Genomic DNA, 55,773 nt, shown 5'->3' on the forward strand with positions numbered 1-55,773 from the left:
GGTTGTGGGAGAGTAGGACACCGCCGGACTAACCTTGATAAAGGGTCCAGGCCCCGGTCGAGAACCACGAGTTCTCCCGGGGCCTGGACCCTTTTCATGTCCGCCCTCGCCAAGTGGTAGCAAAGGTCCCTTGCTCCCCGCGGCGTCGTCAGCAGCTGGGCCGACCAACCGCGCGCCGGCGCACAGGCGACGAGAAGACCAGCGAAGTCGTCGTCTCCCCATAGCGCTGCATCCGCTCTACGAGTGCCTCCAACTCCGCAGTGTTCCGGCAGGCGACTCGCACCAGCCAACACTCGTCACCCGTGACGTGATCGGCGTCGAGGATCTGGGGAAGCGGGAGGATGGTTTCGCGGAAGCGCGCCGTGTCCAAACTCCGCACCTTCGCCCGGACCATCGCCTCGATCGGTAACCCGAGCTTCGCCACGTCGACGTTGGCCGAGTATCCGGTGATGATCCCCTTCTCCTCGAGCCGACGAACCCGCTCGGTCACTGCGGGCGCGGACAGCGACACTCGCCGACCGAGTTCCGAGAAGGTCAACCGGCCGTCGGACTGGAGCAGTTCGAGTAGCTGCCAGTCTAGATCGTCGAGGTTCACAGAACTCCAGGTTGATCGTCGTGCCCACCAGGAAACTCCAGGCTAGCCGTCGGCAACACCTGGATCTTCCGATGTCGTGGATGATCACTGGTCAGCAGGATTGAGACATGACGACCGAACCCCGCGTACTCATGTTTCCGGCCTTGGCCAGCGCGTCCGCGGCCGCGCTCCTGCGTGCCGAGCTCGCTCTCGAAGTCGACCCGGATGATCTGGCCCGAGACCTCACCTCTGGTGCTCGGCAGGGGTACGTGGTCGTCGAGACCCGAGCCCCTGAAGCCTTCGCGTCGGCTCGCATCCCAGGCGCGATCAACCTCCCGTACCGGAAGATGACGCCCGAGTCGGTCCGCGGGCTGGACCGTGAACTCGTCTACGTCTGCTACTGCGAAAGCATCCACTGCAACGCCGCGACCAAGGGAGCACTGAGGCTCGCGGAACTCGGCTTCAAGGTCAAGCGCCTGTCCGGCGGCATCACCGCCTGGCAAGCGTCCGGCTATCCCGTCGACCGGGACGCCTCGATACCCGCTATCACCTTGACGCCCACTCCCCGCTGCGCCTGCTGACCAAATAAGCGGGGGACCTTTGCTGCCGCCGCCTCGAGTGGTAGCAAAGGTCCCCTGCTCTCCCGGCGGTCGTAGGCTGGAGACGTGACCGTTCCCAAGTTGCTCGTCATCCAGCCGGATGTATCAGACCCGATCGGCCCCCTCGGTGACTGGCTCACCGAGGCGGGAGCCGAACTCGACATCCGGTTGCTGCCCGATCAGGCGATCCCCTCCGATCTTGCTGGGTATGCGGGCGTCGTATGCCTCGGCGGTGGGATGGGCGCCAACGATGATGGCGATCATCCGTGGCTGGCGGACGTGCGGAAGCTTCTTTCGAAGGCCGCGGGTGCGCGCATCCCGACGCTCGCGATTTGCCTCGGTGGTCAGCTCCTGGCGGTGGCGTTGGGCGGCAGCGTCGCCTCAGGTGATCAAGGGCCTGAGGTCGGCCCCGGCCTTGTGTCCAAGAAGGACGCTGCCTGGACCGACCCTCTCTTCGCGGACTTACCGCTCATGCAGGACGTCCTGCAGTTTCACAACGACGTGATCACCCGGCTGCCCGCAGGCGCCGAGCTCCTCGCCTCTTCGCCGCGGTACGCCTACCAGGCCTTCCGATTCGACCGTTGTGCCTACGGTGTCCAGTTCCATATCGAGACGACGCCGGATGTGGTCCTCGACTGGGCGCGGCAGTCGCCGGAAATGGCAGAACTCACCCGGCCGGACGCACTGACCCCGGAAAACCTCGCTCGGGTGCATGCCGACATCACCGAAACCTGGCAGCCGTTCGCCCATCGCTTCGTCCGTCTGGTGTCCGGCGACCTCGTCCCGGCTGCGGACCGTCAACGTACATTGCCGATGGCTTAACGACTTATGTCTCAAATACGTATGGGTTATTAACACTCGGGTCTTGCCGTCAGGTACCTTGCGAAGGGAATTTCGAAGGGTTCGGAGGTCGGGGTGGAGCCCTCAGTCTTGGTCGTGCTCGTCGTCGTCACGGCCCTAATTTTCGATTTCACGAACGGGTTCCACGACACGGCCAACTCGATGGCGACGTCGATCGCCACCGGGGCGTTGCGTCCCAAGGTCGCGGTGACGATCTCCGCGGTCCTGAACCTGGTCGGAGCGTTCCTGTCGGTCGAGGTAGCCAAGACCATCTCCAATGGACTCGTCGACGACTCCAAGATCGGACCGGCGATCGTGTTCGGCGGCCTGGTCGGGGCGATCGTGTGGAACCTGATCACGTGGTTCGTCGGACTGCCGTCCAGCTCGTCCCACGCGCTCTTCGGCGGGCTGATCGGCGCCACGTGGGTATCGGCCGGGACGGACTCAGTCCATTTCGGAAAGATCATCGAGAAGGTGCTGGTCCCAGCGGCACTCTCGCCGGTTTTGGCCGGCCTCGTCGCGATGATCGTGACGTACTTCGTCTACCGGATCTTCGTTCGCCGGGGCCGTACGGCTGGCTTCCGGGTCGGCCAGATCATTTCGGCCTCGCTGGTCTCGCTCGCCCACGGCACGAACGACGCGCAGAAGACGATGGGCGTCATCACGCTGACGATGATCACCGCCGGAACCCTCCCCGCCGGGGCCGGGCCGCCGCTTTGGGTGATCGTCAGCGCGGCGCTGGCGCTCGCGCTCGGCACGTACCTGGGTGGCTGGCGAATCACCTTCACGCTGGGTAAAGGCCTGACGGACATCGATGGCCCGCAGGGCTTCGCCGCGCAGACCAGCTCGGCGGCGGTCATTCTCGCCTCGACGAATTTCGGCTTTCCGCTTTCGACGACCCACGTCTGCTCCGGCGGCATCGTCGGTTCCGGGGTGGGCAGGAACGAATCACCGGTTCGCTGGCGCACAGCCGGCCGCATGGTGACCGCCTGGCTGTTCACACTTCCCGCCGCTGCCATCGTCGGTGCCGCGGCCGGCCTCGTGACGTCGACGGGCACGGTGGGCACGATCGCCGTTGGTGTCGCGGGCCTGGCGATCGGTATCGGGATCTATCTCCTTTCACGGCGGAGCCCCGTCAACGCGGGCAGCTTCGCCACCCCCGCCCCGACCGTTCCTGAACAGGAAGTCGGCAGGATCGCCGCCTAGGAGAGCAAGGGACCTTTGCTACCGCCTCGACGCGGCAGCAAAGGTCCCTTGCTCCCTTGCGCGTCCGTCTGGTCTCGGGCGGCAGGGCGACTACGGTGGAAGCCGATGGTTGAGCGCGCCAGGCCGACCGCTTCCGTGGCGAGATACGGCTTCACCGACCCCCGTGCCGACGGGCAGCTGCGTGCTGCCGGTTGGTGGACCGAGTCCGGCCCGGACGGCTCCGCCGCCGCCGTGATGTCGGCACTTTCCCGTGCAGCGGATCCCGATCTCGCGCTGAGCGGGCTGGACCGGATCAGGGAAGCCGACCCCGGTACCTGGCATGAGCTCGACCAAGCGCTCCGCACAAACCGAACCTTCCGCGGCCGGTTGCTCGGTGTTCTGGGCACTTCGAGCGCGCTCGCGGACTTCCTGGTCGCGAACACCGACTGCTGGAAAACCCTCCAGGGTGAGAAGAACATTGCCCCGGATCAGTACGTGAGCAGTCTTCTCGACCACTTGCGACCAGACGGAGAGCTGCTAACAAGGCTCGAGTCGGAGCAGGCTCTTCGCATCGGCTACCGCGAACTGCTGCTCGGAATAGCTGCGGCCGACCTCGGGCATCTCGTCGAACCCGGCCTCCGCCCGCCACCCTATGCCGAGATCGGGGCCCAGCTCACGACGCTGGCCGAAGCCGCGCTGATCGTCGGGCTGCTGGTCGCGGAGGCCGAGGTGAGTGCCGCTGCCGAAGGCCACCTGGCCGTGATCGCGATGGGCAAATGCGGCGGTCGAGAGCTGAACTATGTAAGCGACGTGGATGTCATCTTCGTCGGAGATGGAGATCTTTCGGTATCTACGCGGCTGGCCAGCACGATGATGCGTGTGGTCGGCAAGGCATGTTTCGAGGTCGATGCGGCGTTGCGACCGGAGGGCAAGGCGGGCGCCTTGGTCCGAACCCTCGACGGCCATGCCGCCTACTATCAGAAGTGGGCCAAGACCTGGGAGTTTCAGGCCTTGCTCAAAGCGCGGCCGGTCGCAGGCGATGCCGAGCTCGGGCGTCGGTACGCGGAGATGGTCGCACCGAAGGTGTGGGCAGCGGCCGATCGGGAGAATTTCGTTCCCGAGGTGCAGAAGATGCGGCGCCGCGTCGAAGGCCATGTGCCGTCCGCGCACGCTGAACGGGAGCTCAAGCTGGGGCGCGGTGGCCTTCGCGACGTCGAGTTCGCCGTGCAGTTGCTGCAACTGGTCCACGGCCGGATCGACGCTGAGCTGCGTTCCCCGTCCACGATGGACGCACTCGCTGCCTTGGGGGACGGCGGATACGTTGGCCGGAAGGACGCCGCGGAGCTCGCTTCGTCCTACGAGTTCCTCCGGACCATCGAGCACCGGCTCCAGCTTCGCCGACTACGGCGTACGCACTTGTTCCCTGCCACTTCGGACGTCAGCGAGCTGCGAACGATCGCGAGAGCGAGCGGTGTGCGCCCGGCCCGGGGTAGAGGTGAAGGGGACGTGTTGGTGGCGGAGTTCCGCCGCCACCTGCAGAGCATCCGGCGTCTTCACGAGAAACTCTTCTATCGGCCCCTGTTGCAATCGGTCGCGAACGTGCCGACCGAAGCACTGCGGCTGACCACAAAACAGGCGGAGAGCCGCCTTGCCGCCCTCGGCTACGCCGCGCCGGATGGGGCCCTGCAGCACATCAAGGCACTGACTGCGGGAATGTCCCGCCGGGCGGCCATCCAGCAAGCTCTGCTGCCGGTCTTGTTGGACCTTCTCGCCGACACTCCAGACCCTGACCGTGGCCTCCTGTCCTATCGGAAGGTCTCGGAAGCACTCGAAGAAACGCCCTGGTATCTCAGGGTTCTTCGGGACGAGGGTGCCGTCGTCGAGCGGCTCGCATTCCTGCTCGGTACATCACGTCTAGTGCCCGACCTGCTGTCCAGAGCGCCGGAAGTACTGCAGTTGCTCGGCGATCCAGCGCGGCTGGCCGGCCGTACTCCGGCGGAGGTAGCCACTTCACTGCGAGCTGCCGTGCGGCGTCAGCCGGGCTTGAATGCCGCTGTCGCGGCCGCGAGATCGTTGCGTCGGCACGAGATGCTCCGGATCGCGTCGGCGGATTTGTTGGGGCTGCTCGATGTCCCAGCCGTCTGCGAGGCGCTGTCCAGTGTGTGGGTCGCCGTGCTTCAAGGTGCCCTGGCTGCTGCTTTTCGCCAGCGCCAGGCCGAGCTCGGCCAGACCCCCGCGAAGATCGCCGTCATCGGAATGGGGCGGTTGGGCGGGGCCGAACTCGGCTACGGATCCGACGCGGACGTTCTCTTCATGTGCGAGCCCGCAGAGGGCGTGTCGGACTCCGAAGCAGCGAAGTTCGCTTCCTCCGTCGCCGAGACGGTCCGCAAGATCCTCGGTGCCCCCAGCGCCGACCCGGCACTGATCGTCGACGCCGATCTCCGTCCGGAGGGGCGGAGCGGCCCGTTGGTGCGAACCCTCGAGTCCTACCGCAGCTACTACGGGCGGTGGGCCGAGGTCTGGGAATCGCAGGCGCTGCTCCGGGCTCGGTTCATCGCCGGTGACGACGACCTCGGCGCGCGGTTCATCGAGATGATCGACCCCATCCGCTACCCGCCGGCAGGCCTCGACTCGGTCCGCGTGCGGGAGATCAGGCGGATCAAGGCGCGCGTGGAAACGGAACGGATGCCCAGGGGCGCCGACCCGACCCGGCACACGAAACTCGGCCGTGGAGGGCTCGCTGACGTGGAATGGACGGTGCAGCTCATGCAGCTGCGTCATGGACACGAAGTCGAAGGGCTTCGGACCACGTCGACGATCAAGGCCCTGAAGGCCGCGGCAGAGGCGGGGCTCGCCGAGCCCGCCGAGATCGAGTCCCTGACCGAGGCCTGGTTGCTGGCGACGCGTGTCCGTAGCGCCGGGATGCTGGTCCGCGGTAAGGCGGTCGACGAAATCCCCAGCTCCGGTCGCGATCTCGCCGCGGTCGCACGAGTGCTCGGCTACTCGGCCGATGACGATCCAGGCGAGTTCCTCGATGCCTACCGGCGGACGACGCGACGTGCCCATGCGGTCGTGGAGACCCTTTTCTACCAAGGCTGACCGCTCTGACCTGTGGTTAGGGAGCAAGGGACCTTTGCTGTCGCTTGCCTGGGTTGGGGGACGGCAGCAAAGGTCCCTTGCTCACACTCGGCGTCGCGGACGATGGGTGGCCTTACAGTGGACTGGTGACTGTGCGCGAGCCCTTTCGCACCCGGATCAAGGTGCGTCATTACGAGCTGGACACCCTCGGCCATCTCAACCATGCCGTGTACCACTCGTACGGCGAGGTCTCCAGACTTGAGCTGATGGAACTCGCAGGCGGCCTCAACGCGGGTATGCGTGAGGCGAATCTTGCTTTCGTGCTGCTCGAATCCCACATCGTCTTCCGACGCGAGCTTCGGGCAGGCGATGTCGTCGACGTGACCTGCGATGCCAAGTTCGGCACCGGCAAGACCTTCCACATGGACTCGAACATCTACAAGGTCGACGGCACCCTCTCGGCGGAGATCACGTGCACGCTGGGGTTGATGGATCTCGAGCGACGCAAACTGGTGGACGACCCGCGTGGCCGCATCGAGCGAGCGGGCGTCGACCTGAAGGTTCTCTCCACTTCGGAGTAGCCGTACTACCTGGTCCATAAGAAACGCCGGTGGTGAGGGCGCTTCCGCACCTCACCACCGGCGTGCTCTTGGTGTTCCTACCGCACGATCACACGTCGTAGTACAGCGAGAACTCGTACGGGTGCGGACGCAGCCGCAGCGGGTCGATCTCGTTCTCACGCTTGTAGGAGATCCACGTTTCGATCACATCGGGAGTGAACACGCCGCCCTCGAGCAGGTAGTCGTGGTCGGCTTCCAGCGTGTCGAGAACCGCGCCAAGGTCGCCCGGGACGAGTTTGACGTTCTGGGCCTCCTCCGGCGGAAGCTCGTAGAGGTCCTTGTCGATGGGCTCCGGCGGTTCGATCTTGTTCTTGATGCCGTCGAGACCGGCCATCATCATCGCCGAGAAAGCGAGGTACGGGTTGCCGGACGAGTCCGGGCACCGGAACTCGGCGCGCTTGGCCTTCGGGTTGTTGCCCGTGATGGGGATACGGACACAAGCCGACCGGTTCCGCTGCGAGTACACCAGGCTGACGGGGGCCTCGAAGCCCGGCACGAGCCGGTGGTACGAGTTGACGGTCGGGTTGGTGAAGGCCAGCAGGCTCGGCGCGTGCTTGAGCAGACCACCGATGTAGTGGCGGGCGGTGTCGGACAGACCCGCGTATCCCGACTCGTCGTGGAACAGCGGCGTGCCGTCCTTCCACAGCGACTGGTGGCAGTGCATGCCTGAGCCGTTGTCGCCGGCGAGCGGCTTCGGCATGAAGGTCGCGGTCTTGCCGGCGGCGAACACGGTGTTCTTCACGATGTACTTGAACAGCTGCAGGTCGTCCGCAGCGTGCAGCAGCGTGTTGAACTTGTAGTTGATCTCGGTCTGGCCGGCGGTGCCCACCTCGTGGTGCGCGCGCTCGATCTCGAAACCGGAGCCCTGCAGGTTACGGACGATCTCGTCGCGCAGGTCGGCGAAGTGGTCGACCGGCGGGACGGGGAAGTAGCCGCCCTTGAACTTCGTCTTGTAACCCTGGTTGCCGCCCGGCACGTCGGCACCGGTGTTCCACCAGCCCTCGACGGAGTCGATCTCGTGGAAAGAGGCGTGCTCGGCCGAGTCGAACCGGATCGAGTCGAAGATGTAGAACTCGGCCTCGGGGCCGAAGAACACGTTGTCCGCTACGCCGTACTCGGAGATGTACTGCTCGGCCTTGCGCGCGATGTTGCGCGGGTCGCGGCTGTACGCCTCGCGGGTGAACGGGTCGTGCACGAAGAAGTTCAGCGAGAGCGTCTTCGCCTTGCGGAACGGGTCGATACGAGCCGTCTCGGGGTCCGGGAGGAGCAGCATGTCGGATTCGTGGATCGACTGGAAACCACGCACCGAGGAGCCGTCGAAGGCCAGGCCTTCTTCGTAGGCTTCCTCGTTGAACGCCTTCGCCGGAACGGTGAAGTGCTGCATAACGCCGGGCAGGTCGCAGAACCTGACGTCGACGACCTCTACGTTCTCGTCGGCGATTAGGCGCTGAATGTCGTCTGGAGTAGTGGGCACCCTCGGTGACTCCTTCTCGTTCGTTGCCGGCGGCAGTACTCTCTTCGGCTCACGCTAAGAGCGCGGTGTTGCCCGACCGTCACCCGTATGTTTCGCCGGTGTTAACGGGGCGGCGATATCGGGTAGTCGACCAGGGCGAATGTGGTCGGCGCCACCGGCATACCCTGGATGGGTGGCGAGATGGACCGGAGAATGGCTGCCCGGAGCCGGCGATGAGACGACGGCCGGTGGCGAGGGTACGCAGCGTTGGCGTGGTGAGCGACTCGGCTTGCCCCAGTCGGGTGTCGGTTCGGTAGCGGGCGGCGGTGCACGCCTGCTCGGGCTGCTCATCGACCTTGTTCTCGCCTCGCTGGTCACCGCCCTCTTCGTGACTCCCAGCCTTCAGGATCCGGCCGTCATGCAGACCTTCAACCTCTGGTCGGTCGGAGTCTGGGCAGCGATCACGGTCATTCCCGCCGCCTTCTTCGGGTTCACCCCCGGTATGGCAGTGGTCGGAATCCGCGTCGCCAGGCTCGACGGCGCGCAAATGGTCGGTGTGTGGCGTGCAGCAGTGCGAGGGGCGCTGACCTTTGTGATCATTCCAGCCGCAATCCGCAACATCGACGGGCGAAGCTGGCTCGACCGGCTGACCGGAACCGTCGTAATCCGCATGCGATGACCACAGGTGGAGAGCAAGGGACCTTTGCTCTCGCCGGAGGAAGCGGCAGCGGTCAGGCGGCCGGTGCCGCAGGCACGCTCCCGAGATCTGGAGGCGGTCGTTGTCGGGCGCGGCGATGGGCTGCTCGCAGGTCTTGGATCACCACCAGCGGCTCGTCACGTAGCTGTGCCGGGCTCGCCTGGACGACGATGAGGCCTGGAGCGACCAGGGCCGGCATCTCGGACCTCTTGTCCGGTTCGAGAGAGACTTCGTCGTAGCGGACTTGCAGCGCGACGCCGACCTGCGGCCACCAGGCATCGGCGATCCCGACAACCACTCCGTCCGGAGTCCGTAGCTCTGCCTTCCGCATGGGTTTGGGCAGGTCGCTGCGCTCGACCACAGACTCCAGCCACTGCTCGACGGCGGAGTCGACACCGTCCTGGAGGGCGTTGACGACTATTCGAGGGAGCGCCGAGCCGATCGTGCTGGCCCGAGCCAGCTCGTCTCGAAGTTCCTCTGAAGTGCAGAGGCCGCGGTGGACCGCGTCGTGGATCATCGCCCGCACCGACCTGAGCTCGTCCATACGTCGAGCGGCGTCGATGAGCGCCCGGGCTAGAGGAGCGACAGGCAGTCCGTCGATCTCCACTGGTTCCGGCAGGTGGACCGTTCGTTCTACGACGGCGAATCCCCAGGTGGCGACCTTGCTCCGGTGGGGGATCAGGGTGTGCGCCCGTCTTTCTGGCGGGAGTCTTCGGACCCCGTACAATCTGGCGACCTGCACTCCGGTGAGCATCGCCTCCGGGCCCGCGTGAGTCAGTGCGACCCTCAAGAGCTGGTGCTTGGTCGGCGTGGCACTGGTCAGAAGGATGACGCCGGGTATCGGACGGCGCCACGGGCCGCCTTCGCGGCAACGGCGCGAGATCGAGGAATGGGAGTGCCCGAGGGCGACAAGTTTCGCCCGGGCGGCCACGCCGTCCGGGAACATCGCTGCCAGCGCCCTCTGCCGGGCGCTCGAGGTTCCGTCCACACAGTGATCATGCGACCACCCACCGACAGTTTTTGCCCGGAAACGAATCAGGGGTCCTTTGCTACCGCACGCGGCGGTAGCAAAGGACCCCTGATCCTCGTTTCGTCAGCGGCGACGGATGGTGCGCTGGACGTTGCGCATCTTCGCGCCGGCGGGCATCGGGCCCTTGGGCATGGCGGCACCGCGGCTGCCAAGTGCGGCCAGCTTCGCTTCCAGCGCGTCGACCTGGGCGGGCTTGAGGTTGCGCGGCAGCTTCATCAGGTGGCTCTGCAGCTTCTTCAGCGGCACCTGCTGGTCTTCGTTGCCGATGATCACGTTGTAGATCGGTGTCTCGCCGATCAGGCGGGACACACGCTTCTTCTCCTGCGCGAGCAGGGACTTCACGCGGTGCGGCGCACCCTCGGCGACGAGCACGACACCCGGCCCACCGAGAACTCGGTGCACGGCGTCGAGCTGGGTGGTGGCCGCCACGGTCGGCGTCACCTTCCAGCGGCCGCGCATGTTCTCGAGCGCCCACGCCGCGGCGCCCGGCTGCCCGTCGGCCTTCGAGTACACGGTCTTTTGGACCCGCCTGCCGAAAATGATCACAGCGGCGAGCGCGCCGAGCAGGATGCCCAGCGGCAGCACGACCCAGTGGACGTCGAAGATGAACCCGATGCCGAACACGACACCGGTGATGACCAGGAGCGATCCGACCATCCAGGGGATGAGCGCCTTGTCTTCCTTACGCTGCATCTTGAAGGCCTCGAAGATCTGCCCGCGGCGAGCCTTGCTCGCGGCACGCTTCTCCTTCTTGGCCAGCTTCGCTGCTTCCTTGTCCTGCTTTCCCGCCATGTGACCAGGATACGGCCGCGTGCCCTGCGCCGATCCCGTCGGGCCCTCTGCGAGGATCGGGACGTGGTTAGCGCATCGTCCCCGAAGAGTCGTCCAGGCCTGCTCGATGGGCTCGATCCCGAGCAACGCGCCGCCGCCTGCGCGCCGAGGGGGCCGGTCTGTGTCCTCGCGGGGGCAGGGACCGGCAAGACCCGGACGATCACACACCGCATCGCCCACCTGGTCCGTTCCGGCCACGTCGCCGCTGGTCAGGTCCTCGCTGTCACCTTCACGACCCGCGCCGCAGGTGAGATGCGCACGCGTCTTCGGGGGCTGGGTGTGGACGCCGCCCAGGCGCTCACGTTCCACGCCGCCGCCCGTCGCCAGTTGCGGTATTTCTGGCCTCAGGTTGTCGGGGACCGGCCCTGGGAGCTGCTCGAGAACAAGTTCCGCTACATCAGCCAAGCCGCCAACAAGGCTGGCCTCGGCACCGAGACGGAACTACTGCGTGACCTCGCCAGTGAGATCGAGTGGAGCAAGGCCTCTTTGGTATCGCCGGACGACTATCCGGCGGTAGCCGCACGGACGCAGCGGGACACACCGGCGCCCGCATCGCAGGTCGCGGAGGTCTACCGCAACTACGAGAAGGTCAAGAACGCCGCCCAGGTGCTCGACTTCGACGACCTGCTCCTGCACACCACGGCCGTCCTCGAGGAGCACACGGTGGTAGCCCAGGAGTTCCGCGAGCGCTATCGCTGCTTCGTCGTCGACGAGTATCAGGACGTCACCCCGCTGCAGCAGCGGCTGCTCGACGCCTGGCTCGGCGGCCGTGACGACTTGACCGTCGTCGGCGACGCCAACCAGACCATCTATTCGTTCGGTGGTGCTTCTCCCCGGCCGCTCCTGGAGTTCACGCGGAGGTTCCCCGAGGCGACAGTCGTGAGGCTCGAGCGGGACTACCGGTCGACTCCGGAGGTCGTGGCTCTCGCCAATCAAGTGATCGGTGCCGCGCGCGGCCGCCCTGCGGGGTCGAGGTTGAAGCTGATCGGCCAGCGCCCTTCCGGGCCGGTCCCGCGGTTCGCCGAATACGACGACGAGACCGCTGAGGCCGCGGCTGTCGCGCGCAGGATCCGTGATCTGCTCGACAGCGGAGTGGCGGCCAGCGAGATCGCGGTGCTTTACCGCGTCAACGCCCAATCAGAAGCCTACGAGCAGGCTCTGGCGGAGATGGGCATCCCGTACCTGGTCCGCGGCGGCGAGCGGTTCTTCGCCAGGGCCGAGGTCCGGCAGGCCATGTCCGCGCTGCGGATGGCGTCGACCGACACCTACACCGGCGAGCTGGTGACCCACGTGCGCTCGGTTCTCGCGAAGGTGGGGCTCACCGACCAGCCTCCTGCCGGAGGCGCGGCGAAAGAGCGGTGGGACGCGCTTCTTTCGATCGTCGAGTTGGCCGAGGAGCTGGCTTCCACCGTCGAAGATGCGGATCTCCCTCGCTTCGTGGCGGAGCTCGAACAGCGGGCGACAGCGCAGCATCCGCCGACGGTGGAGGGCATCACCCTGGCCTCGCTTCACGCGGCGAAAGGTCTCGAATGGGACGCCGTGTTCCTCGTGGGGCTCGCCGAGGGAACCATGCCGATTCTCCACGCCGACGGCGACGACGCGGCCATCGAGGAAGAGCGCCGCCTCTTCTATGTCGGCGTCACAAGAGCCCGAGAGCATCTTTCGTTGTCGTGGGCCTTGGCCAGGACGCCGGGAAATCGCCGTAATCGGCGACGCAGCAGATTCCTCTACGGCCTCATCCCCGAAGACCACCCGGCGGCGCGGGTCGCCCGATCGCAGCAGCCGAAGCAGTCCGGTAGCAAGGCCCGGTGCCGCGTGTGCGGCGGGCCGCTGCTGGAGACACTCGACATCAAGCTCGGCCGGTGCTCCCGTTGCCCGTCCAACGTGGACGAGCAGCTGCTCGAGAAGCTGAAGTCCTGGCGAGGGGAGCGCTCGCGGGAGCTCAAGGTGCCGGCCTTCGTCGTTTTCACGGACGCGACGCTCGTCGCCATCGCCGAGCAGCGGCCTACCGATGACACGGCGTTGTGTGCCATCTCCGGGATCGGTGCGACGAAGCTCGAGCGCTTCGGTGCGGAGGTTCTCGACGTCGTGCGGGCCTCGGTGGAGACTTGACCGCGTTCCAGGCTTGATCCACGCGGCGAACCTGCTGCTCAGAGCCGATCTTCGCAACTTCGACGGATTTTCTGGAAAATAAGTTGCCCTGGTGTGGCCGGGGGCAATAACCTGCAGGTACCGGGCGGGAAGCGCCCGGTCTGGGGAAGAAAATCTACAACACAGCGTAGACCGCAGGTCGGTTCGCGCGCGACAGAGAAAGGTGGTGCCGGTGAAATGACGATCAACATGATGCTCGCGAACCCTGGCGCCCGTCTGTCCCGCGTCGCGGAAGTCCCGCAGGCTCAGCGCCAGGGCACCTTTGTGCCCGCGAGCATCCTCGCCGCCCGTGGCACCCAGCGTTTCGACCTGAGCTGGATCGCCGCTGACAAAACCTTCACGCACGCTGCCGCCCTCGGTGGGGCGTACGTGAACGGTGGCGTCGATCTGCCGGTCATCAAGCAGTTCCGTGTTCCGTTGTCCGAACGGGAGCGAAGTTCCTGACCTAGTCAGGACCAGAGGCTCACGAAGGCCGCGGAACCGGTTACCGGATCCGCGGCCTTCGTGTTTTTTGCTGCACAGACAAGTTGGCTGCACAACCTAATTGGGGTTCAGCGTTGTCCAGTTCCACCGTGAGTACGAAATCCGTTACGGCACAGAGGAGTGCACTTATGTCATCGGCCATAGCTTTCGCGCCGGGGGAGGCCCTGCCCTTCGCCGACGCCGGCGTCGTCGACCTGCTCGACGCCATCGACTCGCCCGAGTCGATGCTTCCCTGCCGTTCGGGCGACGCGGACCTGTGGTTCGCCGAATCGCCGGCAGAGCTCGAGCGGGCGAAGGCGTTCTGCGTGGACTGCCCGGTCCGTTCCGCCTGCCTCGCGGGCGCCCTTTCGCGGCGTGAGCCGTGGGGTGTCTGGGGTGGCGAAATCTTCGAGCGCGGCGTTGTCGTCGCGCGGAAGCGGCCCCGTGGCCGCCCCCGGAAGAACGCGGTCGTCGAGCCCGCCGCCGAGGCTCGCCCCGTCGCGCGCAAGGTCGAGCGGAGCGCAGCGGCATGACCGTCGAACTCATCACCACCAGGGATTACGAGGCGCGGACGGGAACTCACGCGCCGACCGAATTGAACGAGATCAAGGTCGAGGAGACCAGCGAAATGTTGCTTTATGAAGAACTGTCCAGGGCCCGAATACGAGACCTCGAGGAGGGAGTCCGCGCGCAGCGGGCTCGGAGCGGCCCACGCGCCGCGCGCAGGTGGACCAAGGTCGCCCGCTGGGCGACCCGGCGAGCTGAGCGCTTTCAGGCCTGACCACTCAGGGGGAGCGGGGGACCTTTGCTATCGCGGCGCGATAGCAAAGGTCCCCCGCTCCCTTTTGGGACGTGGTGCGGCTCGGCGTGGTGTTCACTGGGGGAATGGCCGTACACACACATGACGACATCGACTGGTCTGATCGGCTTCGCTCGCTTCGCATGGCGGAGGCACTCGATGCCGAGCCGATGCGAGCGGCGGCTCGACGGCTGCTGGAGGGCATGCCGGACGGGCCGACCATCCTCGATGTCGGCTGCGGCGCGGGCGGGATGAGCGTGCTTTTCGCCGAGGAGCTCGCCGCTGCCGGCGCCAAGATCGTGCTGGTCGATGCGACCGAGCATCTGCTCGCCGAAGCGCACCGAGTCGTCAGCGCGGCTGCGGGGGAGAGGGCCGTCGTCGAGACGATCCACGCCGACGTGGCCGACGAAGGATTGCCCGCCAAGCTCCCTGCCGCCGATCTCGTCTGGGCTTCCCGAGTGGTCCACCACCTGCCCGACCAGCAGGCGGCCATCGACACCCTCGCCCGGCTCGCCCGACCCGGCGGGCTGGTCGCCATCTCCGAGGGCGGCCTGGACTTCAACTGCCTCCCCTGGGATCTCGGCATCGGCCGCCCGGGGCTCGAGGAGAGGCTCCTAGCCGCACGCGGCGAGTGGTTCGCCGAGATGCGGGCAGGAATTCCCGGCTCCGTTTCCATGCCCTACGGCTGGAACATCGCGCTGCAGCGAGCCGGACTCGTCGACGTCGATTCCTTCGGGGTGCTCATTCACCACCCGGCGCCCGGCCCGGAATTGCTGCGCGAGTTCGTCATCGAGCGGGTGACCTGGCTGAACGAGGTCGCGGGCGATCGCCTCGGCGATGACGACCACGAGACCGCGGCCGCGCTGGTGGATCCGGAGAACCCGGCCTTCCTGGGCGCTCGCCCGGACCTGTTCCTTCAGGGGGCGAAGACCATCCATTGTGGACGGCGATCGTGAGCGAACAGTCCACTTGCTCGTTGTGCGGCCGGATCCGCGGTGGCGACGAGGAGCCCGCACAGACACTCGCCTGGGTTTCCACCCGCGAGAAGAACGTCGTGCGTTGGATGTGCCCCGCCTGCGCTCGCCGTCACACCCGCGACATCGAAGGAAAGCTGCCGGACGAGTATTGGTGAGCCTTAGGCGGCGTCGATCCGGCCGATCGTACGGACCTTCGGCCTCGGCGTCCGCGTCGCTTCGGCGAACGCCCTGACGAGCTCCGACGCGACTTCCAGCGGAACCTTCTTCAGCTGGTCGATCGTGCAGCGGACCAATACGGTCCCGGTCGCGGTCAGCGCCAGAGGGTGGAAATTCGCGGCGTCTTGTTTCGGGGTCCGGAATTGCCACGCCATGCCGATGTCGTCCCACCAGGCGTCGGCGGTGCCGATAGGGCGTCCCCGCCTGTCGCAGAGTGTCGTGTTCCACGAAGGCGAGGGCAGCGGGCAGCCGCTGAGGACCTTCTTCGCCAGCCCGTGCGCGTACGTCTCTTCGGGATCGACGCGTCGCAGAGCAGCGCGGACCGCGGCCGAGCCTCGCCGGTTACCGGAATCGAGCTCCTCGCTGAGTTCGTCGAGCGTGCACAGCCCCCAATACAGCGGCAGCGAGATCAGCTCGTCGATTCGCGTGGGATCGAGCTCCAGCCGGGCGAGATCGAGCGCCGCCCGGGCAGGTGGGGCGAACGGGACGCCGTCGATCATGGTCGGCGGCGGCATCCGGGTGGTTCTTCGCGGCAGCATGCCGGGCTCCGCTGGCATGCGCCGATAGTCGGGGACAAGGAGATGGACCTCCCGTGTCAGCGGGCAGCCGACACCTCGTGCGCGTAGCGCGTCGGCACCTGTCACCACAACCTCCGGCCCGAACCGCGCGACAGCGGCTTGCAGCAGCTGAAGCCGGGTGGGCGCGGAGTCGCGCAACAGGATCACGCCCGGCATCAGCCTTCGCCACGGGCCGCCCGGGCCGCAGAGCTTCGCGGCGTAGCGCGCGGTGACGCCCGCCTTACGCAGCTCGCGGCTGGTGACGATGCCGGATTCGCTGGTGTTACTGAGCGCCATGAGTCGGGCGCTTCGTGTAGTGGTCATGAATCGAGGATGGCCGCTGGGCCGACCGGGTGGAACCACTTCCGCGAACTTGTGGACAACTCGCCCGAGCAACCCCGTTTTCGGCTCAGTCGCAAAGTTCCCTGTGGATAACTTCTCAGGCCGCGAAGCCCGGCTGCCACCGTTCGACGATCGCGCGGGCGGGGATCTCGGCGTCGAGCTGACAGAGGATGCCGGTCGATCCGGCGGTCACCCGGTGGATCATCAGGTACTCGGGCGGCAGGTTGAGGGAGCGGCCGATCCGGAAATCCCGGCCGCGGGTGTCGCCGACCCTGCCCGCCTGCCGCTGCATCCAACGGCGGGTGAAGTGGAACGTGTCGCCCGCCAGCGGCTCGGTGAACGGCGCCAGGTAGGCGAGCACATCGTCGGCCCGGAGATCCGCGTCGCCCCGGATGAAGCCGGATTCCCTGAGTAGCTGCATGAGCTTCGCGGACTCACCGTCGAGCGCCAGCCTGGTCATCTCGCCGAGGTGCTGCGGGATCCCTTCGGGTAGTCGGGACACCCCGCCGAAGTCGATGACGCACAGCCTGCCGTCGGCGGTCAGCATGAAGTTGCCGGGATGCGGGTCCGAATGCAGGAGCCGGGCCCGTTCCGGCGACGAATAGTGGAACTCGGTGAGCAGGCGGCCGGCGCGGTCTCGTGTCTCCTTGTCGCCGCCGGCGATGATCTTCGACAGCGGGGTGCCGGTGGCCCACTCGGTGACGACGACCTTCGGCGCACTGGCGACCACGCGGGGGATCAGGAACCCGGGGACGCCTTCGAACGCTTTGACGAAAGCACGCTGGTTCTGTGCTTCGGCCTGGTAGTCGAGCTCTTCGTTCATCCGCTCGGCGAGTTCCGCCAGGAGCGGCTTCACTTCGGTCCCCGGCACGAACGCCTGGAACAACCTGCTGAAACGCTGGAGCTGCCGGAGGTCGCTCCGCAAGGCGTCGTCAGCTCCGGGATATTGCACTTTGACGGCGACTTCGCGGCCGTCGTGCCAGGTCGCGCGGTGGACCTGGCCGATGCTCGCGGAAGCGGCAGGCTCGTCGTCGAAGGCCGCGAACCGCTGCTGCCAGGTGCGTCCCAGCTGCTCGGCGAGGACCCGATGGGTCTGCCGGTTGGGCATGGGCGGTGCGGCGGCCTGAAGCTTCGTGAGGGCCTCGCGATAGGGCTTCGCCATCTCGTCCGGCACCGCGGCCTCGAAGACGCTCAGCGCCTGGCCGAACTTCATCGCGCCGCCCTTGAGCGTGCCGAGGACCTCGAAGAGCTGCTCCGCCGCCTTGGCGGACAGAGTCGCGTTGACCTCTTCGGCGTTTTGCCCGGTCAGCCGCCTGCCCCAGCCGCCTACCGCCCGCCCCGCTATGCCGAGCGGGATACTGGCCAGCTTCGCCGTTCGCGCGGCCCCGTTGCGGGGGATGGCGGCTTCACGGTCCTCGGCGTTGCGGGAGTCGGTCACCTTCGCGATTCTGCCTTGATTCACTGCACCCGCGCAGCCTGTTGAGGGAGTGCGTGTGGGCTACGTCGCTTGCCGTATCAACGAGCGCCGCATCCGCACGCGGTGTGCGGCGGCCAGTCGCGATGCCGGATCTTGCCGTCGAAGAAGTCGATCTCCAGCGTGGCGTTCCAAGCGGGCGGCGCCTGATCGCTCGGGGACAGAAGCCTGAGCGCCTGTGCGGCGGCGAGCGCGGCGCAGGCCTGAACGGAGCCGAGATCCGCTCGCTGCACACGGCCGACGAGCTGGCTCGCCACCCTCGGCCAGGAATCGTCGCGGCCGGCCCGGTGCAGGTCGGCGCAGCGCAGGCAGCTGCTGCGGCCGGGCACCACCAAAGGTCCCACGATGCCGACCCCGTCCCGGACGCGCACCGGTAGGTGGTTGACCCCGTCGCGGACGAGTTCGTCGACCACTTCGGGGGCAGGTACCACGGCGTCGGTGAGCAGGACGAGTTCCGGCCGTCGGTCCGAGTAGAGCCGCGTTGTCACGGTGCTCGCCCTGGTGCGGTGCACGACCTGAGCCATCGCGTCCCGGCGTGGCATCCCGATTTCGGCTTCGGTGTAGCCCGAGCCCAGGTCACCTTCGAGAACCTTGCCCGAAGCTCGGACGTCGATATGCCCGACTCCGCCGTTGGCGAGCAGGACGGCGATGGCCACCGCGAGCCTGCCGTCGCCGTGGATCGCCACCGCGGTGCGCTTGCGGCGGGCCGTCATGGCCGCCTGATGGTGGCGAGCGCGAAGCGACCAGAGCCCGGTCTCCGGTCTCGGTCTCGGATGCCGTTCGGACTGGCCCGCCTCGGTCACGAGACCTCGGGCCGTGAGGTCCGTCATCAGGTCCCGCAGCTGTTCGTCGTGTTCGCTCTGCGCGAGCACGATGTCGTCCGCGGCCTGTTTCCCGTCCAGCCCGCGGAGGGCTTCGGCCACCTCGGTGGCGACGCCGGCGATCACCACGGCGTGTGCGGGGTCGAGACCGATCTGGATCTCGCCGTTTCCCCGGTCCAGCACATCCAGCCCCGGAAGCAGGGTGGGGAAGGCGGGCAGGATGATCGATCGCAGGTCCGGTTCGCGAAGGTTCATGATCGCAGGATCGCACCCATTCGCGGTCCGTCCGCTCGGAAGAACGCGAGTTATCCACAGGTTGACCCCGTTGTGGACAACTGGAGGCTGTGACCTTTCGGCTCTCGGAGTTGTCGGTGACTGGCCTTACCGTGGTCGAGTGGTCGAAGCACGGACGCCCTCATTGAGGGGCCGGGACACGACGAATCCGTCGGACACTCCCGAACACAAGGTCGAGGTACGGCGTAGCCAACGCCGCCACCGGACCGTCACCGCGTACTGGGACGAGGACACCCTCGTCGTGCTGATCCCTGCCCGGATGACCCGGGCGGAGGAGAAGCACTGGGTTGCCGAGATGCAGCGCAAGCTGCTGCGCAAAGGCCCGCGGCAGGCCGCGCCGCCGAAGGCGTCGGACGAGGCGCTGCTGGCACGCTGCGCCGTGCTCTCGGTGAAATATCTGGACGGGAAGGCGATACCCGCGAGCGTTCGCTGGGTCCCGCCGATGAGGACGAGGTGGGCGTCCTGCACACCGGTCGACGCGACGATCAGGGTCAGTGATCGTCTGCGCCGGGTGCCGGGATGGGTGCTGGACTACGTCCTCGTGCACGAACTCGCGCACTTGAAGGAACCAGGGCACAACGCGGCGTTCTGGGAGCTCGTTCGCCGTTATCCCAAGACCGAACGCGCCATCGGCTACCTGGAGGGCCTGTCCTCCGCCGCCGGATGGGGCATCGCGGCGGAGGACTGACGTGCCTCAGTTCTCTTCTTCGTCGCCCTTGGGCTTGTTCTTCTCGCGCTCGGTCCGTTCGATCTCGGCGATCGGGTCGATGCCTTCGAGCGTCGACTCGCCATCGCCGAGGCGTTCGGAGAAGTCGAGCGGCTCGTCGAGGTCGTCGGCGGTCGGCATCAGGTCGGGGTGGGACCAGAGGCCGTCCCGCTTCTCGATGCCGTGCTGGTCGCCGACGAGCTTCCACAGCGAGGAGGCCGCCCGCATCCGCCTTGGCCGGAGCTCAAGCCCGACCAAGGTGGCGAAGGTCTGCTCGGCCGGGCCACCCGTGGCCCGGCGGCGGCGCAGCGTCTCCCGGAGCGCGTCCGCGCCCGGAAGCCGGTCGCCGATGGCCTCGGCGACCACGACGTCGACCCAGCCTTCGACCAGCGCGAGCAGGGTTTCCAGGCGGTTCAGCGCCGCCTTCTGCTCGGGCGAGGTCTGCGGCTCGAGCAGGCCGGAGGACATGGCCTCTTCGATGCTGGCCGGGTTCGACGGGTCGATCTGGCCGGCGAGCTGCTCCAGCGCCGACGTGTCGACGGAGATACCGCTCGCGAACTCCTCGACGGTGGCCAGAAGTCGCTGCCGCAGCCAAGGGACGTGGGCGAACAGCCGCTGGTGGGCGGCCTCGCGTGCGGCGATGAAGACCAGCACCTCACTGGTCGGCAGCTCCAGGCCCTCGGTGAACTTCTCGATGTTCGCCGGCAGCAGCGCGGAGGTGGCCGCGGGGCCGAGCGGGAGACCGACCTCGGTGGAGGTGAGCACTTCGGAAGCCAACTGAGCCAGAGCGTTGCCGAGCTGGGAGCCGAAGGCCATTCCACCCATCTGCCCCATCATCGAGAGGAGTGGACCGGCGGCCTGCTTGGCCTCCTCGGGCAGGGCCTGGACCCACGCGCCCGAGACCTGCTGGGCGACGGGGTCGCAGAGGCGCTGCCACGTGGGCAGGGTCTTCTCGACCCAGGTACGCGCGGACCAAGCGACGGTGGTCGTGGCTCCGGCGGGCAGGATCGTCGCGGCGTCGAGCCACAGCTCCGCCAGGTGGGCGGCGTCGCGGACGGCCGTACTCGAGTCGCCACCGCTGGATGACGAAAAGCCGAGTTGGACGTCGGCGCTTCCGCTGCTGCTGAGGTTCTGCAACGCGATCTGTTTCGCCAGGTCATAGTTGACCGGCCCGGTCGAGCTGCCGGCCTGGCTGAGCATCTGGCCCAGCTGGCTGAGCATCTGACCGAGCTGATTGAAGGCCTCGGCGCCGGAGGGCTGGCCGCCGGAATCCGACGGCTCGTTCTCGCCTCGTTTGTCGGGATCGGGCGGTCCGAAGCCGAACGGGGGTTTGCTCATGGCACCACCGTACGCGGGTCCCGGGATTCACAGCTCGTCAAGTGGAGTGATGAGCGTGGCCTTCACCGAGAAGCGAACACCGTCACCGTACGCTGTCACGCGTGACAGAGCCCTCGGAGGAGACCACAGGAGCGCGGAGCCGTGCGGGCTCCGCGGGTGACCAGGACCGCTCCGAACGGCGGCTGACCCGGCGCGGCTGGACGCTGCTGGTCAGCGGTGCGCTGTTCGTCGCCTTCGCGCTGGTCGGGTTCTTCATCCCGGTGCCGTATGTGGCGATCAGCCCCGGGCCGACCTACGACACCCTCGGCAAGGACGCGGCCGGCCAGTCCGTGATCCAGGTCAACGGGCACGAGGTCTTCCAGACTTCCGGTGAGCTGCGGATGACGACGGTCTCCCTGCGTGATGGCGGCATCACGCTGTTCAACGCGCTCGGGCTCTGGGCCAGCGGCCGGTACGCGCTGGCGCCGCGCGAGGAATATTTCAAGCCGGGCGAAACCAACGAGCAGGTCCGGCAGGAGAACATCCAGCAGCTGCAGGACTCGCAGACCGCTGCCCAGGTCGCCGCGCTGCGCCGCAAGTTCCCGGTGAAGGTGCTCGCGAAGACGATCGTCTCCGGCAGTCCCGCGGACAAGGTGCTCGCCCCCGGCGACCGGCTTCTGGTGGTCAACGGGAAGACGGTCACGGAGGCGACCGAGGTGCGGGCCGCCCTGAATGGGACGAAGCCCGGGCAGACCGTCCAGATCACCTTCAAATCCGACGGCCAGGCCGAACGCACCGTGCCGCTCACGCTCGCGCAGCGGCCCGATGGGCCGGAAGGCTTCATGGGCCTGACCGCGGTGGACCGTGCCGACGTTCCCTTCGACGTGAAGATCTCGCTGCAGGATGTCGGCGGCCCGTCGGCGGGCCTGATGTTCGCGCTCGCGATCGTCGACAAGATGGAGCCCGGCGACCTCGCCGGTGGCAGGCATATCGCCGGGACGGGCGAGATCTCCGAGAAGGGCGTCGTCGGCGCGATCGGCGGCATCTCGTTCAAGGTGGTCGGCGCTCGCGAGGCCGGCGCCACCGATTTCCTCGTGCCCGCGCACAACTGCGCCGAGGCGAAGACCGCCGCGCCCGAGGGCCTGAACCTGATCAAGGTGTCCACGCTGGACGAGGCGATCGCGCAGCTCGAGAACCTCAAGGCGGGTAGGCCGACCGCCTCCTGCTGACCGCCGGGGGAGCAAGGGACCTTTGCTACCACCTCGCGGTTCTGCCTGAAGAGGGCAAGGGACCTTCGCTATCGGCCGCGACCCGCGGCAGGTGGTAGCAAAGGTCCCTTGCTCTCTTTTCTCAGGTCAGGGCAGCAGGGTGGCTTTCAGTGCTTCGAGCAGGTTGGGCGCCAGCTCCGGGTTTTCGATGATCTCGTCGACAGGGACGTCACCGGGTTCGAAGGGCTGCCCGGCACCGCGAAGCCGCATGACGCACGCTCCGGCACCATCCCGCAGCACAGCCGCGACGAGGCGGGCTTCGGTCCGGCGGGGGTGGTCGGCGGCCGCTTGACGCAGGCGTTCGGCATCGGTCTCGGGCACGACGGGAAGCTCGGCTTCGGCGTCCGGCGGCAGCACGATGATCTCCTGCGCGAGCGCGCAGCCCAGCACCAGATCGGGCCACGCGATCTGCGCCAGCGCTTCACCCAGGTCACCGTCGGGCAGAGCCTCCTGCGCGACGGGCGTCAGCGGGGCCGACGGGTCGAGCTGCCCGGCCAGTTCGGGTTGTTCGTCCAGCAGCGCCGCGGTCGGGACCAGCGCGAACAACTGCGGGGGCTGGTCCCATCCTCCCGAAGCGACGAACTCCTCGACTTCGCGGGCCAGGCCGGCCACGCCCTGCTGCTCACTCGGTGCCATTGGCACATCGTTCCAGGCGACCGGGACGGTGGCCTTCCGAGTCCGGTTTGGGCGGGTTCCGGGAACTTCCGACGGCATCCGTAGAGTTAGAGCATCAGGGGCCGCACGCGGTACGCGCGTCCCCGCGAAAAGTTCACCAAACCAGGAGCGTGTGCAGTGGCCACTCGGCCCCCCGTGAGCCTGCCGAAGCTGTCCCGGCGCAGCCGGATCCTGCTCATCATTGCCGCCGTCGTCATTCTGGCGCTGCTGCTGGGCGCGAGACTGCTGGACACCTACGTCGACTGGTTGTGGTTCGGCGAGGTTGGTGCCCGCACGGTGTTCAGCACAGTGTTGATCACCCGTGTGGTCTTGTTCTTCGCCGTAGGGCTCCTGGTGGGAGGCTCGCTGGCGATCAGTTTGATGATCGCGTACCGGTCGAGGCCCGTCTTCGTGCCGATTTCCGGCAACGACGATCCGCTCGCGCGCTATCGATCGGCGATCGTCGGCCGGATCCGCCTGTTCGGCATCGGCATCCCGGTGCTCACCGGGCTCATCGCCGGCGCGTCCGCGCAGAGCGACTGGCAGGTCGTGCAGCTGTTCCTGAACGGCACGCCATTCGGTCAGACCGATCCCGAATTCGGCAATGACGTCGGCTTCTACGCCTTCGACCTGCCGTTCTACAACTGGCTCCTGGGCTGGCTGTTCATCTCGGTCGTCATCGCGTTCTTCGGGGCGCTGATCTCGCACTACATCTTCGGCGGCATCCGGCTCGCGGGTAAGGGCGGCCAGCTCGCCGGCCCGACCCGTGCCCAGCTCGCCATCACCATCGGCATCTTCGTGCTGCTGAAGGCGGTCGAATACTTCTTCGATCGCTACAACCTGCTGCTCTCCGACAGGGGGGCGCCGCTCTTCATCGGCGCGACCTACACCGACCTGAACGCGGTTCTGCCCGCGAAGCTGATCCTTCTGTGCATCTCGGTGATCTGTGCCGTCGCGTTCTTCGCCGGCGCGTTCCTGCGCAACCTGCAGCTGCCCGCGATCGCGCTGGTGCTGCTGATCCTGTCGAACGTGCTCGTCGGCGTCGCGTGGCCCGCCGTGCTCGACCAGTTCTCGGTGCGTCCCAACGCGAACGAGAAGGAGGCCGCGTCGATCCAGCGCAACATGGACGCGACCCGCCAGGCGTTCGGGCTGACCAACGTCGAGTACAAGGACTACACCGGCAAGTCCGAGGCGACCTCCGCGGAGATCAAGGCGGACAAGGGGACCGTCCCGAACATCCGGCTCCTCGACCCGAACGTCCTCAGCGACACGTTCACCCAGCGCGTCGGTCGTGAGAACTTCTACGGCTTCCCGTCCAAGCTGGACATCGACCGTTACACCCTCAATGGGGTCACGCAGGACTACATCGTCGCGGCCAAGGAGATCAAGACCGAAGGTCTGACCGGCAACCAGACGAACTGGATCAACAAGCACCTCGTCTACACACACGGAAACGGTTTCGTCGCGGCGCCGGCCAACACGATCGACCGTGCGCTGAAGGACGCCAACTCCGACGGTGGTTACCCGATCGCCACCACCAGCGACACCCAGAACCCGGCGGGCGCCGGGGCGACCGACCCGAGCAAGCCGGGCATCAAGGTGGACGAGCCCCGTATCTACTACGGCGAGCTCGCGACCGATGCCGCGTACGCGATCGTTGGCGGCAAGGCGGGGCAGGCGCCGGGCGAGTACGACACCGCCGTCGACCGTGCCTACATCTACAAGGGTTCCGGCGGCGTGCCGATCGACAACTGGTTCAACCGCCTCGTTTTCGCCGCCGAGTACGGAGAGCGCAACATTCTCTTCTCCGATGCCATCGGTGACGGATCCAAGATCATGTTCAACCGCGAACCGCGGGATCGGGTCGCCAAGATCGCGCCGTGGCTGACCCTCGACGGTGACCCGTATCCGGCGGTCGTCGACGGCAAGATCAAGTGGATCGTCGACGGCTACACGACGATGAACAACTTCCCGTACGCCCAGCAGACCCAGCTCGGCCAGGCGACCAACGACTCGCTCAGCGGCACCACCCGCCAGGCGAACTCCTCGATCAACTACATCCGCAACTCGGTCAAGGCCACCGTCGACGCGTTCGACGGCACCGTGACCCTGTACGGGGTCGAGGACAACGAGCCGGTGCTCAACGCCTGGAAGCAGGTCTTCCCGGGCCTGGTCAAGCCGAGCAGTGAGATCTCGCCGGACTTGCGGTCGCACTTCCGCTACCCCGAAGACCTCTTCAAGGTGCAGCGGGAGCTCCTGTCGAAGTACCACGTGAACAACCCCGCGGAGTTCTACGCTCAGCAGGCCTTCTGGAGCGTTCCGCAGGACCCGACGCAGGAAGGCGGCGTGAACGCGTCCGCCTCCGGGATCGCCAACCAGCCCGGCTACTACGTCCTGGCCACCGCGCCGGGCGACACCAAGTCTCGGTTCCAGCTCACCAGTTCGCTGACCGGTCTCCAACGGCAGTACCTCGCGGCCTGGATGTCGGTGTCCTCGGATCCCGAGGACTACGGGAAGATGCGCGTCCTGAGACTGCCGACAGGCGCCAGCGGATCGACACAGGTGGACGGTCCCGTCCAGGTCCAGAACAGATTCCAAAGTGACCCACGGGTCGCACAGGACCGGACGCTGTTCAACAACCCGAACGTCACTGTCACCTACGGAAACCTGATCACGCTGCCCGTCGCCAACGGCTTCCTCTACGTGGAACCGGTCTACATCCGGCAACGGAATCAGCTGAGCTATCCGCAGCTGGCCCGTGTCCTGGTCTCCTACGGCACCAAGATCGGTTTCGCGCCGACGCTCAACGAGGCCCTGGACCAGGTCTTCGGCGCGGGCACGGGTTCCGGGGTCACACCGCCGCAGACCGGTGGCACCCCTGGACCCACGACTCCTCCGCCGCCGGGGACGACGACGCCGCAGCCGCCCGCCGGCGGTAACCCGGCGCTGGACAAGGCCTCCGGCGACATGCACGACGCCTGGGTCAAGTTCCGCGCCGCCCAGCAATCCGGGAACTACGCAGACCAGGGTGCCGCCCTGGCCGCGCTCGAAGCGGCCTCCAAGGCCTACGAGTCGGCCAAGGCGAACCCGCCGGCGTCCGGTGCGCCCCCGACCTCCGGTCAGCCTGGAGGGTGACGTCGCTTACCTAAAGGGCACCTGCTTTGCGCCTGCTCGAAACGCAGGCGTAAGGTAGGTGTCACGACGCGGGGTGGAGCAGCTCGGTAGCTCGCTGGGCTCATAACCCAGAGGTCGCAGGTTCAAATCCTGTCCCCGCTACAGAGGTTGGAGGCCCGTGTCTGCGGATTGCGCAGACCGGGCCTCCTTCGCATTTGTCCCGGGGGTCGAACCCCCGGACCCCCGCCAGGAGGGCTCCGCCCCCTGGACCCCCGGGTGTCGGTCGAGTGGGTGCCCTAGGTACCGCGGGGAGAGCAAGGGACCTTTGCTACCGCGTAGGGGCGACCCAGCAGGCGTAGCCATCGGGCCGGTACAGGACGGCTTCCACGGACGGCCACGGCAGCGCTGTGACCAGCTGGGTGGTCAGACGTGGCGACTGGGCGTGGGCCCGGGCGGCATCGACGTGGGCCTGAGTGGTCGTCAGGAGCACGAAGCCGCCGTCGCGGAAGAGCGTGCTGGGACGCAGCGGGCCGGCCTCCGTGGCGACGTCCTGGTCGGTGAGCCGCGAGCCGAGCGCGGGATGCGACGTCCCGTGCGTCGTGTAGCGGATCCCGAGGCCGGAAACCATGCCCGACAGATACCGGCTCACCTCGGGCAGCGAGGTCAGGTCGGCGAAAAGGTCGCGAAGGGCGCGCGACTCGTGAGATCGCGGAGTCAGCCCCAGCTGAGCGGCGACGTTGTGCAGCACTTGCGCGCCGACAGGGTGCCGCTCGGCCTCGTAGGTGTCGAGCAGGTCGTCACCGGCCCATCCGCGTACTGTCGCGGCGAGCTTCCAGCCCAGGTTCATGGCGTCCTGCACGCCCAGGTTCAGCCCCTGGCCCCCTGCCGGGAAATGGATGTGCGCGGCATCGCCCGCCAGCAGTACCCGCCCGACGCGGTAGTGCTCCGCCTGCCGTGCCGCGTCGGAGAACTGTGACGCCCAGCGGATTTCCGACACCGTCGCCGTCTCACCGTACGAGTCGAGCAAGGCCTGCCGGACCTCGTCGTGGGAGATGGCGGACCGGATGTCCTTGGGTCGCGAGGCCCTGTCGCCGTACACGAAGCGGTAGAGGCCCGGTTCTCCCAGCGGAATCAGGCCTTTGAACGTGGTCGCACCGGTCGGCTCGCCGACGTTCCGCATCGTTCGCCACTGTTTTTGCGCACCGGCGGGGATTTTGTCGAACAGGACGTCCGCGACCACCCCGAAACCTTCACCGTCCACACCGGGAAAGTCCACGTCGAGTCCTTTGCGTACAACGCTTCGAGCGCCGTCGCAGCCGACGAGGAACTTCGCGTGCAGCCGGTTCTCGCCAGTGTCTGTTCGGTACCGAACAGAGACAAAGTCCTTGTCCTGCACGAAATCGATTACTTCGGCGCCCCTGCTCACCTTCGTTCCTTGTGCGGCAAGCCGTTCCTCCAGGTACGCCTCGACCTGTGCCTGCGGAATCCCCAGCTGGAAAGGGAATCGAGTGCCCCAGCCGTCGTAGCCGATGGGGATCATCGCGAAATGCCCGTCCTGCACCGTCGCGAACGAACGCTCCTCGGCGCCATTCAGAAGTCCGCGCAGCTCCAGCATTTCCGCGGTCCTCGGCTGCAGGTTCAGTGCCTTCGACAGTCCTGTGCGTACGTGATGCCGTTCCAGGACCACGACATCGACGCCGGCGAGCGCGAGTTCGTGGGCCAGCATCAGCCCGGCCGGCCCCGCTCCGGCCACGATCACGTCCGTCCCCAGGTTGTTCATGCCACTCCTTAACGACGTTAAATTGACCTGTGGTCAGCGTGCCCTTAACATCGTTAAATTGTCAAGGCGCTTCCGCTGGAATGAGGGATGAAAGTGGGTCTGACCAGGCAGGACATCGTCCGTGCCGGGCTTCGGCTGCTCAATGACGTCGGGCTCAACGGGCTGACGCTCCGCCTGATCGCGCAGGAACTCGGCGTCAAGGCGCCCGCGCTGTACTGGCATGTGAAGAACAAGCAGGAGCTGCTCGACGAGATGGCGACGCGGATGTACGCGGACGCGATGCCGGGCCGCGTTCCCGAAGGGACAGGGGAGCGCGAGACTCTCGAGCTGGCGTCACGGGCTTTGCGCCGGATGATGCTCGCTTACCGTGACGGGGCGAAGGTGTTCGCAGGGACTTTCATGACCGACGACAGCCTTCTCGGTGACAATCCGTTTCAAGGGCGTGTCGACGCGGGGCTCGAACCGTACCTGGCCGGACGAGCGTTGTTCACCGTCTACAGCTACGTAGTCGGTTTCACCATCGAAGAGCAGGCCGTTTACCCGGTTCCGGGCGAACGGGACCCGCGCTATGACGCCACGCCCACGGCCTGGGTGTTCGATGAGGACGTCGAGGGCAGGTTCGCCGACGGGCTGACCATGGTGCTCAACGGCGTCTTCGGCTGGCTGGATGACAAAGTCTTGCCATAACGGCTGGTCAAAGGCGCTTCGGGAAGTTAGGGGTACCCGCCTGAAAGTCGGTTTCGCCCCCATGTAATCTATTGACACAACGACGCGGGGTGGAGCAGCTCGGTAGCTCGCTGGGCTCATAACCCAGAGGTCGCAGGTTCAAATCCTGTCCCCGCTACAGATGAAGAAGAGGCGCGGGTCTGCGGAAATCGCAGACCCGCGCCTCCTTTTTTCCTGTTTCGTATCGAGCGCGCCCTCCGGGGCGATCACTTCCGTCGTTGGTCCGTGGGGCGGGTACCGCTGTCCGTGGCGGAGGCCGGTTGCGTAGCGTGTTCGGTCCATTGTGGACAGGCGTAGTGCGTTGGGCCGAATGAGCGCATATCACTAGCCACAATGGACAGATGTGTTGACCACAGTGGACACAGGTTCCGAAAAGTGGGACCGTAGAGGACGTGTCCGAATTGAATGCAACAGCCGCCGCACTGCTCGGTCTTCTCCACGACGGTCCCGCCACGGGCGGGCAACTGGTCGCGGGGGCGGGTGAGCGTTTCGGCGCCTTCTTCAGCGTGACCCGCAGCCAGGTGTACCGGGAGCTCCCCGCCTTGTCGAAGGAGGGCCTCGTCCGCCTCGGCAAGCAGGGCCCGCGGTCGAGCCAGCAGTACCTCATCACCGCGGCGGGCAAGAAGGCGTTCAAGACGTGGCTGACCTCCGAAGCCGGTCCTGACCACCTCCGCAGCCCGCTGATCCTGCGTCTCGTGCACGCCGGTTCGCTGACGGTCAAGCAGCGCTCGGCCCTGCTCGAGTCGGCCCGCGCGAGCTACACCCAGCAGCTCGACGAGGCCAAGGTCGCCACCAAGGCCGCCGACGGCCCGTACGCCAAAGCCGTCGCCGAGTTCGCGCAGGCGCAGGCGAAAGCCGCGCTGAAACTGCTGGATTCCATCCCCCAGTCCTGACCCGGACAGGTGCCCACGGCCGGTTCCCCGCAACCGGTCGTGGGTTTTGCCGTAACCTTGGCCGACGTGAGTGATGAGTTCGATGCGGCACTGAAGGACCTGGCCGGCAAGCTGACGCAGATCGAGTCGGTGATGGACCTGGATGCGCTGCGTGCCCAGGTGGCCGAGCTGGAGGAACAGGCATCCAGCCCGAACCTCTGGGACGACCCCGAAGCGGCGCAGAAGGTCACCAGCCAGTTGTCCCACCGGCAGAGTGAGCTGCGACGCATTTCCGAGCTGCGGCAGCGGCTCGACGACCTGGGCGTCCTCTATGAACTGGCCGAGGCCGAGGGCGACTCCGCCAGCGTGGCCGAGTCCGAGTCCGAGCTCACGGCGCTCACCAAGGACATCGACGGGCTCGAGGTCCGCACCCTGCTGTCGGGTGAATACGACCCGCGCAACGCCGTGGTCACCATCCGGTCCGAAGCGGGCGGCGTCGACGCGGCAGACTGGGCCGAGATGCTGCTCCGGATGTACCTGCGGTGGGCCGAGCGCCACAACTACCCGACGGACGTCTACGACATCTCCTACGCCGAGGAAGCGGGCATCAAGTCCGCCACCTTCAAGGTGACCGCGCCCTACGTCTACGGCACGCTCTCGGTCGAGCAGGGCACGCACCGGCTGGTGCGCATCTCGCCGTTCGACAACCAGAGCCGCCGCCAGACCTCCTTCGCGCACGTCGAGGTGATGCCCGAGGTCGAGGAGGTCGACCACGTCGACATCCCCGAGAAGGACATCCGCGTCGACGTGTACCGCTCGTCCGGTCCCGGTGGGCAGAGCGTGAACACGACGGACTCGGCGGTGCGGATCACACACATCCCGACCGGCGTGGTCGTTTCGTGCCAGAACGAAAAGTCGCAGCTGCAGAACAAGGCGGCCGCGATGAAGGTCCTCCAGGCGCGGCTGCTGCAGCGGAAGAAGGAGGAGGAGCGCGCCGAGATGGACGCGCTCAAGGACGGCGGCTCCAGCTGGGGCAACCAGATGCGCTCCTACGTGCTGCACCCGTACCAGATGGTCAAGGACCTGCGGACCGAGTTCGAGGTCGGCAACCCGTCGTCCGTGCTCGACGGCGAGATCGACGGCTTCCTGGAGGCCGGCATCCGCTGGCGCAAGCAGTCCGGAGCCGCGTAACAACCCTGCGTGAGAGAGCAAGGGACCTTTGCTGTCACTTTCCGGAAGAGAGTGAGAGCAAAGGTCCCTTGCTCGCTTGGCCGCCGGGACCGGGCTACCCGGGCTTAACGATGGGCATGGGTAGTATGCCGAACCGTGATCCGGCTCGAAGAGGTTTCCAAGGTCTACAAGACCTCGACCCGTCCCGCCCTCGAAAGGGTGTCGGTCGAGATCGACAAAGGCGAGTTCGTCTTCCTGATCGGTCCCTCGGGATCCGGGAAGTCGACCTTCCTGCGTCTCCTGCTGCGCGAAGAGGTGCCGAGCAAGGGTCGCGTCATGGTCTCCAACTTCGACGTCGCCAAGCTCGCCCGTCGCCGGGTGCCGCGGCTGCGGCAGACCATCGGCTGCGTCTTCCAGGACTTCCGTCTGCTGTCGAACAAGACCGTCGCCGAGAACGTCGCCTTCGCGCTCGAAGTCATCGGCAAGCCGCGGCCCACGATCCGCAAGGTCGTGCCCGAGGTGCTCGAACTCGTCGGCCTCGACGGCAAGGCCGACCGTCTCCCCAACGAACTCTCCGGTGGTGAGCAGCAGCGCGTCGCGATCGCCCGCGCCTTCGTGAACCGCCCGCTCGTGCTGCTCGCCGACGAGCCGACCGGGAACCTGGACCCCGACACCAGCCAGGACATCATGTTGCTGCTGGAGCGGATCAACCGCACCGGCACGACGGTGCTGATGGCCACCCACGACCATTCGATCGTGGACTCGATGCGGCGAAGGGTCGTCGAGCTCCAGCTCGGCAAGGTCATCCGTGACGACGCCCGAGGCGTCTACGGCATCGGCCGCTGACCGGCCCCGCCCTCCTCCGTAACCCACGACTTCCAAGGGACATCAACCCCGATGCGCGCCAGTTTCGTCTTCAGCGAGGTAGTCACCGGCTTGCGCCGGAACGTCACGATGACCATCGCGATGATCCTCACCACCGCGGTCTCCCTCGCCATGCTCGGCTTCGGTCTGCTGGCCGTCGGCACGATCGACAAGATGAAGGCCAACTTCCTCGCCGACGTCGAGGTTTCGGTCTATCTGGTCAACGACATCAGCGCGGGTGACCCGAACTGCTCGCAGTCCGCCTGCCAGTCGCTGCGGCAGGAGCTTCAGGGCAACGAAGGCGTCGAGTCGGTCGTCTTCGAGAACCGCGAGCAGTCCTACGAGCGGTTCAAGAAGATGTTCGAGAGCCAGCCGGAACTGCTCGCGCTGACCGGGCCGGAGGCGCTGCCCGCGTCGCTCCACGTCAAGCTGAAGAACCCCGAGCGCAGCCAGGCGATCATCCAGGAGTACACCGGCAAACCGGGCGTCAGCAAGGTCGACGACCAGCAGAAGGCACTGGACCGCGTGTTCAACGCGCTCAACGGTGTGCGGAACCTGGCCTTCGGCGCCGCGCTGATCATGGCCATCGCCGCGCTGCTGCTGATCGCCAACACGATCCAGGTGTCGGCGTTCACCCGGCGCACCGAGGTCGGCATCATGCGGCTGGTCGGCGCGACCCGCTGGTACACGCAGCTGCCGTTCCTCCTGGAGGCGGTGGTCGCCGGCCTGGTCGGTGCGATCATCGGCATCGTCTTCCTCGTGCTCACCAAGGTGCTGTTGCTCGACTTGGTGCTCACGGGAGACGTGTTCCCCGCGGTCGGCATGCTCGAGTTGCTGTTCCCGGTGGCGCCGATCCTGCTCGCCGTCTCGATCGTCATTTCGGCGATCACCGGCTACGTGACGCTGCGCCTGTACGTGCGCCACTAGCCGCCCGATAACCACCTGCCCGAACACAGAAACTCACGTAGAGTCGCCGCTATGCCCAAGGAACGTGGACACAAGGTGATCGTGTCGAACCGCAAGGCTCGCCACGATTACTCCATCCTCGACACCTACGAAGCCGGTCTCGTGCTCGTCGGTACCGAGGTGAAGAGCCTGCGTGAAGGACGGGCATCACTGGCCGACGCGTTCGCCACGGTGGACGACGGCGAGGTCTGGCTCCGCAACGTGCACATCCCGGAGTACGTGCAGGGCACGTGGACGAACCACACGCCGCGGCGCACCCGGAAACTGCTGCTGCACCGCCAGGAGATCGAGAAGCTCATCGGCAAGACCAAGGAGAGCGGCCTTTCGCTCGTCCCGCTGTCGATGTACTTCAAGGACGGCAAGGTCAAGGTCGAGATCGCGCTGGCGAAGGGCAAGAAGTCCTACGACAAGCGGCAGGACATCGCCAAGCGCGACGCGCAGCGCACCATCAGCCGGGCCATGGGCCGGGCGCTCAAGGGCCGGTACAACGATTGATCCACGGGCCCGCTTCGGACGCCGAGATCCCCGGCTGGATCTCGGCGCTCGGCATCGACGGGCTCGTGGATCTGCACCTGCACTTCCTGCCGAAGCAGGTCATGGACAAGGTGTGGGCCTACTTCGACCAGTCCGAAGAGCACTACGGCATGGCCTGGCCCGTGCACTACCGCACGCCGGAAGAAGCACGGATCGAAACCCTGCGCTCGTTCGGTGTGCGCAGGTTCGCGCCGCTGGTCTATCCGCACAAGCCGGGAATGGCCGAATGGCTGACGTCGTGGGCGTTGGAGTTCGCGGAACGCGTCCCCGAGGCGGTGCCGACCGGCACCTTCTACCCGGAGCCGTCCGCGCTGTCCGTTGTGGACGGTGCGTTGCGCGCGGGCGCCCGCTGTTTCAAGGCGCACGTCCAGGTCGGCGCCTACGATCCGCGTGACGAGCTGCTGGACGGCGTCTGGGGCGCGCTGGCGGACGCGGGTGTCCCGGTGGTCGTCCACTGTGGACACGGTCCGTTGAAGGGCGCCTACACCGGGCTACGGCTGTTCGAGGAGATCCTGGTCCGGCATCCCGGTCTGACACTGGTGCTCGCGCACGCCGGCATGCCGGAGATCGACTTCGCGTTCGAGCTGGCCAGGAGATATCCGCGCGTGTACCTCGACACCACGATGGTCGGGGTGGAGTTCACCTCGCGCGGCAACCCGCTCCCGCCGGACTGGACGGACCTGCTGGCCGAATTCCCCGACCGCGTCGTGCTCGGCACCGACTTCCCCAACATCCCGTACTCGTACGCCACACAGCTGCAGGCGATCGCCGGCTGGGCCGCCGACGATCGCCTGGGTGAGCCGTTCCTGCGGGCGGTGCTGCACGACACCCCCGCGAAACTGCTCAGCGTTTGAGCTGGGCCACCTCGGTGACCGAAACGGCGCGGCCGAGCAACCGCGTCCCCAGCTCCGAAACCTGGATCTGCTTGCCCGCCAGGAGGAATCCGCCCGTCGCCAGCGCCACCCACGGCGCCGGACCCTGGGCGAGACCGTCGCTCAGCGGGGCGAAACCGTGCGCGGCGAGGCCGAGCAGGCCGCCCGCGATCGCCAGTCCGGCCACCACGAGCTGAGGCGTGTGGGCGGTCGACGCGGGGCCGGAACCCTGCGTTTCGAAGCGGGCGAACATCCGCAGCAGACCGAGGAGCACCAGCCCGCAGGCGCCGAGCCACGCGGGGAGCATCGTCAGCCACAGGACGGAACCCGGTTCGGGGGTTTCGTAACCGAGATCGTAGACCGCGACACCGGAGACGACGATCAGCGCCGGCATGTGCCACAGGTAGACGCTCATGAACCGCGGGCCGATCCACTTCAGCGCGGCGTCGAGACCCGGCCGGGTGGCCATGGCGTTCAGCTGCGGTTTGAAGGCCAGCAGGAGCCCGATCTGGCCGATCGCGAGGAAGGCCAGCAGCACGGTCGGCGGGCTCATGTTCGACACCGGGGCGCCCGGCATGCCGATCATGCTCGCGGGATACGGGCCGAAGGCGACCATCAGCGCGGTGATACCGAAGCCGGTGCCCGCCATGCCCAGCGCGGCGTTGCGGCTCAGCGAACCGAGACGGCCTTGCGTGTAGTGAAAACCGAGCTGGTGCACGGCCATCCAGACGAAGATCGCGTTCGCGAAACCGATCAGGCCGAGGTCGTTGAAGCGGGCGACGTCGACGAGGACGGCGGCGGCGAGCATCACGAGCGGGACCTTGAGGCCCCAGCGCCGGTGCGCGGCGGCCAGCAGCGGGGTGAGCAGCACGGTGAGCACGTACACGGCCAGGAACCACAGCAGCTGCGCGGCGATCGCTCCGCCGACCTGCAGCGGCTGCTCCGGTATGCCCATCCCGCGCAGAATGTCCGGGACGAACAGCCAGACGGCCACCAGCGGCAGTACCGGGATCATCAGGCGCTTGAGGCGGGCCGCGAGCCAGGAACGGGAACTTTCCGCGCGGTTCAACGAGATCAGGTTCGCCGCGCCGCCGGCGAAGAAGACGAGCGGCATGACCTGGCTGAGCCAGGTGATGACCCACCAGCCGGGCGTCGCGAGGGCGTTCCCGGTGGAGAGGTGGCCGTCGGCGTACGAGAGCACCGGCATACCCCAGTGCTGGACGACGACCGCGAGGATCGCGACCGCTCGGACGATGTCCAGGAACCTGTCCCGGCCCTGCTTCTGGCTCGTGTGCATGGAAAAGAGCCTGGTGCTTCGGGGTCGCGAAAACAGCGGTGCGGGCCGCCGTATCGCTCTTCTTGTTTTCGCCCTCGGGAGGTGGAGTTTTCCCTACCCCACGCCGTCGGTCTCGGGCTCCGGGAGCGGGGCGGAGCACAGCCGGAATTCCCAGCAGTCGTCCTCGGCGAGGCCGAGTTCGTAGCGGGTCTCGATCTTCGGCCCGTCGTGCAGATGGACGTGTTTGAGGACGGTGCCCGCGACCGGCTCGGTGTCACCGAGTTCCTGGACGCGGCCGTCGAGAGGGCCGCCGAAGAAACGGGCGCTGTGGGAGGGCCTGTCGGTCATGGGTCCTCCTCGGTTCGGCGCGTCACCCACCTACAGTCTGCTCATGTTAGGTGAGTGACGGCTTCGCCACCAAGAGCTACTTCAGCGTCCTAAGTAGGTGAGCACCGCGCGGACCCGGCGGTGTTCCACCGAACTCGCTTCGAGGCCGAGCTTCGCGAAAATGTTGCCGATGTGCTTCTCGACCGCGCCGTGCGAAACGACGAGAGAGTTCGCGATCGCGGTGTTCGACAGGCCCTGCGCCATCAGCCCCAGCACCTCGGACTCGCGGGCGGTGAGCGCGTCGAGTGGGTTCTTGCGGCCCCGGGCCATCAGCTGCGCGATGACATCCGGGTCGATGGCCGTGCCGCCGCCGGCGACCCGCTTGACCGCGTCGAGGAAATCCCCGACGTCGGCGACGCGTTCCTTGAGCAGGTAGCCGACTCCGCCCGCGCCGCCGGACAGGAGCTCGACGGCGTAGCTCTCCTCGACGTACTGGGAGAGCACGAGAACGGGCAGGCCCGGGATGACCTCGCGGGCCCCCAGGGCGGCGCGCAGGCCCTCGTCGGTGAAGGTGGGCGGCATCCGCACGTCGACGATCGCGAGGTCCGGCCGGTGCTCCTTGACCGCGACCAGCAGATCGTCGCCGTTGTCCACGGCGGCGACGGTTTCGATGTCCTCGTCGGCGAGCAGGCGGATCACCCCCGCGCGCAACAGAACCGCGTCTTCGGCGATGACAACCCGCATGCTGCCCCCAGCGTCGTGAGTGAATGGCAGAGCCTATTCACTCACGAGCGGGTCACCATTGGCACGGCAGGTCCGCGCGAATCACCGTCGGGCCACCGGGCGGGCTGACGACGGTGATCACGCCGTCGATCGTGGCCGCCCGGTCGGCGAGCCCGGCGAGGCCGCCACCTGGCCGGACTTCGGCGCCACCGTGCCCGTTGTCGGTGATCTCGACGATGACCATCGACTCGGTGCGCCACACCTTCACGCCCGCTTCGGTCGCTCCCGAGTGCTTCGCGATGTTCGTCAGCGTCTCGCCGACGATGAAGTAGGCCGTCGTCTCGACCGCGGCGGGCGGCCGCGGTTCGACGTCCACTTCGACGTCGACGTGGATGGGCGATTTCGCGGCCTGCGCGGACAAGGCGGCGTCGAGACCGCGGTCGCCGAGCACGGCCGGGTAGATCCCGCGGGCGAGATCACGCAGTTCCGACACCGCGAGCTTGGCGTCGAGGTGTGCTTCGTCGATCAGTTCGCGCACCGCGTCCGGGTCCTGGTCGAACTTCGACTTCGCGCGGCCGAGGCTCATCGCGACGGCGACCAGGCGCTGCTGGGCACCGTCGTGCAGGTCCCGCTCGATGCGGCGGCGTTCGGCCTCGGCGGCGTCGACACCGCGAGCCCGCGACGCCTGCAGTCGCTCGGCCTTCTGCTCCAGCTTCGCGGCGCGGTTCGGTCCGAGCAGCGAGTACGCCAGGTTGCCGTGCAGCCACCCGACCCACGGGGTCACCCAGATCGCCATCGGCAGCAACACGATCGACGCGATCGCGATCGGCAGTTCCAGACATGCCAGCGGGAACGCCGCCATCAGGTAGGCGAGGTCGCGCCACGTCGTCGCGTCGGTCAAGCGGGTCAGCCAGCGCTTGACCAGCGAAAGCCCCTCGACCGGCAGGCGCTCGACCGGCTCCAGCGGAGTCTCGAGCATCGTGCGCGCCCAGCCCCGCTCGCGGTCGGCGGACCAGCGGATGAAGCTGGTCGTGGCCATGAGGATCGGGAAGCCGATCCACACCACCGCCGTCGCGATGCCGACCGCCAGGCCGACGACGATGAGAACGAACTGGAGGAGCCGGAACACGAAGCTGACGATCATGTAGACGATCGACCGCAACGGCCGAGGTCGCGGAATCCCCACCTGCTGAACTTGCTGGTCGATCGTCATCCGTGAACCTCGCCCCATGAATCCTCCAGACGGCGGCGCTGGGCGTGGGTCGGCCCGAGCAGCGCCGTCGCCAGCCGGGCGTGCATCCCGGCCAGCGCCTTCGTCAACGCTACCGACAGCGCGATGCAGAGCACTCCGAGCGCCGCCCAAGGCAGTGCCGAGACCGTCGAATCGACGGTGAACCACGCGTTTTCCCAGGTCGGGAAGCGGTACTCGCCGCCGGGAAGGAAGCGGTAGTGGATCGGCAGGCCTGCCAGGCCGAGGCTGGTCGACCAGAACACGGTGACCAGGATGAACTCGACGATCCCGAGCGGGAAGAGCAAGAAGAAGTAGGCGAGGTCGCGCCAGGTCGAGCCGTCCTTCAGCCGGGCCTTCCAGCGCACGGACTGACCGGCGATGGGCAGCGGGAGATACGGCAGGTCGATGTAGCGGTCGAGCAGCGCGTACACCCTGGCGCGTTCCATCCGGGCCGCGCCGCGGACCGACAGGATCACCAGCGCGAGGATAGGCAGCCCGATCCAGACGACCGCCGTGCCGATGCCCGCCGAGATGAAGGACATCAGGAGCGCGAAGGCGAGGACACCCATCGGCAGGTTCATCAGCAGGTAGACCAGCGAGCCGCCGAACGACGGATCGGACCTGCTCAGCTCCCGCTCGGCCGCTAGCGAGCTCATGGTCGTGCTCCTCTCTGGTGCGAGGAGACCAGCATCGCGCTCGCGCGCGCTCGCCGACATGGTGCTCACGGGCATCTCCCAGGTGGGGCTAGCCCCACCTGCGGGAATAACCCGGTTGCCGATCGAGTTATGATGTACAGGTTGTGTCCCACCAAGGGGGTGAACGGTTTCGACTTTGGACGTTGAATCAGGAGAAGCGTGCCGGTGCAGGCGAGAGACCACCGTAAGCGTCATCGCAAACCAATAAGCGCCGAGCCTAAGAGCCAGCGCGAGTTCGCTCTTGCTGCCTAAGCAGTAGAGCAACTCTGTCGGTCCGGGGTCGCCTCCGACCCGGTCACCGGCATCAGCTAGGAGGCTTACCGCTACACCCGGCTACGGGGTGTGGTCGGGAAACAAACAGTGGCTGGGCCCGTCACTTCAGCTTGTTCGCGTGACTGAAGGGGCCAAGTAGAGACATAGCGGACTGCGCACGGAGAAGCCCTGGTGATGCGCCAGAGGACCCGGGTTCAATTCCCGGCACCTCCACCGTTTCGCCGAAGCGGCCCTGCCCCTGAGGGGTGGGGCCGCTTCTTTGCGTGTCGGTCGGCTCGGCAGTGCGGGTCGCGTCCGCCGACGCCAAGTGATCCTCGCGGAGTGTGCCCGATGGGGCGGGCTCTACTCCTGAGAACCCCATAGGCTCGGGAAATGCGGCTTCATGTCCATCGGTGGGGATCCGGTCCGCGAGTCGTTCTCGTGCACGGCGTGTTGCTCGGGGGCCGGGAGGCGTGGCGGGCTCAGCGCCCGTTGACCGAGCGGTGGACGTTGCTCGCGCCGGACCGTCCGGGCCACGGCGAATCGCCGGACGGCGTACAGGATTTCGCAGTCGACGCCGAGTTGATCGCGGAGCAGGTGCTCGACGAGCCCGCGCATCTGGTCGGGCTGTCGTATGGCGCGGTCGTCGCGATGCTCGCCGCCGCGCGGCGGCCGGAGATGGTCCGGACCCTCACCGTTGTCGATCCGCCCGCGGCTGGGGTCGTTCGTGGTCACGAGGTCGTCGACGCGTGGGACGCCGAACTGCGGAGATTTCTCGAAGGGCCGCTCGACGATCCTCGCGAAGTGTTCAAGGCTTTCTTTCCGCTAGCCGGTGTGCCGTTGCCGATTCCCGATCCGGTGCCGGAGACCCTGCGGCGTGGCGCTCGCGCGCTGGTCGGGATGCGGCCGCCGGGAGATGCGGAGCTGCCGCTCGACGCGCTGGCCTCCGCGGATTTCCCGATGCTCGCGATCACCGGCGACCACCGGCCGGAGTACGAGATCATCGCCGACGCGATCGCGGACGGGACCGGTGCGCGCCGCGAGATCGTGCGGGGGATGGGGCATTTGGTGCCGGACACGGGTGCGCCGTTCAATACCCGGCTCGAGTCTTTTCTGAATCACGCAGAGTAGCGAAATCTAGATCTTTTTTGTCTCAATTCACCCGCGCCGGGAACTGTCGCGGAGTGGGATGTCATGCTGAGTGTCCGACCATGGCCCTCTTTCGAAACGACCCCGTGTCGCCGGAGGGCCGGAAGAAGGTGGCAGATGACCTGGGCTAGGCATTCCAGTCGTCCCGACCCCGCTGAAGACCAGAGCCGGATGGCCGGTGTGCGAGCGGAGGAAGAAGTCCGCCTCACGCTGCAGAACGGCAGAGCCGCACGAACCGTCGCAGGGCACGCTTCGGATGCCCTCGACTGTGCTGAACTGCTGGCGATGCTCGGGCTCGAGGGAGTCCAGAAGAAGCACGCTCAGCGCATCTGACCCCCGATCCGGGTGGTCAGTTCGGCCGCGGTCAGCCGGACCTCTTCGGCGAGGTCCGGCCAAGTCTCCTCGCACCCCTCGGCTCCCGGGCAGAGGTGGCGGAGGGTCACGCTGATCGCGGCCATCGGCCGGCCGCCGTGGTCGAAGACCGGGCAGGCCACCGAGGCGAATCCTTCGGTGACGTGCCCGTCTTCGACCGCCCAGCCGAGCCTGCCCTCCGCGTTCAGCGTCCGGCGCAGTTCGGCGAGGGTGCGCGGGCCGCGACCGGTGCGCAGCACGAACGCCGCCGCGTTCGGGAAGAGCGCGCGGACGTGCGGTGACGGCAGATGCCGCAGCATCGCCCTGCCCGAAGCCGTGAGCTGGCCAGGCAGCCGGACGCCGACTTCCGTCACCAGGGTTTCCGGGCGGGTGGGACGCTCTTTGACCAGGTAGAGCGACTCGTTGCCGTGAAGCACGCCCAGATGCGCGGTGTGGCCGACGCGGTCGGCGAGTTTGCGCAGGAGCGGGAGCGCGAGCCGCTCCAGCGGGTCGTGCCGCAGGTAGGCCGAGCCGAGCTCGAACGCGGCGATGCCGAGGCCGTACCGGCGCTCGGCCGGCAAGTGCGTCACGAAACCGGCGGCCTCCAGTTCGGCGAGCAGGTGATACGTCGTCGAACGCGGGAGGCCGAGTTCGCGCGCGATCGCGGCCGCCGACACCGGACCCGGCCGCGCGGCGAGGGCGCGAAGGATGCCGAGGCCGCGTCGCAGAGCCGGGACCTCGCTGCTCTCACCCATGCCGACCTCCTGTTTCGCTTCGGCGGGGGAGCAAGGGACCTTTGCTCCCGCTTCTCTCAATGTTGAGACAAGCGGGAGCAAAGGTCCCTTGCTCTCTTTTCGCAGGTGACCGTGTGGGTTTTGGGACATCTGACGTCCCGAAACCCACACGGTCGGTACGCATCGCTACGCGGAGTACGGGGTGTGTGGAAATAGGGACACTCAACGTCTCTATTTCCACACACCCTCCGCTGCCGCGGTAGCAAAGGTCCCTTGCTCCCACCGTGAGTGTCTTGGATACCAGACACAACCACCGGTTGGCGCCGCCCACCAGCGGGCATGGCGTTGTCCAATGGGGCTATGCCGGAAACCGTACTTCTGGGCTCCGAACCGCTTCGGCCCGAACAGGTCGTCGCGGTCGCCCGTGACCACTCGCCCGTCGCGGTCAGCGAAGCGGCCGAGAAGAACCTCGCCACGACGCGTCAGCACATCGACAACCTCGCTCACGCCGAGACGCCGACGTACGGCGTTTCGACGGGCTTCGGGGCGCTCGCCACTAGGCATATCCCGCTCGAGAGCCGCACCGCGCTCCAGCGGTCGCTGATTCGGTCGCATGCGGCGGGCGCGGGCCCGGTCGTGGAGACCGAGGTCGTGCGCGCGCTGATGCTGCTGCGCCTCCGCACTCTCGCCAGCGGGTACACCGGCATCCGGCCGCAGACCGCGCAAGCGCTTGCGGCCCTGCTCAACGCCGGGATCACCCCGCTCGTTCACGAGTACGGCTCCCTCGGCTGCTCCGGTGACCTCGCGCCTCTCGCCGCTGTCGCGCTCGCGCTGATGGGAGAGGGCGAAGTCGAGTACAACGGCGAAGTCGTTCAGGCGGGCGTAGCGCTGAAGCACGCTGGCATCGAGCCCGTCGTTCTCGCGGAGAAGGAGGGCCTCGCCCTCACGAACGGGACCGACGGCATGCTCGGCATGCTCCTGCTGGCCGCGGCCGACCTTCGCAAGCTGCTCGACACCGCCGACATCACCGCGGCGATGAGCGTCGAAGCGCTCCTCGGCACCGATCGCGCCTTCGCGGCCGACCTCCAGGCGCTGCGCCCGCATCCGGGCCAGGCGCTGAGTGCCCAGCGGATGTGGACGGCGCTTCAGGACTCGAAGATCGTCGAGAGCCACCGCGGCCCCGATTGCAACCGCGTCCAGGACGCGTACTCCCTCCGCTGCGCGCCCCAGGTGCACGGCGGAGCCCGCGACAGCCTCACGCACGCCGAACTCGTCGCCGAGCGTGAGCTTCACTCCGCGGTCGACAACCCGGTCGTGCTGTCCGACGGCCGCGTCGAGTCGAACGGCAACTTCCACGGCGCCCCGGTCGCGTACGTGCTCGACTTCCTCGCGATTCCGCTCGCGGACGTCGCCAGCATCGCCGAGCGCCGCACTGACCGCATGCTCGACAAGGCCCGCTCGCACGGCTTGCCGCCGTTCCTCGCGTTCGACCCCGGCGTCGATTCCGGCCACATGATCGCCCAGTACACGCAGGCGGCCGTGGTCAGCGAGCTCAAGCGGCTCGCGGTGCCGGCGTCGGTCGATTCGATCCCGAGCAGCGCCATGCAGGAGGACCACGTCTCCATGGGCTGGTCCGCCGCGCGCAAGCTGCGCAAGGCGGTCGAAGGCCTCAACACCGTCCTTGCCATCGAATTGCTCACCGCCGCGCGCGCACTCGACATGCGCGCGCCCCTGGTCCCGTCGCCGGTCACCGGCCGGGTCCGGGATCTCGTCCGCACCAAGGTCGAGGGCCCCGGCCCCGACCGTCATCTGGCGCCGGAGATCGCCGCCGCCGAAGAACTCGTCGCGTCGGGTGCCGTCCTCGCCGCGGCCCAACTGGAGGTCTGAGCCCATGACTCGCACGGTCCGTGCCGCCCGAGGCACCACGCTCACCGCCAAGAACTGGCAGACCGAAGCCGCGCTGCGGATGTTCCACAACAACCTCGACCCCGAGGTCGCCGAGCGCCCGGAGGACCTGGTCGTCTACGGCGGCACCGGCAAGGCCGCCCGCAACTGGGCCAGTTTCGACGCGATCACCCGCGAACTGACCGGTTTGGAGCAGGACGAGACGCTGCTCGTCCAGTCCGGCAAGCCGGTCGGCGTGTTCCGCACGCACGAATGGGCGCCGCGCGTGCTCATCGCGAACTCCAACCTCGTCGGCGACTGGGCGACGTGGCCCGAGTTCCGCCGCCTGGAGGCGCAGGGCCTGACCATGTACGGCCAGATGACCGCGGGCTCCTGGATCTACATCGGCACGCAGGGAATCCTGCAGGGCACGTACGAGACTTTCGCCGCCGTCGCGAAGAAGCGCTTCGGCGGCAGCCTCAAGGGCACGCTCACCGTCACCGCCGGTCTCGGCGGCATGGGTGGCGCGCAGCCGCTGGCCGTCACGATGAACGACGGTGTCGCGCTCGTCATCGAATGCGACCCGCAGCGCGCCCACCGCCGTGTCGAGACCCGCTACCTCGACGAGGTCGCCGACGACCTCGACGACGCGATCCGCCGGGTGGAGGCCGCGAAGAAGGAGAAGCGCGCGCTGTCCGTCGGCGTGGTCGGCAACGCCGCCGAGGTGCTGCCCGAACTGCTTCGCCGCGGCGTAGAGGTCGACATCGTCACCGACCAGACCTCCGCGCACGACCCGCTTTCCTATCTGCCCAAGGGCGTCGGCGTCGACGAGTGGCAGGACTACGCGGACAAGAAGCCCGACGAGTTCACCGAGCGCGCCCGTGAATCGATGGCAGAGCACGTCGAGGCGATGCTCGGCTTCCTCGACAAGGGCGCCGAGGTCTTCGACTACGGCAACTCCCTGCGCGGCGAGGCGAAACTCGGCGGCTGCGAACGGGCCTTCGACTTCCCGGGGTTCGTGCCCGCCTACATCCGCCCGCTCTTCTGCGAGGGCAACGGCCCGTTCCGCTGGGCGGCGCTGTCCGGTGACCCCGAGGACATCGCGGCGACCGACCGCGCGATGCTGGAACTGTTCCCGGAGAACGAATCCCTCGCGCGCTGGATCCGGCTGGCCGGTGAACGCGTCGCGTTCCAGGGCCTTCCGTCGCGGATCTGCTGGCTCGGCTACGGCGAGCGGCACCTCGCGGGCCTGCGGTTCAACGAGATGGTCGCCAGCGGTGAGCTGAAGGCGCCGGTCGTCATCGGCCGCGATCACCTCGACTCGGGCAGCGTCGCCTCGCCGTACCGCGAGACCGAGGGCATGGCCGACGGTTCCGACGCGATCGCCGACTGGCCGCTGCTGAACGCACTGGTCAACACCTCGTCGGGCGCCAGCTGGGTGTCGATCCACCACGGCGGCGGCGTCGGTATGGGCCGGTCCATCCACGCGGGCCAGGTCAGCGTGGCCGACGGAACCCAGCTGGCCGCGCGGAAACTCGAACGTGTGCTCACCAACGACCCGAGCATGGGCGTCATCCGGCACGTCGACGCCGGGTACGACCGCGCCGCCGAAGTCGCCGACGAGCGCGGCGTGCGCGTGCCGATGCGGGACGCCGAGTGACCGCGTCCTCGCTGCTGGAGGAGATTTCGGACGTCGGCCGCGACCCGAAGCGGGGCGGCTACTCCCGCCACGCCTTCGACGCGGCCGAAACCGAGCTGCGCGCGTGGTTCGTCGAGCGCGCCGGGCGGCTGGGCCTGGGTGTCGAGACCGACCGCAACGGCAACATCTGGGCCTGGTGGGGCACACCCGGCCCGGACGCGGTCGTCACCGGGAGCCATCTCGACTCGGTGCCCGGCGGCGGCGCCTTCGACGGCCCGCTCGGTGTCGCGAGTGCGCTCGACGCGGTGGAGATCTTGCAGGCCCAAGGATTTCGTCCGGCGAAGCCGTTCGCCGTCGTGGTCTTCGCCGAGGAGGAAGGCGGTCGTTTCGGCGTGCCGTGCCTCGGCTCGCGTCTGCTGACCGGGACCATCGACGCGGACAAGGCGCGGAGCCTGCGCGACCCGGACGGTGTCACGTTCGCCGAAGCGGTGGCGAAATCCGGCCTCGATCCCGAGCGGGTCGGCCGGGACCCCGAGCGGCTCGGGCTGATCGGGCGGTTCCTGGAACTGCACGTGGAGCAGGGGCGCGGGCTGATCGACCTCGGCTCGCCGGTCGCCGTCGGCAACACGGTGATCGCGCACGGGCGGTGGCGCTTCTCCTTCCAGGGGCAGGGAAATCACGCCGGCGCGACATTGATCGGCGATCGTCGCGACCCGATGATCCCGGCGGCCGAGACCGTGCTCGCCGTGCGGAAACTGGCGAAGACCACCGCCGACGCGAGGGCGACCGTCGGCAGGCTCGTGCCCACTCCCGGCGGGACCAACGTCATCGCGTCCACTGTGGACTTGTGGCTGGACGCGCGGGTGCCGGGTGCGGATACGCCCGAGCTGGTCGCCGAGATCGCGAAGCTGGCCGAAGACGCGGCAGAGCAGGAAGGCTGCCGCGTCGAGGTCAGCAGGGAGTCGTACTCGGACGACGTGATCTTCGACGACGCGTTGCGCCGTGACCTGGGCACCTGGCTGGGCGGGCCGCCGGAACTGCCGACCGGCGCCGGGCATGACGCCGCGATCCTCGCCGGGTTCGTCCCGTCCGGGATGCTCTACGTGCGCAACCCCACCGGCATCAGCCATTCGCCGGAGGAGTTCTCCGAGGCGGAGGACGTCGACCACGGGGCTCGCGCGCTCGCGGACGTCCTGGAGAAACTGTCGACATGACGACATATTGGTGTGAACGTGCCTGGCTGCCGGACGGGATCGCCGATGCCGTCCGGATCGAGATCGACGGCGGCGAGATCACTTCGGTGACGGCGAAAGCGCCTCGCGAAGGAACTGTCCTCAATGGACTCGCTTTGCCGGGGTTCGCCAACGGGCATTCGCACGCGTTCCACCGTGCGCTGCGCGGCCGGACGCACCACGATCGCGGAACCTTCTGGACGTGGCGCGAGCGGATGTACTCGCTCGCGTCACGGCTCGATCCGGATTCGTACTACCGCCTGGCGCGCGGCGTTTACGCGGAGATGGTGCTGGCCGGGTACACAAGCGTCGGCGAGTTCCACTACCTGCACCACGCGCCGGGCGGAAAGCCTTACTTAGAGCCGAACGCGATGGGTGAGGCGCTGCGGCAGGCCGCCAGGGACGCCGGAATCCGGCTGACGTTGCTCGACACGTGCTACCTCGCGGGCGGTATCGGGGTGGAATCCGACGAGGTGCAGCAGCGGTTCTCCGACGGGACGGCCTCGAAGTGGGCGCAACGAGCCGGCGAATTGCGGGAGGATGAGACGTTCCGGGTTGGAGGCGCGATCCATTCCGTGCGAGCCGTTCCCGAAGATCAACTGTCCGAAGTGGACAATGGAACACCGGCGGATCGCCCGCTGCACATCCATCTTTCGGAGCAGCGAGCCGAGAACGAGCAGTGCATGGCGGCCTATCACTGGACTCCGACGGGGCTGCTCTGGGACAACGGCGTGCTCAGCGAGCGGCTCACGGCGGTGCACGCGACGCACCTGACGCCGGGCGATATCCAGTGGCTCGGCGAGGCCGGTAGCCGTGCCTGCTTCTGCCCGACGACCGAACGGGATCTCGGTGACGGCATCGGCCCCGCGCGGACGCTGCTGGACGCGGGGGTGCGGCTGTCCCTCGGCAGCGACAGCAACGCGGTCGTCGACGCGTTCGAGGAGACCAGGGCGCTGGAACTGAACGAGCGGCTCGCCAGCGAGAAACGCGGCCGGTTCACCGCGGAGGAACTACTCGCGGCGGCGACGGATCACGGCGCGGTCGGCTGGGACGAGGTCGGCGAGCTGGCTCCGGGCGCGGGCGCGGACCTGGTGACGGTCGGCCTCGGTTCGGTGCGGACCGCGGGGATCGAGCCGTCCGGGGTGGTCTTCGCCGCCGCCGGCGCGGACGTCCGGGACGTCGTCGTCGCGGGGCGCGAGATCGTCCGCGACGGCGCGCATCAGCTGATCGACCGGCCGGAAACGGTCTTGGCCAAGGAGATCGAGGCATTGTGGCAGTCCTGATCACGGGAATCGGCGAACTCACCACGAACGACGCCGAACTGGGCAAGCTCCGCGACGCGGCCGTCGTCGTCGACGGCGAAACGATCGCCTGGGTCGGCGCGGCCGCGGACGCGCCCGACGCGGACGAGCGGGTCGACGTCGAAGGTCGCGCGGTGCTGCCCGGCTGGGTGGACAGTCACACGCACCTGGTCTTCGCCGGGGACCGGACCGCCGAGTTCGAGGCGCGGATGGCCGGGAAGGCGTACAGCGCCGGAGGGATCGCGGTCACCGTCGACGCGACGCGGTCTGCGTCCGACGAGCAGCTGGCGGCGAATCTGCGGCGACACGTCGACGAAGCGGCGAGGCAGGGCACGACCTGTCTGGAAACGAAGACCGGATACGGGCTCAACGTCGAAGACGAGGCGCGTTCGGCGCGGATCGCCGCCGAGGTGGCCGACGAGGTCACGTTCCTCGGCGCGCATCTGGTGCCGCCGGGCGCGGACGCGGAGTCCTATGTGGACTTGGTATGCGGCGACATGCTCGACGCCGTCGCGCCGCTCGTGCGGTGGGCGGACGTGTTCTGCGAGACCGGCGCGTTCGACGAGGCGCAGTCCGGGCGGGTGCTGAAGGCGGCGCGGGAACGCGGGCTCGGGCTCCGGCTGCACGGGAACCAGCTGGGGGAGGGCCCGGGTGTGCGGCTCGCCGTCGAGCTAGGGGCAGCGAGCGTCGACCACTGCACGTACCTGAGCGAAGCGGACGTCGAGGCTCTCGCTGCTTCGGACACCGTGGCGACCTTGCTGCCGGCGTGCGACCTGTCGACCCGGCAGCCGCTGGCGCCGGCGCGGCGGCTCCTGGACGCGGGGGCGACGGTCGCGCTGGCCAGCAACGCGAACCCGGGCAGCTCGTACACGACGTCGATGGCGTTCTGCGTCACGACCGCGGTGCTGCAGATGCGGATGACGATCGACGAGGCGGTGTGGTCGGCGACGGCGGGTGGCGCTCGCGCGTTGCGGCGTGACGACGTGGGTTTCGTGCGGCCGGGGGCGCGTGCCGATCTTCACGTGCTGGAGGCGCCTTCGACGACGCACCTCGCCTACCGGCCGGGAGTTCCGCTCACGTCGTCGGTGTGGCGTCGGGGGATCCGGTTGTGAGCGCATGTTCGAACTTGCGGTTCGGCCCCAGAATCCAGACCTTCTTGGGATCGAGGTAGGTGATCAGGTCGATCAGGGCATTGTGGACGGTGGTGAGCCGCGCGGCGCCTTCCTCGGGGTACTTCAGGATTTTGGTGGTTTCTTCGAGCAACGGGGTGAACCATTCGGCGAATTCGGCGTCGTCCCGGTACTTGCGCCGGAACTGGACGTAGCCGAGACACCGGGGGCGTTCCGGGCTGTCCGGGTCGATCATCAGTTCGCCGATGGCCTGTTGCTCACCGCCCAGGAGCAGGAACACGCGGGCGTCGCTCGGCTCGGTGTGCCCGGACAGTGCCGCCTTGACCGCGCCGAGATGACGCATCAGCCGCCGGTTCCTGCTCCGGCTGCCCATGTCCAGGAAATGGGCCTCCTGCTGCAGGATCTGCACCCAGCCGAGGTAGGCGGAAAGCCGGTAGAGGCTCTCGTAGCGGTTGTACTCGTCCTGGCGATCGGTCCCCGGCGCTGCTTGGTGGACCTCTCTGCCCGACAGCAGGTCGATTCCGTTCCGCAACCGCGAAGCCAGTGACGCCGCCGACTGCAGCAGCGGATCCCGGTACCGGCTGACCAGGTCCCGGCGATGTTGCTCGCGGTCGGTCCGCCGCCTGCGTGCCTCGAACATCCCGCCGAGCACGGCGGTCAGCACCGCGCCGGTCACCGAGACCACCGCGGAGATCACCGAAACGTTGTTCACTTCGCGCTACCGGATGGTCTCTTCGACGCGGACGCGCAGCTTCGGCGGGAGTTCGCCGAGCAGATGAGACCATTGCTCCACCCGCTTCTCGCTCAGATGGGTGAGCAGGTCGAGCACCGGAGCCCACAGGTCCTCGTCGGCGGCCGCGACCTGGAGGAGGCCGCGGAACCGGGCTTCGGGGAGCAGCCCGAGGACGTGATCGATCCGGCTCTTGTCGTCGAGGACGAACGCGATCCGGATCAGCGCGTCGTCGCCGATGACGGCCAGCGCCCGGCGCACCGTCGGATCGGGAAGGTGGCCGACGAACCGGCCGACGGTGATCCAGTCCTCGCGGCTCACCAGTTCGACGGCGACCGCGACGACGGTGTCGAGCGGGATCCTGGCGATGATCGCGCTCGCACGGCGCGGGTCCAGCTCGGCCGCGACGTCGGCCAGGAAGGGCGGCTTCAGCCGCTTCGCGACGTCGACGCCCCGGGAGACGTCCACCAGCCCGGCGATCCGCGCGCACAGAAGCGGGCCGAAGACCTTCTCGGCGATCTTCGCGAGGATCGGGCTCGGAACGAGTTTGCTCGCCATCGCCATCCGCTCGAGGGCGGCGAGGTTGGCGTCGAACAGCGTGTCCGTCACCTGTTCGCGGAACGCCTGGAGTTCGGCGGGGTCCACTTTCTCCAGGTACGAGAGCCGCTCCGGGGTGGTGCCCAGGACGCGGGCGAGTTTGAGGATCTCCGCCTGCGCGGCGAAGTTTTCGGTGGTCACAGGCCCACCACCTTGCGAACTGTGCCGCGCAGCAGCGCGGGTACGTACTTCAGACCCTCTTCGCCCGCTTCGGCCAATGCCTTGGCCTGGCGGTGGCGCGCGTCGCGCAGCGCGTCGGAGAGGTCCTGCTTCTCGTTGTCGGCCAGCGCTTCGATGCCTGCCGGGACAGGACCGCCTAGCTGACCGGTGAGTGTGCGCTCGGCCATGGTCGATCATCATGCCTCATCGGACGCGGGAAGCAGGGGACCTTTACTTTCGTCCATGGCGGACCGCTCGTCACGGCTTGTAGCGTCCTGATCTGTGAAGGAAGCGGAGGAGCCCGTGCGGCGGGGGCGTCGGCTGATCATGGACGTCGCGCTGTGGCTCGGGCTCTGCGGCTGGGTGGTCATCGACGCCGGATCCAGCACGAAGCACTGGGAGCTGCTCTTCGGGCTCTCCGCGACCACGGCCGCGATCGCGGTGTCGCGCCGGTACCCGCTAGTCTCCCTCGCCATCGCCATGATCGCGAGCTTCATCGTGCTGGGCAGCTTCGGTGGCCGGGTGCCGATCTGGGAAGGCTTCGTCCTCGTCGCGGTGAGTTACCTCGCCGGTTATCGGCAGCCGGTCGCGAAGCCGATGCTGCGCCTTTTCGCCGTCGTTTCGGTGCTGGCGGTGCCCGTCGCGCTGCTGTGGAGCAAGGACGGGTTCGCGTCCTGGGGTGCGCTGCTCGGCGTCCTGGTCTTCGCGGGGGTGACGCCCTGGCTGCTGGGCAGGTACGTCCGGCAGCGCGAGGACATGGCGCGTGACGGCTGGCGCCGCGCCGAGGAGATGGAGAGCCGTCAGCGGCTCATCGCGGACCGCGCGCGGCTTCGCGAACGGACGAGGATCGCCAGCGACATGCACGATTCGCTGGGCCACGAGCTGAGCCTCATCGCGGTGCGCGCGGCGGCGCTGGAGGTCGCGGGCGGCCTCGACGAGCAGCAGCGGCAGGCCGCGGGCGAACTGCGGCTGAGCGCCGCGACGGCGACCGAACGGCTGCGAGAGATCATCGGGGTCTTGCGCGAGGACGACGCGCCGACCGAGCCGGTGCACGAGAGCATCGACGAACTGCTCGACCGGACAAGGGCGTCGGGTGTCCTGATCGAGTCCTCTGTGGACGCCCGGCTCGACGGGGAACCGCAGATGGTCGACCGCGCCGCGTATCGCGTGGTCCAGGAATCGGTCACGAACGTGGTGAAACACGCGCCGGGTGCCGCGGTCACGGTCCGGGTCACGCGGTCCGAGGGCCGGACGGATGTCGTGGTCACCAACGCCGCGCCGCCCGCGGGGCCGTTGCCGGGCCGGGCGTCGGGCAGGCGCGGGCTGATCGGCCTGCGCGAGCGGGTCCGGCTGGTCGGCGGGACCCTGCGCGCGGGACCGCGCGACGGCGGATTCGAGGTCAGCGCGACCCTGCCGCACGACGCCGCACCGTCGGAGGAATCGCCCGAGAGCCAGGCGGCGATGGACGCCGAGGTCGGGCAGTCGATGTCGGCCAGGGAACTGGAACGCGCCCGCCGTGACGTCCGGCGCAGCCTGATCCAGGCGATCGTCGTGCCGATCGGGCTGTTCGGCTTGGTGGTCGGGATCAGCGGGGTGGTGTTCCTCGTCCAGTGGTACGGCTCGGTCCTCGCCGGTGGCGAGTACGACCGGATCCGGATCGGCCAGACGCGGGCGGAGATCGCGTCCGTCCTGCCCGGCAGCCAGCGGATCGCCCGGCCGCGCGTGGTGGAACCCCCGGTACCGGCGGGGGCGACCTGCGAGTATTACGGCACCGAGCGCACCGTGTTCAACTTGAACTACGAGGCCTACCGGCTGTGCTTCGCCGACGGGAAACTCGTGGCGAAGGACGTGATCAGCGAAGACGAGCAAAGGGGGAACCCGGATGATCCGGGTCGTGCTGGCCGATGACGAGGCGATGATCCGCGCCGGGGTGTCGGCGATCCTGGCCGCGGACGCCGGGATCGAGGTGGTCGCGGAAGCCGAGGACGGGCGCGCCGCCGTCGAGCAGGCCCGCGCGACCAGGCCGGACGTCGTGCTCCTCGACATCCGGATGCCGGTCATGGACGGGCTCAAGGCGGCCGAAGAGATCCGCCGGTTGCTGCCCGAGGTGGGCGTGATCATGCTGACCACGTTCGGCGAGGACGCCTACATCGAACGCGCGCTCGGTCTCGGCGCGAGCGGCTTCCTGCTGAAATCCGGCGATCCTCGTGAACTGCTCGGCGGGATCCACGCGGTCGCGGGTGGCGCGGCGTTCCTTTCGCCGAAGGTCGCGCAGCGGGTCATCGCGCGCTTCTCCGGCAACCAGGTCTCCCGCGCCGAAGAGGCGAAGGCGCTGATCGGCAAACTGACGCCGCGTGAGCAGGAAGTGCTGGCGCTGCTCGGTTCCGGACTGTCCAATGCGGACATCGCCGCGAAGCTGTTCGTGGTCGAGGGCACGGTGAAGGCCTACGTCAGCACCATCCTCAACCGGCTCGGCGCGCGGAACCGGGTGCAGGCGGCGATCACCGCGTACGAGGCGGGGCTGGTCGGCGGGGGACCGGAGGGGTCCAGCCGCTGACGCCGGCGCCGATGCGGGCGGTGAGCGCGCCGGGGAGTAGCCGGAACACGCCGTTGCGGACGGCCACGGCGAGCGGATTGCGCAGCTGCGGGCCGATTCTTCCGGCCTGGACCGAGGCTTTGACCACCGATTGGCTGCGCGGGCGGCGCTGTTCGTCGTAACTCTTCAGTGCCGCGTCGACGTCTTCGTTGCTACTGAGCGCCGCGGCGAGAACGACGGCGTCTTCGATCGCCTGGCAGCCGCCTTGGCCGAGGAACGGCGGCATCGCGTGGGCCGCGTCGCCGAGGAGCGCGACGCGGCCTTTGACGTAGGTGGGCAGGGGAGTGCCGAGCAGGTAGAGATCGTGGTGGAGCAGCGTCTCGGGCGCAGTCGCCTCGATGAGCTCGGGAATCGGTTCGTGCCAGCCGCCGAAGCGGTTTCGCAGATACGACTTCGGGTCCTCGTGACGGACGCCCGCTTCGGCGACGTAGCTCGCCCACCAGTAGACGCGGCCGTCGTGCAGCGGGATGACCCCGATCTCGGCTCCGTCGTCCCAGCTCGTGCTGAGTTCCGTCGGGTGAGGGAGGGTGGTCACCGCGCGGTAGGCCGTGCTGCCGCTGTAGACCGGTTCGGGATGCCGTGGCCAGAGTTGTTCGCGGGCCGTGCTGTGGATTCCGTCCGCGGCGATGATGACGTCGGCGTCGAGATCGTCGAGGTTCGTGACCTCGACGCCGGTGCGGACGCAGCCGTCGGGGAGGGCGTCGCGGAGCGCGCCGATGAGATCCGCGCGGTGGATGGCGGCGAGCGGGCGCCCGTGGTGACGGCGGAACGCCTCGGCGTCCCATCGGGTGATGCGGCGGCCGTCGCGGTCGTGGAGACCGCCGGAGGATTGTTCCTGTTGTCCGGCGAGGCGGACGCCCAGCGTTTCGAGTGACCGCAGGGCGTTCGGCCACAGGGAGATGCCCGCGCCGACGGCGGTGAGCTCCGGCGCCTGTTCGAGGACAGTGACCTCCCAGCCGATGCCGTGCAGTCCGATGGCGGCGCTCAGCCCGCCGATTCCTCCGCCGATCACGATCGCTTTGCGCATGTCGACCTCCTCTACAACTGTAGAGTACTACTACACTTGTAGAGTGCGAAAGGCGACGATCGGGGACGCGGCCATCGAGGTCATCGCGGCCGAGGGGATGCGGGGGCTGACGCATCGCGCCGTCGACCGGTTCGCCGGGCTGCCGCCGGGTTCGACCTCGTACTACGCGCGGACGCGGGCGGCGCTGCTGGAGCTGGCGATCTCGCGGATGATCGAACTCGACGAGGTCACCCTCGACCCGCCACCCGGACGGCTGGCCGAGTACGTGGCGGGGTTCGCCCACGCGGCGATCACGAACGGGCGGACGCGGATGCTCGCGCGGTACGAGTTCGCGCTGGAGGCGACGCGGCGACCGGAACTGCGTGAGGCCTACGACCGGGGCGGGCTCGTCATCCGGCGGCGGTGCGCGGAGGTGCTCGCCGCGTGCGGATCGGCGGAGCCGGAGCGGCACGCGCGGGTGCTCGTGGCGTGGCTGGAAGGGACGGTCTTCGACGCGCTGGCCGGGACCGGCTCGTTGCGGCCGCCCGGGCTGGAGGAGTTGACGCGAGGGGCGCGGGAGGTGTTGACGGGGCTCGGGGTGGCGGGGTAGCAGGGGACCTTTGCTACCACTTGAGGCTCTGACCTGCGGAAAGAGAGCAGGGGACCTTTGCTGCCGCCCAGGGTGTGTGGAAATAGGGACGTTGAGTGTCTCTATTTCCACACACCCTGTACTCGGCGTAGCGATGCTGACTGTGTGGGTTTTGGGACATCTGACGTCCCAAAACCCACACGGTCACCTCGGGCGTTCCGCTGTGCAGGGAAGCAAGGGACCTTTGCTCCCGCTTCTCTCAATGTCGAGACAAGCGCGTCGACCCGCGGGCTCCGGAACGGGATGTCCCGAAAGCCACAGTGGGACATCAGATGTCCTGTGGCTTTCGCGACGTGACCGGGCGCCCAAGCGGTAGCAAAGGTCCCTTGCTCCCCGTCAGGCGTCCCGCCGCCTGAGCACCGTGGAACCGGTGACCAGACCAGCAGCGGCCCAAGCCGCACAGAGCGCGACGCCGACCCAGGGCGCGTAGGGCGCGACGCCGCCGAAGATCGGGTTCGGCTGCCCTGACGTGACCATCGCGTTGACACCCGCGAAGCCCGGGAAGTAGTTCACGAGGTCTTCCCAGCCCAGCGAACCGGCGAACATCGGGATCATCACCAGCAGCACGAACACCGTCACGATCGTCCCCGCCGTCGAGCGCAGCGCCGTCCCGAGACCGAGGCAGAGCAGGCCCAGCAGCGCGAAGTAGCCGCCCATGCCCGCCGCGGTCGCGAGGACCTCGCTCACCGAGGAGTCGGGCGCGGGGATCAGCGGTGCCGAGACCGCCACACCGGCGAGGGTGTTCAGCACGCCGTAGCCGAACAGCACCGGCAGCAGGACGGCCGATTTCGCCGCGAGGACCCGGTTCCGCACCGGGACCCACTGCAAGGTCGAGCGGATGCTGCCACTGGCGTACTCGCTCGTGATGACCAGCGTCGCCAGCGCGACCACGGCGAACTGCGTGAGATAGAACGCCGCCCCGGCCACCACGGCGTGCGGGGCCATCGAGCGTTCGACGCCGGCGTTCGCGGCCAGCCCCACCGCGGCCGAGTAGGCGAGCATCAGGCCGAGCCCGCTGATCAGGCACCACCAGGTCGACCGGACCGACCAGAACTTGGTCCATTCGGAAGAGATCGTGTTCATCGTGCGCTCCACTGCTTGAAGAAACCGGTCAGCTCGTTACGGAAGAACTCCAGCGCCTTCCGTGAGTCGATCGAGCCGTACTGGTTTTCGATCTCGGTCGGCGGGAGCTGCGGTCGCAACCCCAGCTGGTCGATCAGGATCGCGGCGTCGGTCACCGACGAATGGCCGCTGTTCTCGACCAGGTCCTGCTTCTTCGGCCCGGTGAGCCGCGGCCAGGTCTCGTCCCAGGACGCCCGGTAGTACTTCTCGCCGGTCGGGCTGCTCAGCAGCAGGAACGGCCGGTCGAGGGAGACGGTGCCGAAGAACGGGCCGTCGACGTTCACACCCGCCTTGATCCGCCGGTCGGCGACCATCGCGGCGGCGGTCGCCGAACCCCCGGCGGAGTGCCCGGCCATCCCGATCTTCGTCGCGTCGATCGACCACCGACGGTCCTTCAGCAGGGTGTCGACGACGAAGGTCGTGTCCACAGCGCGGTTCGCGATCGCGGCGGGCCAGGGGTCGTCCGGTCGTCCACAAGCGACACACTGGCGCAGCCCGTCGGGGAACTCCGTCGCCCAGGCTTCGTAGGCGTGGTCGATCCCGGCGACCACGAAGCCTTGCGCGGCAAGGTGTTCGGCCACCGAGGTCAGGGTGATCCGGTTGTTGCCCGCGCCCGGCGAAAGCACCACCAGCGGACGCCGTCCTGGCAGGGAAGGCGCGTTCTCCCGCGAGTGGACCCGCACCTTGCTCAGAGCGTCCGGCGGCAGGTCGAGTTTCCGCCCGGCGACCGTCGCCGCGGACTCGGCCTCGGTCATGTACAGCGGCGCGCGTCCGATCGGGACGGCCGGGTACCAGACGTTGACCATCAGTTCGCGCCGCTTCTCCGGCACCCAAGGGTCGGCGCGCCCCTGATCGGTGAGGTGCAGTGTGCGCAGCCCGATCGGGAGCGGGCCGCCCGGCGCGGGCAGCGACAGTTCCGGTGCCGCCGACGCGGCCGCCGGCACCCCCAGCAGGCCGGCGATCACCGCCACCAGGACCATGAGTGACTTCATGCCGCGACTCCCGTTCCGTATTCGACCGACGACGCGGTCAGTTCCATGTACGCCTGTTCCAGTGACGCGGTCCGTTCGGCCAGCCCGTGCACGCGGATCCCGAGTTCGTGCACCGCGTCGCCGACGAGGTGGACGGGCAGGTCGTGCACGAGCAG

The 55,773-nt window shown here is 67.9% G+C and carries 55 protein-coding genes, 2 tRNA genes and 1 other RNA gene (1 of these 58 only partly in view); 35 read left to right on the forward strand and 23 right to left on the reverse strand.

What is annotated here, in order from left to right:
- Nucleotides 1-148 precede the first annotated feature (148 nt).
- Nucleotides 149-595 carry an Lrp/AsnC family transcriptional regulator gene (locus tag AC069I_RS36975; protein ID WP_478226677.1) on the reverse strand — a complete coding sequence of 149 codons (447 nt, stop codon included), beginning with the start codon at nucleotides 593-595 and terminating at the stop codon, nucleotides 149-151.
- Nucleotides 596-702: 107 nt separating this feature from the next.
- On the opposite strand from AC069I_RS36975, the gene AC069I_RS36980 reads away from it, so the two are divergent.
- The 5 genes from AC069I_RS36980 (at nucleotide 703) to AC069I_RS37000 (ending at nucleotide 6,857) form a co-directional block, all read left to right on the forward strand.
- Nucleotides 703-1,155 carry a rhodanese-like domain-containing protein gene (locus AC069I_RS36980; RefSeq protein ID WP_478226678.1) on the forward strand — a complete coding sequence of 151 codons (453 nt, stop codon included), beginning with the start codon at nucleotides 703-705 and terminating at the stop codon, nucleotides 1,153-1,155.
- Between the two features lie 84 nt (nucleotides 1,156-1,239).
- Entirely contained in the window at nucleotides 1,240-1,995 is a 756-nt protein-coding gene (locus AC069I_RS36985; protein WP_478226679.1) for a type 1 glutamine amidotransferase, read from the forward strand.
- Nucleotides 1,996-2,088: 93 nt separating this feature from the next.
- On the forward strand, nucleotides 2,089-3,219 hold the full coding sequence (locus tag AC069I_RS36990; protein WP_340684301.1) for an inorganic phosphate transporter: 1,131 nt from the start codon (nucleotides 2,089-2,091) through the stop codon (nucleotides 3,217-3,219).
- A 105-nt stretch (nucleotides 3,220-3,324) separates the two neighbouring features.
- Nucleotides 3,325-6,297: a bifunctional [glutamine synthetase] adenylyltransferase/[glutamine synthetase]-adenylyl-L-tyrosine phosphorylase gene (locus AC069I_RS36995; protein WP_478267439.1), complete on the forward strand. Its 2,973-nt coding sequence runs from the start codon at nucleotides 3,325-3,327 to the stop codon at nucleotides 6,295-6,297.
- Nucleotides 6,298-6,422: 125 nt separating this feature from the next.
- Nucleotides 6,423-6,857, forward strand: a complete 435-nt coding sequence (locus tag AC069I_RS37000; protein ID WP_478226681.1) for an acyl-CoA thioesterase — start codon at nucleotides 6,423-6,425, stop codon at nucleotides 6,855-6,857.
- Between the two features lie 88 nt (nucleotides 6,858-6,945).
- Here AC069I_RS37000 and glnA read toward each other — a convergent pair whose 3' ends face one another.
- Nucleotides 6,946-8,370 (reverse strand): type I glutamate--ammonia ligase, encoded by a 1,425-nt coding sequence (glnA, locus tag AC069I_RS37005; protein WP_007033879.1) that lies wholly within the window; start codon nucleotides 8,368-8,370, stop codon nucleotides 6,946-6,948.
- Nucleotides 8,371-8,542: 172 nt separating this feature from the next.
- Here glnA and AC069I_RS37010 point away from each other — a divergent pair, with 172 nt between their 5' ends.
- Nucleotides 8,543-9,028, forward strand: a complete 486-nt coding sequence (locus AC069I_RS37010; RefSeq protein ID WP_478226682.1) for an RDD family protein — start codon at nucleotides 8,543-8,545, stop codon at nucleotides 9,026-9,028.
- Between the two features lie 52 nt (nucleotides 9,029-9,080).
- Here the strand turns inward: AC069I_RS37010 and AC069I_RS37015 are convergent, their stop codons facing one another.
- Together AC069I_RS37015 and AC069I_RS37020 are read right to left on the reverse strand one after the other, a co-directional pair.
- A complete protein-coding gene (locus AC069I_RS37015) occupies nucleotides 9,081-10,034 on the reverse strand; it encodes a hypothetical protein (protein WP_478267440.1) in 954 nt (317 codons plus the stop codon).
- A 105-nt stretch (nucleotides 10,035-10,139) separates the two neighbouring features.
- Nucleotides 10,140-10,868 (reverse strand): DUF4191 domain-containing protein, encoded by a 729-nt coding sequence (locus tag AC069I_RS37020; RefSeq protein WP_125680464.1) that lies wholly within the window; start codon nucleotides 10,866-10,868, stop codon nucleotides 10,140-10,142.
- 63 nt (nucleotides 10,869-10,931) lie between these two features.
- Between AC069I_RS37020 and AC069I_RS37025 the strand changes: the two genes are divergently transcribed.
- The 6 genes from AC069I_RS37025 to AC069I_RS37050 all read left to right on the forward strand — a co-directional run bounded on the left by AC069I_RS37025 (nucleotide 10,932) and on the right by AC069I_RS37050 (nucleotide 15,451).
- On the forward strand, nucleotides 10,932-13,019 hold the full coding sequence (locus tag AC069I_RS37025) for an ATP-dependent DNA helicase UvrD2 (protein ID WP_478226684.1): 2,088 nt from the start codon (nucleotides 10,932-10,934) through the stop codon (nucleotides 13,017-13,019).
- A 216-nt stretch (nucleotides 13,020-13,235) separates the two neighbouring features.
- A complete protein-coding gene (locus AC069I_RS37030) occupies nucleotides 13,236-13,502 on the forward strand; it encodes a hypothetical protein (protein WP_478226685.1) in 267 nt (88 codons plus the stop codon).
- 167 nt (nucleotides 13,503-13,669) lie between these two features.
- Nucleotides 13,670-14,053 (forward strand): WhiB family transcriptional regulator, encoded by a 384-nt coding sequence (locus tag AC069I_RS37035; RefSeq protein WP_478226686.1) that lies wholly within the window; start codon nucleotides 13,670-13,672, stop codon nucleotides 14,051-14,053.
- Entirely contained in the window at nucleotides 14,050-14,301 is a 252-nt protein-coding gene (locus AC069I_RS37040) for a hypothetical protein (protein WP_126737722.1), read from the forward strand. Before AC069I_RS37035 ends, AC069I_RS37040 begins: the two co-directional genes overlap by 4 nt.
- A gap of 104 nt (nucleotides 14,302-14,405) precedes the next feature.
- Nucleotides 14,406-15,275 (forward strand): class I SAM-dependent methyltransferase, encoded by an 870-nt coding sequence (locus AC069I_RS37045; protein WP_478226687.1) that lies wholly within the window; start codon nucleotides 14,406-14,408, stop codon nucleotides 15,273-15,275.
- A complete protein-coding gene (locus tag AC069I_RS37050; RefSeq protein ID WP_478226904.1) occupies nucleotides 15,269-15,451 on the forward strand; it encodes a hypothetical protein in 183 nt (60 codons plus the stop codon). The genes AC069I_RS37045 and AC069I_RS37050 overlap by 7 nt, the downstream gene beginning before the upstream one ends.
- Before the next feature lie 3 nt (nucleotides 15,452-15,454).
- On the opposite strand, the gene AC069I_RS37055 is transcribed toward AC069I_RS37050, so the two are convergent.
- From AC069I_RS37055 to AC069I_RS37065, 3 genes are all read right to left on the reverse strand, one after another.
- Nucleotides 15,455-16,366, reverse strand: coding sequence for a hypothetical protein (locus AC069I_RS37055; RefSeq protein ID WP_478226905.1), 912 nt, complete (start codon nucleotides 16,364-16,366; stop codon nucleotides 15,455-15,457).
- Between the two features lie 142 nt (nucleotides 16,367-16,508).
- The gene (locus tag AC069I_RS37060) at nucleotides 16,509-17,849 is read right to left on the reverse strand and encodes an ABC1 kinase family protein (protein ID WP_478267441.1); all 1,341 of its coding nucleotides are present in this window, start codon (nucleotides 17,847-17,849) and stop codon (nucleotides 16,509-16,511) included.
- Nucleotides 17,850-17,926: 77 nt separating this feature from the next.
- The gene (locus AC069I_RS37065) at nucleotides 17,927-18,961 is read right to left on the reverse strand and encodes a hypothetical protein (protein WP_478226689.1); all 1,035 of its coding nucleotides are present in this window, start codon (nucleotides 18,959-18,961) and stop codon (nucleotides 17,927-17,929) included.
- 163 nt (nucleotides 18,962-19,124) lie between these two features.
- Here AC069I_RS37065 and AC069I_RS37070 point away from each other — a divergent pair, with 163 nt between their 5' ends.
- On the forward strand, nucleotides 19,125-19,688 hold the full coding sequence (locus AC069I_RS37070) for a YgjP-like metallopeptidase domain-containing protein (RefSeq protein ID WP_478226906.1): 564 nt from the start codon (nucleotides 19,125-19,127) through the stop codon (nucleotides 19,686-19,688).
- Between the two features lie 6 nt (nucleotides 19,689-19,694).
- Here AC069I_RS37070 and AC069I_RS37075 read toward each other — a convergent pair whose 3' ends face one another.
- Complete coding sequence (locus tag AC069I_RS37075; protein WP_378438212.1) at nucleotides 19,695-21,044, reverse strand: zinc-dependent metalloprotease; 1,350 nt, start codon at nucleotides 21,042-21,044, stop codon at nucleotides 19,695-19,697.
- Between the two features lie 203 nt (nucleotides 21,045-21,247).
- On the opposite strand from AC069I_RS37075, the gene AC069I_RS37080 reads away from it, so the two are divergent.
- Nucleotides 21,248-22,252 (forward strand): YlbL family protein, encoded by a 1,005-nt coding sequence (locus AC069I_RS37080; protein ID WP_425342081.1) that lies wholly within the window; start codon nucleotides 21,248-21,250, stop codon nucleotides 22,250-22,252.
- 126 nt (nucleotides 22,253-22,378) lie between these two features.
- Here AC069I_RS37080 and AC069I_RS37085 read toward each other — a convergent pair whose 3' ends face one another.
- Entirely contained in the window at nucleotides 22,379-22,927 is a 549-nt protein-coding gene (locus AC069I_RS37085; protein WP_478226690.1) for a PPA1309 family protein, read from the reverse strand.
- A 156-nt stretch (nucleotides 22,928-23,083) separates the two neighbouring features.
- Between AC069I_RS37085 and AC069I_RS37090 the strand changes: the two genes are divergently transcribed.
- Both AC069I_RS37090 and AC069I_RS37095 read left to right on the forward strand, forming a co-directional pair.
- Nucleotides 23,084-26,080, forward strand: a complete 2,997-nt coding sequence (locus AC069I_RS37090; protein ID WP_478226691.1) for a UPF0182 family protein — start codon at nucleotides 23,084-23,086, stop codon at nucleotides 26,078-26,080.
- Nucleotides 26,081-26,147: 67 nt separating this feature from the next.
- A tRNA-Met gene (locus tag AC069I_RS37095) sits at nucleotides 26,148-26,221 on the forward strand.
- Nucleotides 26,222-26,387: 166 nt separating this feature from the next.
- Here the strand turns inward: AC069I_RS37095 and AC069I_RS37100 are convergent.
- Complete coding sequence (locus AC069I_RS37100) at nucleotides 26,388-27,839, reverse strand: FAD-dependent monooxygenase (protein ID WP_478226692.1); 1,452 nt, start codon at nucleotides 27,837-27,839, stop codon at nucleotides 26,388-26,390.
- A gap of 93 nt (nucleotides 27,840-27,932) precedes the next feature.
- Between AC069I_RS37100 and AC069I_RS37105 the strand changes: the two genes are divergently transcribed.
- The 8 genes from AC069I_RS37105 (at nucleotide 27,933) to AC069I_RS37140 (ending at nucleotide 33,825) form a co-directional block, all read left to right on the forward strand.
- Nucleotides 27,933-28,526: a TetR family transcriptional regulator gene (locus AC069I_RS37105; RefSeq protein WP_478226907.1), complete on the forward strand. Its 594-nt coding sequence runs from the start codon at nucleotides 27,933-27,935 to the stop codon at nucleotides 28,524-28,526.
- Nucleotides 28,527-28,609: 83 nt separating this feature from the next.
- A tRNA-Met gene (locus tag AC069I_RS37110) sits at nucleotides 28,610-28,683 on the forward strand.
- Between the two features lie 274 nt (nucleotides 28,684-28,957).
- Entirely contained in the window at nucleotides 28,958-29,458 is a 501-nt protein-coding gene (locus AC069I_RS37115; protein ID WP_125789207.1) for a PadR family transcriptional regulator, read from the forward strand.
- Nucleotides 29,459-29,524: 66 nt separating this feature from the next.
- Nucleotides 29,525-30,628, forward strand: a complete 1,104-nt coding sequence (gene prfB, locus AC069I_RS37120) for a peptide chain release factor 2 (RefSeq protein ID WP_219145734.1) — start codon at nucleotides 29,525-29,527, stop codon at nucleotides 30,626-30,628.
- 135 nt (nucleotides 30,629-30,763) lie between these two features.
- On the forward strand, nucleotides 30,764-31,453 hold the full coding sequence (ftsE, locus tag AC069I_RS37125) for a cell division ATP-binding protein FtsE (RefSeq protein WP_005168409.1): 690 nt from the start codon (nucleotides 30,764-30,766) through the stop codon (nucleotides 31,451-31,453).
- A 51-nt stretch (nucleotides 31,454-31,504) separates the two neighbouring features.
- On the forward strand, nucleotides 31,505-32,398 hold the full coding sequence (ftsX, locus tag AC069I_RS37130; protein WP_340684289.1) for a permease-like cell division protein FtsX: 894 nt from the start codon (nucleotides 31,505-31,507) through the stop codon (nucleotides 32,396-32,398).
- 51 nt (nucleotides 32,399-32,449) lie between these two features.
- Entirely contained in the window at nucleotides 32,450-32,932 is a 483-nt protein-coding gene (smpB, locus tag AC069I_RS37135; RefSeq protein WP_340684288.1) for an SsrA-binding protein SmpB, read from the forward strand.
- Complete coding sequence (locus tag AC069I_RS37140; protein WP_478226693.1) at nucleotides 32,929-33,825, forward strand: amidohydrolase family protein; 897 nt, start codon at nucleotides 32,929-32,931, stop codon at nucleotides 33,823-33,825. The genes smpB and AC069I_RS37140 overlap by 4 nt, the downstream gene beginning before the upstream one ends.
- Here the strand turns inward: AC069I_RS37140 and AC069I_RS37145 are convergent.
- The 5 genes from AC069I_RS37145 to AC069I_RS37165 form a co-directional block, all read right to left on the reverse strand.
- Nucleotides 33,815-35,140 carry an acyltransferase family protein gene (locus AC069I_RS37145; protein WP_478267442.1) on the reverse strand — a complete coding sequence of 442 codons (1,326 nt, stop codon included), beginning with the start codon at nucleotides 35,138-35,140 and terminating at the stop codon, nucleotides 33,815-33,817. The genes AC069I_RS37140 and AC069I_RS37145 overlap by 11 nt on opposite strands.
- A 93-nt stretch (nucleotides 35,141-35,233) precedes the next feature.
- A complete protein-coding gene (locus AC069I_RS37150) occupies nucleotides 35,234-35,467 on the reverse strand; it encodes a hypothetical protein (protein ID WP_340684285.1) in 234 nt (77 codons plus the stop codon).
- An 81-nt stretch (nucleotides 35,468-35,548) separates the two neighbouring features.
- Complete coding sequence (locus tag AC069I_RS37155; protein ID WP_219145731.1) at nucleotides 35,549-36,190, reverse strand: response regulator transcription factor; 642 nt, start codon at nucleotides 36,188-36,190, stop codon at nucleotides 35,549-35,551.
- 52 nt (nucleotides 36,191-36,242) lie between these two features.
- Nucleotides 36,243-37,382 carry a sensor histidine kinase gene (locus AC069I_RS37160; protein ID WP_478226755.1) on the reverse strand — a complete coding sequence of 380 codons (1,140 nt, stop codon included), beginning with the start codon at nucleotides 37,380-37,382 and terminating at the stop codon, nucleotides 36,243-36,245.
- On the reverse strand, nucleotides 37,379-38,056 hold the full coding sequence (locus AC069I_RS37165; RefSeq protein ID WP_478267443.1) for a sensor domain-containing protein: 678 nt from the start codon (nucleotides 38,054-38,056) through the stop codon (nucleotides 37,379-37,381). Before AC069I_RS37165 ends, AC069I_RS37160 begins: the two co-directional genes overlap by 4 nt.
- Before the next feature lie 155 nt (nucleotides 38,057-38,211).
- On the opposite strand from AC069I_RS37165, the gene ssrA reads away from it, so the two are divergent.
- The 3 genes from ssrA to AC069I_RS37180 all read left to right on the forward strand — a co-directional run bounded on the left by ssrA (nucleotide 38,212) and on the right by AC069I_RS37180 (nucleotide 39,829).
- Nucleotides 38,212-38,584, forward strand: a transfer-messenger RNA (tmRNA) gene (gene ssrA / locus AC069I_RS37170).
- 156 nt (nucleotides 38,585-38,740) lie between these two features.
- Nucleotides 38,741-39,478: an alpha/beta fold hydrolase gene (locus AC069I_RS37175; RefSeq protein WP_478267444.1), complete on the forward strand. Its 738-nt coding sequence runs from the start codon at nucleotides 38,741-38,743 to the stop codon at nucleotides 39,476-39,478.
- Between the two features lie 135 nt (nucleotides 39,479-39,613).
- On the forward strand, nucleotides 39,614-39,829 hold the full coding sequence (locus tag AC069I_RS37180) for a hypothetical protein (RefSeq protein ID WP_125680489.1): 216 nt from the start codon (nucleotides 39,614-39,616) through the stop codon (nucleotides 39,827-39,829).
- On the opposite strand, the gene AC069I_RS37185 is transcribed toward AC069I_RS37180, so the two are convergent.
- Complete coding sequence (locus AC069I_RS37185) at nucleotides 39,817-40,602, reverse strand: IclR family transcriptional regulator (protein WP_478226758.1); 786 nt, start codon at nucleotides 40,600-40,602, stop codon at nucleotides 39,817-39,819. The two genes, AC069I_RS37180 and AC069I_RS37185, sit on opposite strands and share 13 nt — an antisense overlap.
- A gap of 339 nt (nucleotides 40,603-40,941) precedes the next feature.
- On the opposite strand from AC069I_RS37185, the gene hutH reads away from it, so the two are divergent.
- Genes hutH through hutI form a run of 5 tightly spaced genes read left to right on the forward strand, consistent with a single transcriptional unit; the run spans nucleotide 40,942 to nucleotide 47,749 of the window.
- The gene (hutH, locus tag AC069I_RS37190) at nucleotides 40,942-42,468 is read left to right on the forward strand and encodes a histidine ammonia-lyase (protein ID WP_478226759.1); all 1,527 of its coding nucleotides are present in this window, start codon (nucleotides 40,942-40,944) and stop codon (nucleotides 42,466-42,468) included.
- A 4-nt stretch (nucleotides 42,469-42,472) separates the two neighbouring features.
- A complete protein-coding gene (gene hutU / locus AC069I_RS37195) occupies nucleotides 42,473-44,125 on the forward strand; it encodes a urocanate hydratase (RefSeq protein WP_478226760.1) in 1,653 nt (550 codons plus the stop codon).
- Nucleotides 44,122-45,318 carry an allantoate amidohydrolase gene (locus tag AC069I_RS37200; RefSeq protein WP_478226761.1) on the forward strand — a complete coding sequence of 399 codons (1,197 nt, stop codon included), beginning with the start codon at nucleotides 44,122-44,124 and terminating at the stop codon, nucleotides 45,316-45,318. The genes hutU and AC069I_RS37200 overlap by 4 nt, the downstream gene beginning before the upstream one ends.
- A complete protein-coding gene (locus tag AC069I_RS37205; RefSeq protein WP_478267445.1) occupies nucleotides 45,315-46,619 on the forward strand; it encodes a formimidoylglutamate deiminase in 1,305 nt (434 codons plus the stop codon). The genes AC069I_RS37200 and AC069I_RS37205 overlap by 4 nt, the downstream gene beginning before the upstream one ends.
- The gene (gene hutI / locus AC069I_RS37210; protein WP_478267446.1) at nucleotides 46,607-47,749 is read left to right on the forward strand and encodes an imidazolonepropionase; all 1,143 of its coding nucleotides are present in this window, start codon (nucleotides 46,607-46,609) and stop codon (nucleotides 47,747-47,749) included. Before AC069I_RS37205 ends, hutI begins: the two co-directional genes overlap by 13 nt.
- Here the strand turns inward: hutI and AC069I_RS37215 are convergent.
- From AC069I_RS37215 to AC069I_RS37225, 3 genes are read right to left on the reverse strand one after another with little or no spacing between them, the layout of a single operon-like run.
- Entirely contained in the window at nucleotides 47,712-48,479 is a 768-nt protein-coding gene (locus AC069I_RS37215) for a hypothetical protein (RefSeq protein WP_478226764.1), read from the reverse strand. The two genes, hutI and AC069I_RS37215, sit on opposite strands and share 38 nt — an antisense overlap.
- Before the next feature lie 6 nt (nucleotides 48,480-48,485).
- Nucleotides 48,486-49,235: a hypothetical protein gene (locus AC069I_RS37220; RefSeq protein WP_478226765.1), complete on the reverse strand. Its 750-nt coding sequence runs from the start codon at nucleotides 49,233-49,235 to the stop codon at nucleotides 48,486-48,488.
- Nucleotides 49,232-49,441 (reverse strand): hypothetical protein, encoded by a 210-nt coding sequence (locus AC069I_RS37225; RefSeq protein WP_007034335.1) that lies wholly within the window; start codon nucleotides 49,439-49,441, stop codon nucleotides 49,232-49,234. Before AC069I_RS37225 ends, AC069I_RS37220 begins: the two co-directional genes overlap by 4 nt.
- Nucleotides 49,442-49,556: 115 nt before the next feature.
- Between AC069I_RS37225 and AC069I_RS37230 the strand changes: the two genes are divergently transcribed.
- Nucleotides 49,557-51,161 carry a sensor histidine kinase gene (locus tag AC069I_RS37230; RefSeq protein ID WP_478226908.1) on the forward strand — a complete coding sequence of 535 codons (1,605 nt, stop codon included), beginning with the start codon at nucleotides 49,557-49,559 and terminating at the stop codon, nucleotides 51,159-51,161.
- Nucleotides 51,136-51,810 carry a response regulator transcription factor gene (locus AC069I_RS37235; RefSeq protein ID WP_478226766.1) on the forward strand — a complete coding sequence of 225 codons (675 nt, stop codon included), beginning with the start codon at nucleotides 51,136-51,138 and terminating at the stop codon, nucleotides 51,808-51,810. The genes AC069I_RS37230 and AC069I_RS37235 overlap by 26 nt, the downstream gene beginning before the upstream one ends.
- Here the strand turns inward: AC069I_RS37235 and AC069I_RS37240 are convergent.
- On the reverse strand, nucleotides 51,755-52,876 hold the full coding sequence (locus AC069I_RS37240) for an FAD-dependent monooxygenase (protein ID WP_478226767.1): 1,122 nt from the start codon (nucleotides 52,874-52,876) through the stop codon (nucleotides 51,755-51,757). The genes AC069I_RS37235 and AC069I_RS37240 overlap by 56 nt on opposite strands.
- Before the next feature lie 43 nt (nucleotides 52,877-52,919).
- Here AC069I_RS37240 and AC069I_RS37245 point away from each other — a divergent pair, with 43 nt between their 5' ends.
- Complete coding sequence (locus AC069I_RS37245) at nucleotides 52,920-53,465, forward strand: TetR/AcrR family transcriptional regulator (RefSeq protein WP_478226768.1); 546 nt, start codon at nucleotides 52,920-52,922, stop codon at nucleotides 53,463-53,465.
- A gap of 375 nt (nucleotides 53,466-53,840) precedes the next feature.
- Here the strand turns inward: AC069I_RS37245 and AC069I_RS37250 are convergent, their stop codons facing one another.
- The 3 genes in view from AC069I_RS37250 to AC069I_RS37260 are tightly spaced (each overlapping or abutting the next) and all read right to left on the reverse strand, a layout consistent with a single transcriptional unit that may run on beyond the window.
- A complete protein-coding gene (locus tag AC069I_RS37250; RefSeq protein WP_478267447.1) occupies nucleotides 53,841-54,587 on the reverse strand; it encodes an ABC transporter permease in 747 nt (248 codons plus the stop codon).
- The gene (locus AC069I_RS37255) at nucleotides 54,584-55,618 is read right to left on the reverse strand and encodes an alpha/beta hydrolase family protein (RefSeq protein ID WP_478267448.1); all 1,035 of its coding nucleotides are present in this window, start codon (nucleotides 55,616-55,618) and stop codon (nucleotides 54,584-54,586) included. Before AC069I_RS37255 ends, AC069I_RS37250 begins: the two co-directional genes overlap by 4 nt.
- Nucleotides 55,615-55,773 carry the 3' portion of an ABC transporter ATP-binding protein gene (locus AC069I_RS37260; protein WP_478267449.1) on the reverse strand. 759 nt of this gene lie beyond the right edge of the window, so the window shows 159 of its 918 coding nt (coding positions 760-918); its start codon lies beyond the right edge, outside the window; it ends in the stop codon at nucleotides 55,615-55,617. The genes AC069I_RS37255 and AC069I_RS37260 overlap by 4 nt, the downstream gene beginning before the upstream one ends.

Source organism: Amycolatopsis sp. NPDC043885, from assembly GCF_056435685.1.

Excerpts from the sequence above, each read along its gene's own strand:
- AC069I_RS36980 (WP_478226678.1), top strand. The coding sequence starts at position 703 with ATGACGACCGAACCCCGCGTACTCATGTTTCCGGCCTTGGCCAGCGCG.
- AC069I_RS36995 (WP_478267439.1), top strand. The coding sequence starts at position 3,325 with ATGGTTGAGCGCGCCAGGCCGACCGCTTCCGTGGCGAGATACGGCTTC.
- AC069I_RS37020 (WP_125680464.1), bottom strand. The coding sequence starts at position 10,868 with ATGGCGGGAAAGCAGGACAAGGAAGCAGCGAAGCTGGCCAAGAAGGAG.
- AC069I_RS37030 (WP_478226685.1), top strand. The coding sequence starts at position 13,236 with ATGACGATCAACATGATGCTCGCGAACCCTGGCGCCCGTCTGTCCCGC.
- AC069I_RS37035 (WP_478226686.1), top strand. The coding sequence starts at position 13,670 with ATGTCATCGGCCATAGCTTTCGCGCCGGGGGAGGCCCTGCCCTTCGCC.
- AC069I_RS37040 (WP_126737722.1), top strand. The coding sequence starts at position 14,050 with ATGACCGTCGAACTCATCACCACCAGGGATTACGAGGCGCGGACGGGA.
- AC069I_RS37045 (WP_478226687.1), top strand. The coding sequence starts at position 14,406 with ATGGCCGTACACACACATGACGACATCGACTGGTCTGATCGGCTTCGC.
- AC069I_RS37055 (WP_478226905.1), bottom strand. The coding sequence starts at position 16,366 with ATGGCGCTCAGTAACACCAGCGAATCCGGCATCGTCACCAGCCGCGAG.
- AC069I_RS37065 (WP_478226689.1), bottom strand. The coding sequence starts at position 18,961 with ATGAACCTTCGCGAACCGGACCTGCGATCGATCATCCTGCCCGCCTTC.
- AC069I_RS37075 (WP_378438212.1), bottom strand. The coding sequence starts at position 21,044 with ATGAGCAAACCCCCGTTCGGCTTCGGACCGCCCGATCCCGACAAACGA.
- AC069I_RS37085 (WP_478226690.1), bottom strand. The coding sequence starts at position 22,927 with ATGGCACCGAGTGAGCAGCAGGGCGTGGCCGGCCTGGCCCGCGAAGTC.
- AC069I_RS37100 (WP_478226692.1), bottom strand. The coding sequence starts at position 27,839 with ATGAACAACCTGGGGACGGACGTGATCGTGGCCGGAGCGGGGCCGGCC.
- ftsX (WP_340684289.1), top strand. The coding sequence starts at position 31,505 with ATGCGCGCCAGTTTCGTCTTCAGCGAGGTAGTCACCGGCTTGCGCCGG.
- smpB (WP_340684288.1), top strand. The coding sequence starts at position 32,450 with ATGCCCAAGGAACGTGGACACAAGGTGATCGTGTCGAACCGCAAGGCT.
- AC069I_RS37145 (WP_478267442.1), bottom strand. The coding sequence starts at position 35,140 with ATGCACACGAGCCAGAAGCAGGGCCGGGACAGGTTCCTGGACATCGTC.
- AC069I_RS37150 (WP_340684285.1), bottom strand. The coding sequence starts at position 35,467 with ATGACCGACAGGCCCTCCCACAGCGCCCGTTTCTTCGGCGGCCCTCTC.
- AC069I_RS37155 (WP_219145731.1), bottom strand. The coding sequence starts at position 36,190 with ATGCGGGTTGTCATCGCCGAAGACGCGGTTCTGTTGCGCGCGGGGGTG.
- AC069I_RS37160 (WP_478226755.1), bottom strand. The coding sequence starts at position 37,382 with ATGACGATCGACCAGCAAGTTCAGCAGGTGGGGATTCCGCGACCTCGG.
- AC069I_RS37165 (WP_478267443.1), bottom strand. The coding sequence starts at position 38,056 with ATGAGCTCGCTAGCGGCCGAGCGGGAGCTGAGCAGGTCCGATCCGTCG.
- AC069I_RS37175 (WP_478267444.1), top strand. The coding sequence starts at position 38,741 with ATGCGGCTTCATGTCCATCGGTGGGGATCCGGTCCGCGAGTCGTTCTC.
- AC069I_RS37180 (WP_125680489.1), top strand. The coding sequence starts at position 39,614 with ATGACCTGGGCTAGGCATTCCAGTCGTCCCGACCCCGCTGAAGACCAG.
- AC069I_RS37185 (WP_478226758.1), bottom strand. The coding sequence starts at position 40,602 with ATGGGTGAGAGCAGCGAGGTCCCGGCTCTGCGACGCGGCCTCGGCATC.
- hutH (WP_478226759.1), top strand. The coding sequence starts at position 40,942 with ATGCCGGAAACCGTACTTCTGGGCTCCGAACCGCTTCGGCCCGAACAG.
- hutU (WP_478226760.1), top strand. The coding sequence starts at position 42,473 with ATGACTCGCACGGTCCGTGCCGCCCGAGGCACCACGCTCACCGCCAAG.
- AC069I_RS37205 (WP_478267445.1), top strand. The coding sequence starts at position 45,315 with ATGACGACATATTGGTGTGAACGTGCCTGGCTGCCGGACGGGATCGCC.
- AC069I_RS37225 (WP_007034335.1), bottom strand. The coding sequence starts at position 49,441 with ATGGCCGAGCGCACACTCACCGGTCAGCTAGGCGGTCCTGTCCCGGCA.
- AC069I_RS37235 (WP_478226766.1), top strand. The coding sequence starts at position 51,136 with ATGATCCGGGTCGTGCTGGCCGATGACGAGGCGATGATCCGCGCCGGG.
- AC069I_RS37240 (WP_478226767.1), bottom strand. The coding sequence starts at position 52,876 with ATGCGCAAAGCGATCGTGATCGGCGGAGGAATCGGCGGGCTGAGCGCC.
- AC069I_RS37250 (WP_478267447.1), bottom strand. The coding sequence starts at position 54,587 with ATGAACACGATCTCTTCCGAATGGACCAAGTTCTGGTCGGTCCGGTCG.
- AC069I_RS37255 (WP_478267448.1), bottom strand. The coding sequence starts at position 55,618 with ATGAAGTCACTCATGGTCCTGGTGGCGGTGATCGCCGGCCTGCTGGGG.